The organism is Aquabacter albus, from assembly GCF_040049275.1.
In the GTDB taxonomy this organism is placed as follows: domain Bacteria; phylum Pseudomonadota; class Alphaproteobacteria; order Rhizobiales; family Xanthobacteraceae; genus Aquabacter.
Genome location: NZ_JBDZDT010000003.1, coordinates 620,998 through 677,185, shown reverse-complemented (window position 1 = coordinate 677,185; position 56,188 = coordinate 620,998). Strand labels below are relative to the sequence as shown.

General features: G+C 66.9%; 53 protein-coding genes (2 of these 53 running past the window's edge). 32 read left to right on the top strand and 21 right to left on the bottom strand.

The window, feature by feature from the left end; genetic code table 11:
• The 3 genes in view from metF to metH are tightly spaced (at most 59 nt apart) and all read left to right on the top strand, a layout consistent with a single transcriptional unit that may run on beyond the window.
• Positions 1-685: the 3' portion of a methylenetetrahydrofolate reductase [NAD(P)H] gene (gene metF, locus ABLE91_RS09560; RefSeq protein WP_348930567.1), read on the top strand. The gene continues 236 nt to the left of window position 1, outside the view; only the last 685 of its 921 coding nucleotides appear in the window; its start codon lies off the left edge, out of view; the stop codon is at positions 683-685.
• 10 nt (positions 686-695) lie between these two features.
• Entirely contained in the window at positions 696-962 is a 267-nt protein-coding gene (locus tag ABLE91_RS09555; RefSeq protein WP_348930566.1) for a hypothetical protein, read from the top strand.
• Positions 963-1,021: 59 nt separating this feature from the next.
• Positions 1,022-4,747 carry a methionine synthase gene (gene metH / locus ABLE91_RS09550; protein ID WP_348930565.1) on the top strand — a complete coding sequence of 1,242 codons (3,726 nt, stop codon included), beginning with the start codon at positions 1,022-1,024 and terminating at the stop codon, positions 4,745-4,747.
• 4 nt (positions 4,748-4,751) lie between these two features.
• Here metH and ABLE91_RS09545 read toward each other — a convergent pair whose 3' ends face one another.
• A complete protein-coding gene (locus ABLE91_RS09545; RefSeq protein ID WP_348930564.1) occupies positions 4,752-6,335 on the bottom strand; it encodes a winged helix-turn-helix domain-containing tetratricopeptide repeat protein in 1,584 nt (527 codons plus the stop codon).
• 212 nt (positions 6,336-6,547) lie between these two features.
• On the opposite strand from ABLE91_RS09545, the gene ABLE91_RS09540 reads away from it, so the two are divergent.
• Positions 6,548-7,303, top strand: a complete 756-nt coding sequence (locus ABLE91_RS09540) for an SDR family oxidoreductase (protein WP_348930563.1) — start codon at positions 6,548-6,550, stop codon at positions 7,301-7,303.
• Positions 7,304-7,376: 73 nt separating this feature from the next.
• Here the strand turns inward: ABLE91_RS09540 and ABLE91_RS09535 are convergent, their stop codons facing one another.
• The 5 genes from ABLE91_RS09535 to guaB form a co-directional block, all read right to left on the bottom strand.
• Positions 7,377-8,876 carry a tripartite tricarboxylate transporter permease gene (locus tag ABLE91_RS09535; RefSeq protein ID WP_348930562.1) on the bottom strand — a complete coding sequence of 500 codons (1,500 nt, stop codon included), beginning with the start codon at positions 8,874-8,876 and terminating at the stop codon, positions 7,377-7,379.
• A gap of 10 nt (positions 8,877-8,886) precedes the next feature.
• On the bottom strand, positions 8,887-9,354 hold the full coding sequence (locus tag ABLE91_RS09530) for a tripartite tricarboxylate transporter TctB family protein (protein ID WP_348930561.1): 468 nt from the start codon (positions 9,352-9,354) through the stop codon (positions 8,887-8,889).
• Positions 9,355-9,376: 22 nt separating this feature from the next.
• Complete coding sequence (locus ABLE91_RS09525) at positions 9,377-10,354, bottom strand: tripartite tricarboxylate transporter substrate binding protein (RefSeq protein ID WP_348930560.1); 978 nt, start codon at positions 10,352-10,354, stop codon at positions 9,377-9,379.
• A gap of 217 nt (positions 10,355-10,571) precedes the next feature.
• Positions 10,572-12,197, bottom strand: a complete 1,626-nt coding sequence (locus ABLE91_RS09520) for a PAS domain-containing hybrid sensor histidine kinase/response regulator family protein (protein ID WP_348930559.1) — start codon at positions 12,195-12,197, stop codon at positions 10,572-10,574.
• A gap of 213 nt (positions 12,198-12,410) precedes the next feature.
• Positions 12,411-13,925 carry an IMP dehydrogenase gene (gene guaB / locus ABLE91_RS09515; RefSeq protein ID WP_348930558.1) on the bottom strand — a complete coding sequence of 505 codons (1,515 nt, stop codon included), beginning with the start codon at positions 13,923-13,925 and terminating at the stop codon, positions 12,411-12,413.
• Between the two features lie 324 nt (positions 13,926-14,249).
• On the opposite strand from guaB, the gene ABLE91_RS09510 reads away from it, so the two are divergent.
• The 14 genes from ABLE91_RS09510 to rsmA all read left to right on the top strand — a co-directional run bounded on the left by ABLE91_RS09510 (position 14,250) and on the right by rsmA (position 28,984).
• On the top strand, positions 14,250-14,816 hold the full coding sequence (locus tag ABLE91_RS09510; protein WP_348930557.1) for an NnrU family protein: 567 nt from the start codon (positions 14,250-14,252) through the stop codon (positions 14,814-14,816).
• A 61-nt stretch (positions 14,817-14,877) separates the two neighbouring features.
• Entirely contained in the window at positions 14,878-15,702 is an 825-nt protein-coding gene (panB, locus tag ABLE91_RS09505) for a 3-methyl-2-oxobutanoate hydroxymethyltransferase (protein WP_348930556.1), read from the top strand.
• Positions 15,703-15,887: 185 nt separating this feature from the next.
• On the top strand, positions 15,888-16,700 hold the full coding sequence (locus ABLE91_RS09500; protein ID WP_348930555.1) for a penicillin-binding transpeptidase domain-containing protein: 813 nt from the start codon (positions 15,888-15,890) through the stop codon (positions 16,698-16,700).
• A gap of 27 nt (positions 16,701-16,727) precedes the next feature.
• A complete protein-coding gene (locus tag ABLE91_RS09495) occupies positions 16,728-17,900 on the top strand; it encodes a benzoate/H(+) symporter BenE family transporter (protein ID WP_348930554.1) in 1,173 nt (390 codons plus the stop codon).
• Positions 17,901-17,962: 62 nt separating this feature from the next.
• Positions 17,963-18,643: a tetratricopeptide repeat protein gene (locus tag ABLE91_RS09490; RefSeq protein WP_348930553.1), complete on the top strand. Its 681-nt coding sequence runs from the start codon at positions 17,963-17,965 to the stop codon at positions 18,641-18,643.
• 8 nt (positions 18,644-18,651) lie between these two features.
• Positions 18,652-18,918: a hypothetical protein gene (locus ABLE91_RS09485; RefSeq protein ID WP_348930552.1), complete on the top strand. Its 267-nt coding sequence runs from the start codon at positions 18,652-18,654 to the stop codon at positions 18,916-18,918.
• Between the two features lie 28 nt (positions 18,919-18,946).
• Positions 18,947-20,311: a ribosome biogenesis GTPase Der gene (der, locus tag ABLE91_RS09480; RefSeq protein ID WP_348930551.1), complete on the top strand. Its 1,365-nt coding sequence runs from the start codon at positions 18,947-18,949 to the stop codon at positions 20,309-20,311.
• A 2-nt stretch (positions 20,312-20,313) separates the two neighbouring features.
• Entirely contained in the window at positions 20,314-21,198 is an 885-nt protein-coding gene (gene mepA / locus ABLE91_RS09475) for a penicillin-insensitive murein endopeptidase (protein WP_348930550.1), read from the top strand.
• 96 nt (positions 21,199-21,294) lie between these two features.
• Complete coding sequence (lptF, locus tag ABLE91_RS09470; protein WP_348930549.1) at positions 21,295-22,455, top strand: LPS export ABC transporter permease LptF; 1,161 nt, start codon at positions 21,295-21,297, stop codon at positions 22,453-22,455.
• A gap of 3 nt (positions 22,456-22,458) precedes the next feature.
• Complete coding sequence (gene lptG / locus ABLE91_RS09465; RefSeq protein WP_348930548.1) at positions 22,459-23,556, top strand: LPS export ABC transporter permease LptG; 1,098 nt, start codon at positions 22,459-22,461, stop codon at positions 23,554-23,556.
• On the top strand, positions 23,553-26,045 hold the full coding sequence (locus ABLE91_RS09460; RefSeq protein ID WP_348930547.1) for an LPS-assembly protein LptD: 2,493 nt from the start codon (positions 23,553-23,555) through the stop codon (positions 26,043-26,045). Before lptG ends, ABLE91_RS09460 begins: the two co-directional genes overlap by 4 nt.
• A 145-nt stretch (positions 26,046-26,190) precedes the next feature.
• Entirely contained in the window at positions 26,191-27,099 is a 909-nt protein-coding gene (locus tag ABLE91_RS09455) for a SurA N-terminal domain-containing protein (protein ID WP_348930546.1), read from the top strand.
• A complete protein-coding gene (gene pdxA, locus ABLE91_RS09450) occupies positions 27,099-28,130 on the top strand; it encodes a 4-hydroxythreonine-4-phosphate dehydrogenase PdxA (protein ID WP_348930545.1) in 1,032 nt (343 codons plus the stop codon). Before ABLE91_RS09455 ends, pdxA begins: the two co-directional genes overlap by 1 nt.
• On the top strand, positions 28,127-28,984 hold the full coding sequence (gene rsmA, locus ABLE91_RS09445) for a 16S rRNA (adenine(1518)-N(6)/adenine(1519)-N(6))-dimethyltransferase RsmA (RefSeq protein ID WP_348930544.1): 858 nt from the start codon (positions 28,127-28,129) through the stop codon (positions 28,982-28,984). The genes pdxA and rsmA overlap by 4 nt, the downstream gene beginning before the upstream one ends.
• A 96-nt stretch (positions 28,985-29,080) precedes the next feature.
• Here the strand turns inward: rsmA and ABLE91_RS09440 are convergent, their stop codons facing one another.
• From ABLE91_RS09440 to fabD, 8 genes are all read right to left on the bottom strand, one after another.
• The gene (locus ABLE91_RS09440; RefSeq protein WP_348930543.1) at positions 29,081-29,743 is read right to left on the bottom strand and encodes a hypothetical protein; all 663 of its coding nucleotides are present in this window, start codon (positions 29,741-29,743) and stop codon (positions 29,081-29,083) included.
• A gap of 440 nt (positions 29,744-30,183) precedes the next feature.
• A complete protein-coding gene (gmk, locus tag ABLE91_RS09435) occupies positions 30,184-30,867 on the bottom strand; it encodes a guanylate kinase (RefSeq protein WP_348930542.1) in 684 nt (227 codons plus the stop codon).
• Positions 30,868-30,878: 11 nt separating this feature from the next.
• Complete coding sequence (locus ABLE91_RS09430; protein WP_348930541.1) at positions 30,879-31,766, bottom strand: YicC/YloC family endoribonuclease; 888 nt, start codon at positions 31,764-31,766, stop codon at positions 30,879-30,881.
• A gap of 31 nt (positions 31,767-31,797) precedes the next feature.
• Positions 31,798-32,967: an endolytic transglycosylase MltG gene (gene mltG, locus ABLE91_RS09425; RefSeq protein WP_348930540.1), complete on the bottom strand. Its 1,170-nt coding sequence runs from the start codon at positions 32,965-32,967 to the stop codon at positions 31,798-31,800.
• A 221-nt stretch (positions 32,968-33,188) separates the two neighbouring features.
• Positions 33,189-34,451: a beta-ketoacyl-ACP synthase II gene (gene fabF / locus ABLE91_RS09420; protein ID WP_348930539.1), complete on the bottom strand. Its 1,263-nt coding sequence runs from the start codon at positions 34,449-34,451 to the stop codon at positions 33,189-33,191.
• Positions 34,452-34,530: 79 nt separating this feature from the next.
• Positions 34,531-34,767, bottom strand: a complete 237-nt coding sequence (locus ABLE91_RS09415; RefSeq protein WP_012172834.1) for an acyl carrier protein — start codon at positions 34,765-34,767, stop codon at positions 34,531-34,533.
• 260 nt (positions 34,768-35,027) lie between these two features.
• Entirely contained in the window at positions 35,028-35,765 is a 738-nt protein-coding gene (gene fabG / locus ABLE91_RS09410; protein WP_348930538.1) for a 3-oxoacyl-[acyl-carrier-protein] reductase, read from the bottom strand.
• Positions 35,766-35,793: 28 nt separating this feature from the next.
• Positions 35,794-36,750 (bottom strand): ACP S-malonyltransferase, encoded by a 957-nt coding sequence (fabD, locus tag ABLE91_RS09405; RefSeq protein ID WP_348930537.1) that lies wholly within the window; start codon positions 36,748-36,750, stop codon positions 35,794-35,796.
• A gap of 201 nt (positions 36,751-36,951) precedes the next feature.
• Here fabD and ABLE91_RS09400 point away from each other — a divergent pair, with 201 nt between their 5' ends.
• The 6 genes from ABLE91_RS09400 to rplI all read left to right on the top strand — a co-directional run bounded on the left by ABLE91_RS09400 (position 36,952) and on the right by rplI (position 40,787).
• Complete coding sequence (locus ABLE91_RS09400; protein ID WP_348930536.1) at positions 36,952-37,347, top strand: antitoxin Xre/MbcA/ParS toxin-binding domain-containing protein; 396 nt, start codon at positions 36,952-36,954, stop codon at positions 37,345-37,347.
• On the top strand, positions 37,307-38,074 hold the full coding sequence (locus ABLE91_RS09395; RefSeq protein ID WP_348930535.1) for an RES family NAD+ phosphorylase: 768 nt from the start codon (positions 37,307-37,309) through the stop codon (positions 38,072-38,074). The genes ABLE91_RS09400 and ABLE91_RS09395 overlap by 41 nt, the downstream gene beginning before the upstream one ends.
• 282 nt (positions 38,075-38,356) lie before the next feature.
• Positions 38,357-38,827: a 30S ribosomal protein S6 gene (rpsF, locus tag ABLE91_RS09390; RefSeq protein WP_348930534.1), complete on the top strand. Its 471-nt coding sequence runs from the start codon at positions 38,357-38,359 to the stop codon at positions 38,825-38,827.
• Positions 38,827-39,087 (top strand): 30S ribosomal protein S18, encoded by a 261-nt coding sequence (gene rpsR, locus ABLE91_RS09385; protein ID WP_348930533.1) that lies wholly within the window; start codon positions 38,827-38,829, stop codon positions 39,085-39,087. The genes rpsF and rpsR overlap by 1 nt, the downstream gene beginning before the upstream one ends.
• Before the next feature lie 112 nt (positions 39,088-39,199).
• The gene (locus ABLE91_RS09380) at positions 39,200-40,162 is read left to right on the top strand and encodes a DUF2232 domain-containing protein (protein ID WP_348930532.1); all 963 of its coding nucleotides are present in this window, start codon (positions 39,200-39,202) and stop codon (positions 40,160-40,162) included.
• Between the two features lie 40 nt (positions 40,163-40,202).
• Positions 40,203-40,787, top strand: a complete 585-nt coding sequence (gene rplI, locus ABLE91_RS09375) for a 50S ribosomal protein L9 (RefSeq protein ID WP_348930531.1) — start codon at positions 40,203-40,205, stop codon at positions 40,785-40,787.
• Between the two features lie 20 nt (positions 40,788-40,807).
• Here rplI and ABLE91_RS09370 read toward each other — a convergent pair whose 3' ends face one another.
• Complete coding sequence (locus ABLE91_RS09370) at positions 40,808-40,996, bottom strand: hypothetical protein (protein WP_348930530.1); 189 nt, start codon at positions 40,994-40,996, stop codon at positions 40,808-40,810.
• 97 nt (positions 40,997-41,093) lie between these two features.
• On the opposite strand from ABLE91_RS09370, the gene ABLE91_RS09365 reads away from it, so the two are divergent.
• The gene (locus tag ABLE91_RS09365) at positions 41,094-42,347 is read left to right on the top strand and encodes a cyclopropane fatty acid synthase (protein WP_348930529.1); all 1,254 of its coding nucleotides are present in this window, start codon (positions 41,094-41,096) and stop codon (positions 42,345-42,347) included.
• A gap of 269 nt (positions 42,348-42,616) precedes the next feature.
• On the opposite strand, the gene ccmB is transcribed toward ABLE91_RS09365, so the two are convergent.
• Entirely contained in the window at positions 42,617-43,285 is a 669-nt protein-coding gene (ccmB, locus tag ABLE91_RS09360; RefSeq protein WP_348930608.1) for a heme exporter protein CcmB, read from the bottom strand.
• Positions 43,285-43,938, bottom strand: coding sequence for a heme ABC exporter ATP-binding protein CcmA (gene ccmA, locus ABLE91_RS09355; RefSeq protein ID WP_348930528.1), 654 nt, complete (start codon positions 43,936-43,938; stop codon positions 43,285-43,287). Before ccmA ends, ccmB begins: the two co-directional genes overlap by 1 nt.
• A gap of 144 nt (positions 43,939-44,082) precedes the next feature.
• On the opposite strand from ccmA, the gene acnA reads away from it, so the two are divergent.
• Both acnA and ABLE91_RS09345 read left to right on the top strand, forming a co-directional pair.
• A complete protein-coding gene (gene acnA / locus ABLE91_RS09350) occupies positions 44,083-46,779 on the top strand; it encodes an aconitate hydratase AcnA (protein ID WP_348930527.1) in 2,697 nt (898 codons plus the stop codon).
• Positions 46,780-47,013: 234 nt separating this feature from the next.
• A complete protein-coding gene (locus ABLE91_RS09345) occupies positions 47,014-47,778 on the top strand; it encodes a DUF1223 domain-containing protein (RefSeq protein ID WP_348930526.1) in 765 nt (254 codons plus the stop codon).
• A 124-nt stretch (positions 47,779-47,902) separates the two neighbouring features.
• Here ABLE91_RS09345 and ABLE91_RS09340 read toward each other — a convergent pair whose 3' ends face one another.
• The 3 genes from ABLE91_RS09340 to ABLE91_RS09330 form a co-directional block, all read right to left on the bottom strand.
• Positions 47,903-48,670, bottom strand: a complete 768-nt coding sequence (locus ABLE91_RS09340) for an aldolase/citrate lyase family protein (protein WP_348930525.1) — start codon at positions 48,668-48,670, stop codon at positions 47,903-47,905.
• Positions 48,671-48,692: 22 nt separating this feature from the next.
• Positions 48,693-50,432 (bottom strand): L-arabinonate dehydratase, encoded by a 1,740-nt coding sequence (gene araD / locus ABLE91_RS09335; RefSeq protein ID WP_348930524.1) that lies wholly within the window; start codon positions 50,430-50,432, stop codon positions 48,693-48,695.
• 164 nt (positions 50,433-50,596) lie between these two features.
• On the bottom strand, positions 50,597-51,568 hold the full coding sequence (locus tag ABLE91_RS09330) for a Bug family tripartite tricarboxylate transporter substrate binding protein (protein ID WP_348930523.1): 972 nt from the start codon (positions 51,566-51,568) through the stop codon (positions 50,597-50,599).
• A 132-nt stretch (positions 51,569-51,700) separates the two neighbouring features.
• Between ABLE91_RS09330 and ABLE91_RS09325 the strand changes: the two genes are divergently transcribed.
• The 4 genes from ABLE91_RS09325 (at position 51,701) to ABLE91_RS09310 (ending at position 55,272) form a co-directional block, all read left to right on the top strand.
• Positions 51,701-52,411: a GntR family transcriptional regulator gene (locus tag ABLE91_RS09325; protein ID WP_348930522.1), complete on the top strand. Its 711-nt coding sequence runs from the start codon at positions 51,701-51,703 to the stop codon at positions 52,409-52,411.
• Positions 52,412-52,566: 155 nt separating this feature from the next.
• Positions 52,567-53,751: a pyridoxal phosphate-dependent aminotransferase gene (locus ABLE91_RS09320; RefSeq protein WP_348930521.1), complete on the top strand. Its 1,185-nt coding sequence runs from the start codon at positions 52,567-52,569 to the stop codon at positions 53,749-53,751.
• A gap of 5 nt (positions 53,752-53,756) precedes the next feature.
• The gene (locus ABLE91_RS09315; RefSeq protein ID WP_348930520.1) at positions 53,757-54,293 is read left to right on the top strand and encodes a lysozyme inhibitor LprI family protein; all 537 of its coding nucleotides are present in this window, start codon (positions 53,757-53,759) and stop codon (positions 54,291-54,293) included.
• A gap of 55 nt (positions 54,294-54,348) precedes the next feature.
• A complete protein-coding gene (locus tag ABLE91_RS09310; RefSeq protein ID WP_348930519.1) occupies positions 54,349-55,272 on the top strand; it encodes a sugar kinase in 924 nt (307 codons plus the stop codon).
• Between the two features lie 104 nt (positions 55,273-55,376).
• Here the strand turns inward: ABLE91_RS09310 and eda are convergent, their stop codons facing one another.
• Positions 55,377-56,021 (bottom strand): bifunctional 4-hydroxy-2-oxoglutarate aldolase/2-dehydro-3-deoxy-phosphogluconate aldolase, encoded by a 645-nt coding sequence (gene eda / locus ABLE91_RS09305; protein WP_348930518.1) that lies wholly within the window; start codon positions 56,019-56,021, stop codon positions 55,377-55,379.
• 129 nt (positions 56,022-56,150) lie between these two features.
• Here eda and ABLE91_RS09300 point away from each other — a divergent pair, with 129 nt between their 5' ends.
• Positions 56,151-56,188: the beginning of a hypothetical protein gene (locus ABLE91_RS09300; RefSeq protein ID WP_348930517.1), read on the top strand. It continues 166 nt past the right edge of the window; the window shows 38 of its 204 coding nt (coding positions 1-38); it begins with the start codon at positions 56,151-56,153; its stop codon lies off the right edge, out of view.

Here is a 56,188-nt window from a genome sequence, read left to right as displayed (position 1 = left end):
TGCCCACCTCACCTGCGTCGCTGCCAGCCGCGCGGAGATCGACGAGGTGATCCGCGAATATGCGGGAGCGGGCATCAAGCACATCGTGGCGCTGCGGGGCGATCCCACCACCGGCGTCGGCACGCGCTACGAGCCCCACCCCGAGGGCTACGCCCATGCCTGCGACCTCGTGGCGGGCATCCGCAGGATCGGCGATTTCGAGGTCTCCGTCTCGGCCTATCCCGAGAAGCATCCCGAAAGCGCCACCCTCGATGCGGACATCGATTATCTGAAGCGCAAGGTGGATGCGGGCGCCACCCGCGCCATCACCCAGTTCTTCTTCGAGAACGACGTCTATTTCCGCTATCTCGACAAGGTCCGCGCGGCCGGCATCGACATTCCCGTCGTGCCGGGCATCCTGCCGGTGACCAATTTCAAGCAGGCCTCCAACTTCGCCGCGCGCACCGGGGCGAGCGTGCCGGACTGGCTGCTGAAGCGGTTCGAGGGGCTGGACGAGGATGCCGAGACCCGCAAGCTCATCGCCGCGGCGGTGGCAGCCGAGCAGGTGACGGACCTGGTTGATCAGGGCGTTACCGATATCCACTTCTATACCCTGAACCGCGCCGACCTCGTCTACGCCATCTGCCACCTGATGGGCCTGCGCCCCAAGGCGGCCGAGGCCGAGGCGCAGCGGCTGGCGGTGTGAGGAGAGAAGAATGGCTGGGGAACCGCAAAATCTGGTGCTGAGCCTGCTTCGGGAGATGCGGGTAGAGATGCGTGAGAAATTTGAGGCCATGGACCGACGCTTTGATGGCCTGGACAAAAGATTGGACAACATGACCCAGGCTTTGCGCGGTGAGTCGGTGCTCGGCCGATATGCCGCGGCCGAGGTGGAAGACCGGTTGGAAGATTTTGAGAAGCGCCTCTCTGCACTGGAGAAGAAGCCGGGCAAGCCGTCCTCTCCACGCAAACCACACACCTGACAGCACGAACGCAGTCTGTTGATCGACACGCCGGGTTGCCGGCAAAAATGAGCGTTCCCATGACCCGCGAAACCGACACCCTCTCCGCCCTCACCGCCGCGGCCCGCGCGCGCATCCTGGTGCTGGACGGCGCCATGGGAACCATGATCCAGGGCCTGAGGCTGGACGAGGCGGGCTATCGCGGCGCGCGCTTCGCGGACTGGGGACAGGACGTCAAAGGCAATAACGACCTCCTGAACCTCACCCAGCCGGACGCGGTGCGGGACATTCATCTCGAATATTTCCTGGCCGGCGCGGACATCGTCGAGACCAACACCTTCTCCTCCACCACCATCGCTCAGGCGGACTACGCCATGGAGGCGCTGGCCTATGAGCTGAACGTGGAGGGCGCGCGCCTCGCGAAGGAAGCCGCCAAGCTCGCCGAGCAGAAGGATGGGCGCCGCCGCTTCGTGGCCGGCGCCATCGGCCCGACGAACCGCACCGCCTCCATCTCGCCGGATGTGAACGACCCCGGCTTCCGCGCCATCACCTTCGACGAGTTGGCGGTGGCCTATGGCGAGCAGGCGCGCGGGCTGCTGGAGGGCGGCTCCGACCTCATCCTCATCGAGACCATCTTCGACACGCTGAACGCCAAGGCGGCGGTGTTCGCCATCGAGGGCCTGTTCGACGAGCTGGGCTACCGCGTGCCGGTGATGATTTCCGGCACCATCACAGACCTCTCCGGCCGCACCCTCTCCGGCCAGACGCCGAGCGCCTTCTGGTATGCGCTCCAGCATGCCCAGCCCTTCTCCATCGGCCTCAATTGCGCGCTGGGCGCCAAGGAGATGCGCGCCCATATCGCCGAGATCGGTCGGGTGGCGGACACCTTCGTCTGCGCCTATCCCAATGCCGGCCTGCCCAACGAGTTCGGCCTTTATGACGAGAGCCCGGAAGCCATGGGCGCGCTGGTGGGCGAGTTCGCCGCCTCCGGCCTCGTGAACATCGTCGGCGGCTGCTGCGGAACGACGCCGGCCCATATCCGCGCCCTCGCGGAGGCCGTGGCGCCCCACACGCCGCGCCCAATCCCGGAGTTGTCCAAAAGGCTGAGGCTTTCCGGGCTTGAGGGGTTCGAGCTGACGCCGGAAATCCCGTTCGTGAACGTGGGCGAGCGCACCAACGTCACGGGATCGGCCAAATTCCGCAAACTCATCACCAATGGCGACTTTCCCGCTGCGCTGGCGGTTGCCCGCGAGCAGGTGGAGAGCGGGGCGCAGGTGATCGACGTGAACATGGACGAGGGCCTTCTGGATTCGAAGGCCGCGATGGTCTCGTTCCTGAACCTCGTCGCCTCCGAGCCCGACATCGCCCGCGTGCCCGTGATGGTGGACTCATCCAAGTGGGATATCATCGAGGCCGGCCTGAAGTGCATCCAGGGCAAGGGCATCGTGAACTCCATCTCCATGAAGGAGGGGGAGGAGAATTTCCGCGCCCAGGCCCGCCTCGTGCGCCGCTATGGCGCCGCCGTGGTGGTGATGGCCTTCGACGAGCAGGGCCAGGCCGACACGTTCGAGCGCAAGACGCAGATCTGCGCGCGGGCTTATAAGATCCTGACTGAGGAGGTGGGCTTCCCGGCCGAGGACATCATCTTCGATCCCAACATCTTCGCGGTGGCCACCGGCATCGAGGAGCATGCGCCCTACGGCGTCTACTTCATCGAGGCGACGCGCTGGATCCGGCAGAACCTGCCGCATGCGCACATTTCCGGCGGCGTCTCCAACCTCTCCTTCTCGTTCCGCGGCAACGAGCCGGTGCGCGAGGCCATGCACGCCGTGTTCCTCTACCACGCCATCCAGGCGGGCATGGACATGGGCATCGTCAATGCCGGCCAGCTCGCGGTCTATGACGAGATCAAGCCGGATCTGCGGGACGCCTGCGAGGATGTGGTGCTCAACCGCCGCGCCGATGGCACCGAGCGCCTGCTGACGCTGGCGGAAGGCTTCAAGGGCGGCGCCGGCAAGGAGAAGCGCGAGGCGGACCTCACCTGGCGCACTTGGGCCGTGGAGAAGCGGCTGGAGCACGCCCTCGTCAATGGCATCACCGATTTCGTGGAGACCGACACGGAGGAGGCGCGCCTTTCGGTGGCCCGTCCGCTGCACGTGATCGAGGGCCCGCTGATGGCCGGCATGAACGTGGTGGGCGACCTGTTCGGCTCGGGCAAGATGTTCCTGCCCCAGGTGGTGAAATCCGCCCGCGTGATGAAGCAGGCGGTGGCCTACCTCATGCCCTTCATGGAAGAGGAGAAGAAGCTGAGCGGCGTTTCCGAGCGCTCCGCCGCCGGCAAGATCCTCATGGCCACCGTGAAGGGCGACGTCCACGATATCGGCAAGAACATCGTCGGCGTGGTTCTCCAGTGCAACAATTACGAGGTGATCGACCTCGGCGTGATGGTGCCCACCGCCAAGATCCTGGACATCGCCCGCAAGGAAAACGTGGACGTGATCGGCCTTTCCGGCCTCATCACGCCTTCGCTGGACGAGATGGTGGGCGTCGCCGCCGAGATGGAGCGCGAGGGCTTCGACCTGCCGCTGCTGATCGGCGGAGCGACTACGTCGCGCGTCCACACGGCGGTGAAGATCGCGCCGCGCTACGAGCGCGGGCAGGCGGTCTATGTGACCGACGCCTCGCGCGCGGTGGGCGTGGTCTCCAGCCTGCTGAACCCGGAGACGCGGGAGAAGTACAAGGCGGACGTGAAGGCGGAATACGTCAAGCTCGCCGACGCCCATGCCCGGGCGGATGAGGCGAAGCAGCGCGTGCCGCTGGCCAAGGCGCGGGAGAATGGGCTGAAGCTGGATTTCGGCCGTGTCGCGCCGAAGCCCACGTTCCTGGGCACCAAGGTGTTCGAGGAATACGACCTCGCCGACCTCGTACCCGCCATCGACTGGACGCCCTTCTTCCAGTCCTGGGAACTGGTGGGCCGCTATCCCATGATCCTGGACGACCCCACCGTGGGCGAGCCAGCCCGCGCCTTGTTCGCGGACGCGCAGGCCATGCTGAAGCGCATGGTGGACGAGAAATGGGTGACCGCCCGTGCGGTGGTGGGCTTCTGGCCGGCCAATGCGGAAGGCGACGACATCATCCTGTTCCGGGACGACACGCGCAAAGTCCCGCTCGCTACCCTGCACACCCTGCGCCAGCAGCTGGCGCGGCGCGAGGGGCGGTTCAACCTTGCTTTGTCGGATTTCGTGGCGCCGGTGGCCTCGGGCGTGCCGGACTATGTGGGCGCCTTCGCGGTCACCACCGGCATCGGCGAGCAGGAGCGCACCGACGCCTTCAAGGCGGCCCATGACGATTATTCCGCCATCCTGCTGAAGGCGCTGGCGGACCGCCTCGCGGAAGCCTTCGCCGAGCGCCTGCACCAGCGCGTGCGCAAGGAATTCTGGGCCTATGCGCCGGACGAAGCGGCGACCAATGAGGAGCTGATCGCCGAGAAGTACCAGGGCATCCGCCCCGCGCCCGGCTATCCCGCCCAGCCCGACCATACGGAGAAGGGCACCATCTTCACCCTCCTCGATGCGGAAAAGCGCATCGGCCTGGAGCTGACGGAGAGCTACGCCATGTGGCCCGGCGCGGCGGTCTCGGGCCTTTATTTCTCCCACCCGGAGAGCGCCTATTTCGGCGTCGGCCGCATCGAGCGCGATCAGGTGGAGGACTATGCCAAGCGCAAGGGCTGGAGCGTGGAAGAGGCCGAGCGCTGGCTGGCGCCGACGCTGAACTACGATCCGGCGAGAAGGGCGGCGGCGGAATAGGCGGTCATTCCGGCAGCCCTGCCTTTCGCAGCCCGCTGGCGAATATCGCAAGATCTTCCGGTCGGTGGATCGGAAGCCAGTCTTGGATATTCGAGATGCGCAAGGAGGGGTCGAGCCGGCGCACATGCGCCATGGCCCGCTGCGCCTGCTCGGTGCGGTGGGCGAGCGCGTGACTTGCTGCGGTGATGCCGGCCACCATCAGGAAGCTCGGCAGGTTCGTAAAAGCCTTGTCCGCCCATGACGATGCCGCATCAAAGCGCCCCGCAAACAGGTGCGCCATCGCCATTCCCGCTTCCATTCGATACATTTCCGGATCGAGCGGGCTGAGGCGCATGGCACGGGCGAAATGCGCGATGGCGCCCTCCGTTTCGCCATGCCAGACCCGCAGGAAGCCGCCCAGAAACCAGGCTGCCGCCAGGTTGGGATTGAGCACCACCGCCCGATCGAGCAAGGCGATGCCACTGTCGAGATCGCCCACCAGGTGGGCGAGCGCATGGCCGCCCCGCGTCAGCGCCACCGCATCGTCCCGCCCCACTTCCACGGCCCTTCGCGCCAGCCGAGCACCCTCGGTGACCTCCCGCTCCGGATCGGTCATCCAGCCATTGACCTTGCGCCAGAAATAGCACCATGCCGCTATTCCGTGGGCCGATGCGAAGTCCGGGTCCAGCTCCATGGCCTGATAGAACAGGGGAAGGGCCTCGCTGATGGCCTCCCTGCTTCCCTGGTGCACATAAGCAAGGCCACGCAGATAGCTGTCATAAGCGCTGAGGCTGGTGGTCGGCATCCGCTGCGCGCGCGCGATCTCCGCGCGTTCCAGCTGTGGCGCCATGGCGCCGACGACGCTCGTGGCGATCTGGTCTTGCAGCTCGAAGATGTCATCGAGCGTGCCCTCGAAGCGCTCCGCCCAGATTTGCGCCCCGGTGGTCGCATCGATCAGCTGCCCCGTGATGCGCACGCGGTTACTGGCCTTGCGCACGCTGCCTTCCAGCACATAGCGGACGCCGAGCGCCCGGCCTGCCTGCTTCACGTCCACCGCCTGCCCCCGGTACGTGAAGCTGGAATTCCGCGCGATGACGAACAGCCAGCGGAGACGCGACAGCCCCGTGATGATGTCCTCCACCACGCCATCGGCAAAGTAGTCCTGCTCCGGGTCGCCGCTCATGTTCTGGAACGGCAGGACGGCGATGGAGGGCTTGTCGGGAAGGGGCAGCGCCGGTGCAATTGCCTCGCCCGATGCGGTTTGGCCGGCCTCGCGGGAGCGCACGCCGTCCGGTGATTGCCTTTCGCTGACCTCGGCAACGAAGCGGAAGCCTTTGCGGGCGATGGTCCGGATCAGCCGCTGTTCCTCGCCGCTGTCGCCGATGGCCTTGCGCACGGCGTTGATATGGCTGGCGAGGGTCGATTCCGAGACGATCCGCCCCTCCCATACCGCGTCCAGAAGATTGTCCTTGCTGATGACGTGCTCGCGGTTGCGCACCAGATGCAGCAGGAGGTCGAAGACCTGCGGCCCGATGGCGATCACCTCGCCGTCCCGCGTCAGCTCCCGCCGGCCAGGGTCGAGCACATAGCCTTCAAACAGGAATTGCACGTCGGCGCTCCATGGCCCTGTCCGTTGGCGGGCCGGCGATTGATAGCATGCCGCGCATCCCCGGCCACCGGATGGCACCGGCTTGGACGAAAACCCAAGGGAAATTCAAGCACCGTCCAAGGCCCCGGCAAAGTCTTCCCGCAGGCTTCCCTGCATCCTCCCCTCACTGGATCGTGACTGGCGCGATCAGCGGTCAGGCAGAGGAGCGGGACATGAAGATCGTGGTCATCGGCGGGAGCGGCCTCATCGGCTCTAACGTTGTGAACCGGCTGCGAGCATTGGGCCATGAGGTCCTCGCGGCGTCGCCCAATTCGGGCGTGAACACCATCACCCGCGAGGGACTGGCCGAAGCGCTCTCCGGCGCGCAGGTGGTCGTGGACGTGGCGAACTCGCCCAATTTCGAGGACAAGGCCGTGCTGGAGTTCTTCCAGACCTCCGGCCGGAACCTGCTGGCCGCCGAAGCGGCCGCGGGCGTCGGGCATCACGTCGCCCTGTCGGTGGTCGGCAGCGAGCGCAATCCCGACAGCGGCTATCTCCGTGCCAAGCTGGCGCAGGAGAGCCTCATCAAGGAGTCGGGGATCCCGTACACGATCCTGCGGGCGACCCAGTTCTTCGAGTTCGTCGGCGCCATCGTGCAGTCGAGCGCGGACGGCGATGCCTTCCGCCTGTCGCCGGCTCTTTTCCAGCCCATCGCCGCCAACGACGTCTCCGCCGTGCTGGCCGATCTTGCGGCCGGCGCCCCATTGAACGGAACCATCGAGGTGGCCGGCCCCGAGCTGATCCCCATGGATGCCATCGCCCGGCAGTATCTCACCGCCAAAGGGGACACGCGCGCGGTCATCGCGGACGTGCGAGCCCGCTATTTCGGCGCCGAGCTGAACGACAAATCGCTGACGCCGGACGAGAATCCGCGCCTGGGACAGACCCGCTTCGGCGACTGGCTCAGCGCGTCCCCGGTCCGCGTATAAGCGCCGCGGTTATTCCGGTGGAATGCCCGGGCCGTTGCGACGGCAGTCGTCGCAACGGCGCCATGAGGCGCGTTCAATCCTCCGCCGCCTTGAAGCGGTCGAGGCCCTTCATGACGAATGGCGCGATGAGCGCGATCGCTGCCAGCCCCAGCAGCGTGGCTGACACCGGGCTCGTCACCAGCACCATGGGATCCCCCAGGCTGATGGAGAGCGCCCGGCGCAGCTGCGTTTCCGCAATCGGCCCCAGGATCAGCCCCACCACCACGGGCGCTATTGGGTAGTCGAAGCGCCGCATCAGATAGCCCATGAGGCCAAACAAAGTGAGGATGCCCAGCTCCGTCACCGAGGCCTTGGCGACGATGGTGCCCATGGTGGCGAACACCAGGATGCCCGCATAGAGCCACGGCTGGGGGATGGCGAGGAGCCGGACCCACAGCCCCACCAGCGGCAGGTTCAGGACCAGCAGCATGACGTTGGCGATATAGAGGCTGGCGATCAGCCCCCAGACCAGCTGCGGCTGCTCGGCGAACAGCAGCGGGCCGGGGTTCAGGCCATATTGCTGGAAGCCCGCCAGCATCATGGCGGCGGTGGCGGAGGTGGGCAGGCCCAGCGTCAGGAGCGGCACCAGGGTTCCGGCGGCGGAGGCATTGTTGGCCGCTTCCGGCCCCGCGACGCCCTCGATGGCGCCATGGCCGAATTGCTCCGGGTGCTTGGAGAGCTTGCGCTCGACCGAATAGGACAGGAAGGTCGGGATCTCCGCGCCGCCCGCCGGCAGGGCGCCGATGGGAAAGCCGATGAAGGCGCCGCGGATCCACGCCTTCCAGGAGCGCGCCCAATCCTCGGCGCTCATCCACAGCGAGCCGCGCACGCTTTCCACCGTGTCCTGCGCATGGATACGTGTGGAGGCAACATAGAGCGCCTCGCCGATGGCGAAGAGGCCCACCGCCAGCGTGGTCACATCGATGCCGTCCAGCAACTCCGGCATGCCGAAGGTGAGGCGCGCCTGCCCGGTGAGCTTGTCGATGCCGATGAGGCCGATGGTGAGGCCCACGAACAGGCTGGTGAGACCGCGCACGGGGGAATCGCCGAAGGTCGCGGAGACCGTGACGAAGGCGACGCACATGAGGGCAAAATAATCCTCCGGCCCCATCTGCACCGCGAGGTCCACGAGCCACGGGGCGAGGAAGGTCAAACCCACCGTGGCGATGGTGCCGGCGACGAAGGAGCCGATGGCAGCGGTGGCGAGCGCCTGCGCCCCCCGGCCCGCGCGGGCCATGCGGTAGCCTTCCAGGGCGGTTGCCATGGAGGCGCTTTCGCCCGGCGTGTTGATGAGGATGGCGGTGGTGGAGCCGCCATACATGCCGCCATAATAGATGCCCGCGAACATGATGAGCGAGCCGGCGGGGTCGAGCTTGTAGGTCACCGGCAGTAGCAGGGCGACCGTGAGCGCCGGCCCGATGCCCGGCAGCACGCCCACCGCCGTGCCGAGCAGCACGCCGATGAGCGCGAACAGGAGGTTCCCCGGCTGGGCGGCGACCACGAGGCCCTGGAGAAGCGCGTCGAATGTTTCCATGGCAGCCGCCTCAGATCAGGGATTCGAGCGGCCCCACGGGCAGCGACAGCGTGAGCAGCTTGGCGAACAGGAGATAGGTGACGACGCCCACCACGAGGCCGATGATGAAGTCCGCCACGATGGCGCGCCGGCCGAAGGCGGCGGCGGTGGCCGTGAACAGGACGGCGGTGGCGAGGATATAGCCCCCGCCGAACGACAGGATCGCCATCAGCGCCAGCATGCCACCGACGATGAACACCAGCGGCCGCCAGTCGTCCCGCTTGCGCGCCGGAAGGGCTCCGCGCAGGGCCATGGCGAAGTTGGCCACGGCGAGAAGGGCGAGGCCGATGGCCACCACCTTGGGGGCGGCGTCCGGCCCCACGCCATAGACGACGCGCTGGGCGAGCCGCGTCGTATCCCACCAGATGAGGCCAGCGAGCGCCAGGAGGCCGGCGGCAACCAGCATGCCGGGGATGTCCGGCTTGGTCTTGATCTGCACGGCAGGGCTCCCGGCGCGGGTGCTATTGCTTGATGAGGCCGACGGACTTCAGGATTTCCGCCGTGCGGGCATTCTCTTCCTTCAGATAGGCCGCGAAGGCGTCGCCCGTGAGGTAGGCGTCATCCCAGCCCTTCTGCTTCAGGATATCGGCCCAGGCCTGCGACTTGGCCATCTTCTCGATGATGGCGGACACGCCCTTCACCTGCTCCGGGGTGAGGCCGGGAGGCGCCATGACGGCGCGCCAGTTGGCGAGCTCCACGTCGATGCCCGACTCTTTCAGGGTCGGCACGTCGAGGCCGGGCACGCGCTCGGACTGGGTGACGGCGAGGAGCCGGAGCTTGCCGGCCTTCACCTGGCTCTCCAACTCGCCGAGGCCGGACATGCCCGCGGTCACCTTGCCGCCGAGGATGGCCGCCAGCGCCTCGCCGCCGCCGGAGAAGGGGATGTAATTAAGCTTGGTGGGGTCGGCGCCCGCCTTCTGGGTGAAGAGCGCGGCGGCGATATGGTCCGGCCCGCCGGCCGAGCCGCCCGCCCAGGTCACCCTGGCGGGGTCCTTCTTCACCAGCTCCGCGAGGTCCTTAACCGTCTTCAGCGGCGAGTTGGTCGGCACCGCGATGGCGTCGGTCTCCTGCACCAGCCGCGCGATGGGGATCACCTTGTCCAGGGTGACGGGCGCGTTGTTGGTGAGGATGGCGCCCACCATCACATAGCCGCTGGCCATGAGCTGGTTGGGATCACCCTTGGCGGAATTGACGAACTGGGCGATGCCGATGGTGCCGCCGGCACCGGGGACGTTGTAGACCTGCACGCTGTGGGCGGCGCCGGACTGAACCAGCGCCTGCTGCATGGCACGGGCGGTCTGGTCCCATCCTCCACCGGGGGCGGCCGGGGCCATGATTTTCAGGTCCTGCGCCTGCGCCGCGGCGGCGAGGGTGAGCCCCGCGCCGGCGATCGCGCACAGGAGAAGCGGACGGACGCGAGCCCGCATATGGGTCAGCATGGGCAAATCCTTCCCGGGTGTGTCCGGCCTTGCGGCCGCGTCGTTGAATTTGGCGTCCCGCGCCAGCGTCGGCGGCCGCGCGGGACTGATCCTAATCTATGATTCCGCCGAATAAATAGGCTTCAAAACATGACGTAGCGGAATGGATTGGCACGAAGCCTCTCCGGCATTCTCGATCATCGATGTCGTCAAGCTCGGGCCTGACGACGGTGCAGGATCACCTCGGCATCAAGGCGCGGATCTTGGCGCTCAATGCGTCCACGGTGAAGGGCTTCACCATCATGTCCATGCCGGGGCCGAGAAAGCCCTCGCGCGTGGCCGAAGCGGCATAGCCGGTGATGAACAGGATGGGCGTGTCCGGGCGAAGCACGCGGACCGATTCGGCGAGCTGCCGCCCGTTCAGGCCGCCCGGCAGGCCAATATCGCTCACCATGAGGTCGACGCGCGCGCCGCCTTGCAGCACCGCCATCGCGGCGATGCCGTCCTCGGCGGAGAGGGCGTGGTAGCCAAGCTCCCGTACCACGTCGAGCACCAGCATGCGCACAAGGGGGTCGTCCTCCACCACCAGCACGGTCTCCCCGTTGCGTCCCTGCGTCCTGGTGCGGGGCGGCGGCGAGGGGCTTGCCGCCTCCGCCGCGCCCGAGGAGGGGGGCAGGTGCAGCGACACCTTCGTTCCCTTGTCCACCTCGGAGGTCATGATCAGGTGGCCGCGGGTCTGCTTGGCGAAGCCGTAGATCATGGAGAGCCCGAGGCCGGTGCCCTGGCCGAGCGGCTTGGTGGTGAAGAAAGGATCGAACGCCTTGGAGAGGATTTCGGGAGGCATGCCGTGGCCGGTATCCTCCACGTCCAGCGTCACGAACGGGCCGTTGGCGGCGCCGGCCCAGGCGCCGGGCACGCGCTCGGTCATGTGGGTTGTGAGCGTCAGGGTGCCGCCCTCGGCCATGGCGTCGCGGGCGTTGATGGCGAGGTTTAGGATGGCATTCTCGAACTGGTGGGCGTCGGTTTCTGTGGGCGGCAGATCGGGATCGAGATTCAGGACGATGGCGATGCGCTCGCCCACGGTGCGGCCGAGCAGCTCCTGCATGGAGGTCACCACGCCGTTGACGTCCACCGTCTTCACGTCCAGGGGCTGCCGGCGGCCGAAGGCGAGGAGCCGGGCGGTCAGCGCGGCGGCGCGCTCGGCGGAGGCGACGGCGGTCTCCACATAACGGTCCGCCTCCTCGTAGCGCCCGGCCTTGATGCGGGTGCGGAGCAGATCGAGCGAGCCGATGACGCCCGCCAGCATATTGTTGAAATCATGGGCGATGCCGGCGGTGAGCTGGCCCACCGCCTCCATCTTCTGGGATTGGAACAGCGCCTCGCGGGCTTCCTGCAGGTCGATCTGGGCCTGCCGCCGCTCGGTGATGTCCCGCGTCACCTTGGCGTAGCCGGCGAGATCACCCTTCTCGTCATAGATCGCGTCGAGCACGATATGGGCCCAGAAGCGCTGCCCGTCCTTGCGGACGCGCCAGCCCTCCTTCTCATACTTTCCCTCGCGCGCGGCGGCCGCCAGCGCCCGCTGAGGCTCGCCGGCCGCCACGTCCTCGGGCGTGTAGAAGCGGGTATAGGGGGAGCCGATGATCTCGGCGGCGGTGTAGCCCTTGATGCGCTCGGCGCCCGGATTCCAGGTGGAAACCTGGCCGTCCTTGTCCAGCATGAAGATGGCGTAGTCGGTGACGCCCTGGATCAGCATGCGCAGGAGCTGGGCGTTCTCCCACCCGAGGGTTTCGGCGCGCTCCCGCCCCGCCGCCTCTTCCCGGATACGCACATGGGCGGCATCGAGCGCGTGCGTGCCCTCACGCACGCGCTGTTCCAGCGCGTTGCCTTCACCTTGAAGAGGTGGGTCCCGAGGGGGAGTGGCGCCCATGCTCATGACCGAACCGCGCCTCGCCCCTTCGGTTCGCCCGACCGCCCTTCAAGGGGCGGCCTTGGGCTTCAGCGTTGAACGCGGGGGTTTATGCCCGGTTCCCTTGAGGGATAGGATTTTCCAGCTTGGCCGTTGCGTCAAATCCTGGCGTCAGACGCTGGTGGGATAATTGGGGCTTTCCCGCGTGATTGTCACGTCATGGACGTGGCTTTCCCTGAGGCCCGCCGAGGAGATGCGCACGAAGCGGGCGCGTTCCCGGAACTCGGTGAGGTCGGCGCCGCCCACATAGCCCATGGCGGCGCGAAGCCCGCCGGCCAGCTGGTGCAGCACGGCGGAGACCGGCCCCTTATAGGCAACCTGCCCCTCGATGCCCTCCGGCACCAGCTTCAGCATGTCCCGCACTTCCGCCTGGAAGTAGCGGTCCGCCGAGCCGCGCGCCATGGCGCCCACCGAGCCCATGCCGCGATAGGCCTTGTAGGAGCGGCCCTGATAGAGGAACACCTCGCCCGGGCTCTCGTCCGTGCCGGCGAGCAGCGAGCCCACCATGGCGCAGGAGGCGCCGGCCGCCAGCGCCTTGGCGAGGTCGCCGGAATATTTGATGCCGCCGTCCGCGATCACGGGGGTGTTGGTGGCCTGGGCCGCCTCCACCGCGTCCATGACGGCGGTGAGCTGGGGCACGCCGACGCCCGCGACGATGCGGGTGGTGCAGATGGAGCCGGGGCCGATGCCCACCTTGATGGCATCCGCGCCGGCGTCGATCAGCGCCTTGGCGCCATCGCCGGTGGCGATGTTGCCGGCGAGGATCTGGGTCTTGTTGGAGAGCCGCTTGATGCGCTCCACCTGATCGAGAACCTTGCGGGAATGGCCGTGGGCGGTGTCCACCACCACGAGGTCGACGCCGGCATCGATGAGGCGCTCGGTGCGCTCGAAGCCGTCCTCGCCCACGGTGGTGGCGGCGGCGACGCGCAGGCGGCCCTGCTCGTCCTTGGCGGCCTCGGGGTTGGCGACCGCCTTCTCGATGTCCTTCACGGTGATGAGGCCGACGCAGCGATATTCATCGTCCACCACGAGGAGCTTCTCGATGCGGTGATGGTGGAGCAGGCGCTTTGCCTCGTCCTGCCGCACATTCTCCGTCACCGTGATGAGCCGTTCCTTGGTCATCAGCTCCTTCACCGGCGTCGTGGGGTCGGTGGCGAAGCGCACGTCGCGGTTGGTGAGGATGCCCACCAGCTTGCCGCCGCGCCCGTTCGGCCCGCGCTCCACCACCGGGATGCCGGAGATGCCGTGGCGCTTCATGAGCGCCAGCGCGTCGGCCAGGGTCTCGTCGGGATGGATGGTGACGGGGTTCACCACCATGCCCGATTCGAACTTCTTCACCTGCCGCACATGCTCGGCCTGCGCCTCGGGGGTGAGGTTGCGGTGGATGACGCCGATGCCGCCGGCCCGCGCCATGGCGATGGCGAGGCGCGATTCCGTCACCGTGTCCATGGCGGCGGAGAGGATGGGAAGGTTGAGGGTGATGGTGTTGGTGAGCCGGGTCACGAGGCTCACCCCGCCGGGCATCACCTCCGAAGCGCCGGGCAGTAGCAGCACGTCGTCGAAGGTCAAGGCTTCGCGGAACGGGGAGCCGGAGATGGGGTGGATGGTTCCGGGGCTCTGGGACATCGCCAACTCCTCCGCCGCGGCGGAAAATCCTGCCTGCGGCTCTTTCGAACCCGCGACGACGCCAGTCGCCGTCCGCGTTTCGAGTTGGCGGTGGCCCATACCATGGGCATACGACGAAGAGAAGACCCGGAGCGCCTTTCGGCCATGCGCCCAGTGCAGGGGGGCGATGCGCCGGCGCGCCTGAACTGGCGCATCTAAAATAATGATATGTATATCAATGGCTTATATCTTAGCCCCAGCGGCAGATGCCAGTCGACTTTTGCTGGACATGGTCTAAAGTCCCGCCGCTGCTGTGTTGCGCCGCAAAGGGGATGGGCAAGAATCATGGCCATGATGCTGCTGGGCCTGGTGGTGTTCCTCGGCATCCATGTGGTGACGAGCCTCAGGGATTTCCGTGCGACGCTCATCGGGAAGCTGGGGGAGGGAGCCTATAAGGGCTTCTATTCGCTGCTGGCCGTGAGTGGCCTTCTGCTCACTGCCTATGGCTACGCCCTGTGGCGCGCCGCCGGCCCCGCGGTGCTGTGGGACCCGCCCTTGGCGCTGCGCCACCTGACGCTCCTTCTGATGGTGTTCGCCTGCATCGCCATCGTGGCGACCTATGTGCCGAGCCATATCCGGAGCCGGCTGAAGCATCCCATGCTGGTGGCGATCAAGACCTGGGCGCTCGCCCATCTCCTCGCCAATGGCGATGTGGCCTCCATGACGCTGTTTATCGCCGTGCTGGCCTGGGCGGTCTATGACCGCATCTCCATGAAGCGCCGCAACCCGCCGCCGCCGGTGGCGCCCAAGGGCTATGGCGGGAATGTGCTGGCGGTGGTGGGCGGGCTCGTCCTCTACGGGGTCCTCGCCTTCCTGTTCCATCCTTATGTGGTCGGTGTCCCCGTGATGTGACGACCGGCCCTGGACGAAGCGGCCCTAAGAGCCGATCAAGACAACATCTGAGGAAAGCGTCATGTCGATCCAAGCCGAGGCCCGCCGCATCACGGCGCCTGAAATCCGCGCCCGCAAGGGCGGCGATCCCATTGTCAGCCTCACCTCCTACCATGCCCATACGGCCCAGCTCCTGGACCGCCATGTGGACGTGATCCTGGTGGGCGACAGCCTCGGCATGGTGATGCACGGCCTTGAGACCACCGTTCCGGTCACCGTGGAGATGATGATCGTGCACGGCCGCGCCGTGGTGCGCGGCACCAAGCGCGCGCTCATCACCGTGGACCTGCCCTTCGGCAGCTACGAGGCGAGCCCGGTGGAGGCGTTCCACACCGCCACCCGCGTTCTGAAGGAGACCGGCGCCGGCGCGGTGAAGCTGGAAGGCGGCGTGCGCATGGCCGAGACCGTGCGCTTCCTGGTGGATCGCGGCATCCCGGTCATGGGCCATGTGGGCCTGACCCCTCAGGCCATCAACACGCTCGGCTCCTTCAAGGCCCGCGGGCGCGACGATGCGGAAGCGGCGGAGATCCTGAAGGACGCCCAGGCCATCGCCGATGCCGGCGCCTTTTCCATCGTAGTGGAGGCGGTGGCCGAGCCTTTGGCCCGCCGCATCACGCAGGAAGTGGCGCCGCCCACCATCGGCATCGGTGGCAGCCCGGCCTGTGACGGCCAGGTGCTGGTGCTGGAGGACATGCTGGGCCTCGGCGCGCGCGTGCCGAAATTCGTGAAGAAGTACGCCAATCTCGGCCCCGCCATCGAGGATGCCGTGGCGCGCTATGCCGAGGAGGTGCGCGCCCGCACCTTCCCCGGCCCCGAGCACACCTATGCGCCGAAGGCGAAGGCGTGAGCGAGGTGACGGGGAGGCGCAAACCCTCGTCCCACGTGCCACTCCATTCCCTCCCCTCTTGCGGAGGAGGGCTAGGGAGGGGGGTGACCCCCTTTCCGCTCGCTGAAAGCAGGTTGCTCCGGGCGGCAGCCTTATCACCCCCCTCCCCAACCCTCCCCCGCAAGGGGGGAGGGAGTTCGCGGCGCTTGTCGGCGCTCGTTGCTCTTCTTCTACCACTCCTCCTCGCCCATCCCGCCAGCGCTGCCGAGGATTGCTTCCTTGTCACCGAGCTGAAAACCGCCCGCGTGGCGGCGAAGCAGGGGCTGTGCGCCTCGCGTCACTCGCCCGCCTCCACCTTCAAGATCGCCCTCGCCCTCATGGGCTATGACAGCGGCATCCTGAAAAGCGCGAGCGAGCCCGTCTTCACCACCGAACCCGGCCTCTCCGAAGGCGAGGGGCCTCAGAAGGATCTGTGGGCCGGCCCGCAGACGCCGCAGAGCTGGATGAAGAATTCCGTCCTCTGGTACTCCCAGGTGCTGACGCGGAAGCTCGGCATGGAGCGCTTCTCCGCCTATGTGAAGTCCTTCGCCTACGGCAATGAGAACCTCTCCGGCCTGCCGGGCAAGGATGACGGGCTGACCCGTTCCTGGCTGTCCTCATCCCTCGTCATCTCGCCGCGCGAGCAGGTGGACTTCCTGCGCAAGATGCTGAACGGCGAGTTGCGCGTGAGCCCGGAGGCGGTGGGCCGCACCATCACGCTGCTGCGCCAGCCGGAAGAGCCGGCCGGCTATGAGCTCTACGGCAAGACCGGCACGGGCTTCCTCAGGCTTGCCGACGGCACGCTGGACCGCGGCCGGCCCATCGGCTGGTTCGTGGGCTGGGCCGAAAAGGAGGGGAAGACCTTCGTCTTCGCCCGTTTCATTTCCCTTGATGTGGCCTCTGACGAGCCCCTCGGCCTGCGCGCGCGGCGCCAGACGGTGGCCTCGCTGGAGCCGGTGCTTCAGGCGCAAGCCAAATAATAATTAAATAACAAGAAGGTAAGCCCCATGCGCCTGTCCATCATCTCTTCGTCGTTTGTCGCGGCGGTGGTGGGCTTCGGCGGCACGGTCGCCTTGCCTCTGGCAGCGGCGGGCGCGGTGGGCGCTTCCCCCACCGAGACCTCCTCCTACATCGCCGCGCTGTGCATCGGCGTCGCCGTATCCAGCACGATACTTTCCGTGCGCTACAAGATGCCGCTCCTCACCGCCTGGTCCACGCCGGGCTCGGCGGTGATCGCGAGCTTCGGCGGCGGCATCGGCATGTCCTCGGCGGTGGGCGCCTTCATGACGTCCGCCATTCTGATCACCGCCTGCGCCGCCATCCGCCCCTTGGCCTCGCTGGTCTCGCGCATCCCCATGAGCGTGGCGGCGGCCATGCTGGCGGGCGTGCTGGTGCGCTTTCCCATTGCCCTTGTGACCAATGCGGGGGTGACACCGGCGCTGGTGCTGCCGCTTCTGGCGCTGTTCTTCCTCCTGCGCCTGTGGTCGCCCAGCGGCGCAGTGCTGGGCGTGCTGCTGGCAGGCGCGGCGGCCATCTTCGCCCTGGGGCTCACGGACGGGTCGGCGTTCCAGTTCGTCACGCCGCATCTCGTCTTCGTCCCGCCCACCTTCGATCTTCCCGTGGTTCTGGGGCTCGGCATCCCGCTTTTCATCGTCACCATGGCGGCACAGAACCTGCCGGGCTTTGCGGTGCTGCGGGCGGGCGGCTATTGGCCCCCGACGTCCCCGGCGCTGGCCGTTACGGGGCTGACGTCGCTGGTGATGGCGTTCTTCTGCGCCTCCGGCATCAACCTCGCCGCCATCACCGCTGCCATCTGCACCGGCCCGGACACCCATCCGGACCCCGCCAAGCGCTATCTGTGCGGGCCCTGGTATGGCCTTTGGTACGTCATCCTGACCGCGCTCGGCGCGACCCTGGTGGCTGTTTTCGCGGTGCTGCCGCCGTCCTTCATCGCCACGGTGGCGGGTCTTGCCCTCCTGTCGCCGCTCACCGGCGCCCTCGCCTCATCCCTGCAGGAGGAGAAGGACCGGCTGGCCGCCGTCGCCACCTTCATCACCACCGCGTCGGGCATCGCCTTTTTCGGGCTGGGCGCACCGTTCTGGGGCCTCGCCGCCGGATTGGGCGTGCTGGGGCTCGACCATCTGAAGGCGCGATTTGCCACGATGCAGCCGCATGGCTAGTTTACGCGCCCTCACCGGGAGCGCGGCCGCGCCGCCCGGCGGCCTGCTTTCTCGGACCTGGCATGACGGACATTTTTCACGAAATCGAAGAGGACCTGAGGCGCGACAGGTTTCGCCGCCTCTGGGACCGCTTCGGCATCTATATCATCCTCCTTTGCGTCGCCATCATCGCCGCCGCGGGGGCCTGGAGCGGCTACCGCTATTGGAGCCTGAAGCAGGCGCAGGCCTCCGGCGCGCGTTTCGAGACTGCGAACCAGCTGCTCGCTGATGGCAAGGCCAAGGAGGCGGAAGCCGCCTTCGACGAGCTGGCCAAGGACGGTACGGCGGGATACCGCGTGCTGGCGCGCTTCCGCGCCGCCGGCGCCCTCTCCACCACGGACAGGGCCGCCGGGGTCGCTGCCTATGATGCGCTCGCCGCCGATTCGTCCATCGGCGGGCTCAGCCGCGACGTGGCCCGCATTCGGGCGGCGCTGCTCCTGGTGGATACGGCTCCGCTCGCCGATATTGCCCAGAGGGTGCAGGCGATTGCGGAAGGAAATGGCGCCATGCGCCATTCGGCCCGCCAGATTCTCGCTCTGGCGCAGTTCAAGGCCGGCGATTTCGCCGCGGCCAACAAGACCGCGCAATGGATTCTGGACGATCCCGAGGTTCCCCCGAGCGTCCGCAACCAGGCGCAGCTCATCAAGACGCTGACCGCGTCCGCCGTCCCGCCGTCCGCCGCGCCCGCGGCTCCCACACAGTGAGGCCCGCCATGTTCCGGCCCGTGCGTCTCGCCCTCGCTCTGGTGCTCGCCTCCGGCCTTGCCGGCTGCGAGACGTTCGACAAGATCAACCCCTTCTCCGAGAAGGAGACGCCACTGTCCGGCGAGCGCCATCAGGTGTTCCCTGAAGGCGTGCCCGGCGTGAGCTATACCGCTCCGGTGGCCCAGCCCAGCAATTCCAACATTGCGGTGTCTGCACCGACAGCTACGAACGCCGGCACCCCGTCGCCCGGCGCTTCGACCAGACCCGGCAACTAAGGCCCGAAGCCCGTCGGGCGGAGCGAACATGTCCTTCACCCTCGCCATTGTCGGGCGCCCCAATGTGGGCAAGTCGACCCTTTTCAACCGCCTGGTGGGCAAGAAGCTCGCCTTGGTGGACGACCGGCCGGGCGTGACCCGCGACCGGCGCGAGGGGGATGCGCGGCTCGGCGATCTGTCCTTCCGCATCGTCGACACGGCGGGCCTGGAAGAAGCGGATGCCGCCTCCCTTGAAGGACGCATGCGCGGCCAGACCGAGGCGGCCATCGGCGATGCCGACGCCATCCTCTTCATGATCGACGCCCGCATCGGCCTCACCCCCACCGACCGCGCCTTCGCCGGCCTGGTGCGGCGGTCCGGCAAGCCCGTCATCCTCGTTGCCAACAAAAGCGAGGGCCGGGGCGGCGAAGCGGGGACCATGGAGGCCTATGCGCTGGGCCTCGGCACGCCGCTCCCCATTTCGTCAGAGCACGGCGAAGGGCTCTCCGAGCTTTACGACGCCTTGCGGGAGGCGCTGCCGGAGCAGACCAGGCAGCGTCCGGATGAGGATGAAGACGAAGACGAGGACGACAAGGAAGACCGCCCCATTAAGGTGGCGGTCCTCGGCCGGCCAAACGCCGGAAAGTCCACGCTCATCAACCGGCTGCTCGGCGAGGACCGGCTTCTGACCGGCCCCGAGGCCGGTATCACCCGCGATTCCATCTCGGTGGAGCTGGAATGGCGGGATAAGCGCTTCGAATTCTACGACACCGCCGGCCTGCGCCGGCGTGCGCGCATCGAGGACAAGCTGGAGAAGCTGTCTGCGGCCGACGGCCTGCGCGCCATGAAGTTCGCCGAAGTGGTGATCGTGCTCATGGATGCGGAGCGCCCCTTCGAGGAGCAGGACCTGCGCATCGCCGACCTCGTGGTGCGCGAGGGCCGCGCGCTGGTGCTCGGCTACAACAAGTCGGACCTCATCACCGACCCGCACGTGCTGGGCAAGCTGCGCGAGGAGGCGGACCATTGGCTGCCGCAGGTGAGGGGCGTGCCCATCGTCCATCTCTCCGGCCTCACAGGGCGCGGCCTCGGCAAGCTTCTGGAAGCGGTGGTGGAGACGCACCGGGTGTGGAACACCCGCATCCCCACCAACCCGCTCAACCGCTTCCTCGAGGAGGCGACCGATTCCCATCCCCCGCCGGCGGTGTCGGGCCGGCGGGTGAAGATCCGCTACATGACGCAGCACAAGGCGCGCCCGCCCACCTTCGTCATCTTCTGCTCCCGCCCCGAAGCCATTCCCGAAAGCTATCTGCGCTATCTCGCCAATGGCCTGCGCGACACGTTCGGGCTGATCGGCGTGCCCATCCGCTTCACCTTGCGGGAAAAGGACAATCCCTACGACAAGAAGCGGGATTGAGCATGCGCGCGCTGCTTCTTGCCGCCGCCGCTTTGCTTGCTTGTGCCGGCGCCGCCCGGGCGCAGACGCCGGCTGCGCCCGCCAAGGAGCTGTTCGGCGCCGTGGAAAGCCCGGCGGCCCTCGCCACACGCTCCATCGGCTTCTATTCCAAGGGCTGCATTGCGGGCGCCACCGCGCTGCCGGTGGACGGGCCGGGCGACGTGGGGCCACTCTGGCAGGCCATGCGCCTGTCGCGCAACCGCAATTGGGGCCATCCCGCGCTCGTCGCCTTCATCGAGCGGTTCGCCGCCGAGGTGCCGAAGGTCTCCTCCTGGCCCGGTATCCTGGTGGGCGACATGTCGCAGCCGCGCGGTGGTCCCATGCGCACCGGCCATGCTTCCCATCAGGTTGGCCTCGACGCCGACATCTGGCTGACCCCGAGCCCTGGGAAAGAGCTGAGCCGGGCAGATCGCGAGAGCAAGTCCGCCGTCATGATGGTGCGCCCCGACCGGCTGGACGTGAACCCCGCCGTCTTCACCAAGGACCAGGTGGCGGTGATCCGCGCTGCGGCTTCGGATAGCCAGGTGGAGCGGGTCTTCGTCAACGCCGCCATCAAGAAGGCGCTCTGCCGCGCTGCCGGGGACGACAAGGGTTGGCTTGCCAAGGTGCGTCCCTATTGGGGGCACGACACTCACATGCATGTGCGCTTGTTCTGCCAGAAGGACAGCCCGGACTGCCGCCCCCAGGAGCCCCCGCCCGCCGGCGACGGCTGCGGCGCGGAACTCGCCTGGTGGTTCACCGACGAGGTGCTCCACCCTAAGCCGCCGAAGGAGCCGCCGAAGCCCAAGCCGCCCATGACCCTGGCCGACCTGCCGGCCGCCTGCACGGCGGTACTGGACGCCCGCTAAACCCGCCCCGGTTTGCGCTGCAGGCTGGGAGCGGCTATCCAAGACCAATTCCAGAAAGAGGCGCGCCGGGGCGGCGAGCGCATCGGAAACGCATGCATGTCCCGTCTCGACCGGTATATCTTTGTCACCGCTGCGACGGCCTTTCTCGGGGTGACGGTGGTCCTCTCCGCCATGATCTGGTCGACCCAGGCGTTGCGGCAGCTTGATCTCGTGACGAGCCAGGGCCAGACCATCCTCGCCTTCCTCGCCATCACCAGCCTGACCATGCCGACCCTGGTGCTGGTGATCGCGCCGGCCGCGCTGTTCATCGCCACCGCCTATACGCTCCTGAAGCTGAACGGCGATTCCGAGATCGTGGTGATGTCCGCCGCCGGCATGAGCCATTGGCGCATGCTGCGCCCCATGATCGTGCTCGCCATCCTGGTGTCGATCTTTGTCGCGGCGCTTTCCATCGACCTCGTTCCGGCGAGCCTTCGCACCTTCCGCGACCAGGTCTCGCGGGTGCGGGCGGACGTGGTGTCATTCGTGGCGCAGCCCGGGCGGTTCGTGACCCTCTCGCCGGGCCTCGTCTTTCACATGCGGGAGCGTGCGAGTAACGGCGTCATGCGCGGCATTTTCATCGACGATGCGCGCGAAAAGGAAATATCCACCTATATCGCCGACCGTGGCCAGATCGTCGAAACCCCCAATGGTATCTTCCTCGTGCTGGAGGACGGCTCCATCCACCGCCGCACACCGGGCGCCGCGAGCAATGGCTCGGTGGTGGCGTTCCAGCGCTACGCCTTCGGCCTCGACGGCCTCGCCCCGGGGGGCCAAGGCTCGGACATCCGCCCGAGCGAGCGGCAGTTTGAATATGTGCTCAACCCTCCTGCGAGCGACCTCTACATGAAGATCGGGCAGTCGGGCCGTTTCCGCGAGGAGGTGCACAAGCGGCTCTCCGCCGGCCTCTATCCCCTGGCCTTCTTCGCCGTGGCGGCCGCCGCGCTAGCCCGTCCGCGCACCACGCGCCAGAGCCGTGGCCTCGCGCTCGCGGCCATCATCCCCATCATGGTGGGCCTGCAGATCGCCTCCTTCGTGGTGGGCGGGCAGCTGCGCACCTCGGAGGCGGCGGTGCCCGTCGCCTACCTCCTGCCGATCTCCTGCATCATCTTGTGCGCGTTCGCCCTCCAGGGGTGGATCCGGTTCGCCCCGCCCCAGGCGATGGTGCGGTTCGCCGACAAGATCTCGCAGAGCGTGACGCGGCTGACGGCATCCTGATCCATGATCGGACGGCTCCTCGGCTTCTATTTCGCCCGCCGCTTCTTCTCGGCCGTGGTGATGATCTTTTTCTCCTGCGTGGCGCTGATCATGCTCGTGGATTTCCTCGAGATGAGCCGGCGCACGGCGGACCGGGATGCCGTCACCACCAGCATGGTGGCGCTTCTCACCCTCTATCGCGCGCCCGCCTTCACCGAGCAGCTTCTGCCGTTCGCCGTGCTGTTCGGCGGCATCGCCTCTTTCGTGATGCTGTCCCGGCGGCTTGAGCTGGTGGTGGCGCGGGCCGTGGGGCTCTCGGCCTGGCAGTTCACCTTTCCGGCCATCTTCGTGGCATTCCTGATCGGCGTGTTCGCCACCTGCGTCTTCAACCCCGTCTCGGCGGAGTTCAAGGAACGCGCGAATCGCATGGAGAGCGACATTTTCAACTCCTCCCCTTCCGGCGGGCTTCTTACCCAGGGGAAGGGAACGTTCTGGATTCGCCAGCAGAGCGTCGACGGCCAAGCCGTCATCCAGGCGGCCGCCACCCAGCAGGGCGGGCGGGAGCTCCTGAACGTGACCGTCTTCGAGTTCGACAAGCACGACCGGGTCATCGAGCGGGTGGAGGCGAAGTCGGCGACTCTCGATTATGGTTACTGGGTTCTGAAGGACGTCCGAGTGCTGATTCCGGGCTTCGAGCAGCAGAAATTCGACAGCTACCTGATCGCCACCAATCTCAATCCGGCGCAGATCCAGGACAGCCTCCTGTCCGCGGAAACCGTGTCCTTTTGGCAACTTCCGGAGGCGATCGAGAGCGCCGAGCAGGCAGGTTTTGGTGCGGCGCGGTACAGGCTCCAGCTCCAGAGTCTTTTGGCGCGCCCGTTCCTGCTGGTGGCGATGGTGTTCATCGCCGCCGTGGTGGGGCTGCGCATCTTCCGGTTCGGAGGGGTGGGGCAGACGATTCTCGGTGGCGTCGTTGCCGGCTTTCTGCTTTATCTGGGGACCAAGCTTGCGGAAGATCTAGGAGAAGCTGGAGTGGTCCATCCCATTGCTGCTGCGTGGTTTCCTGCAGTGGCGGGGATTTTCCTGGGGGTTTTGGTTCTGTTGCACCGGGAGGACGGATGACCGTCGGGTTCACTCCCGCGGAAGGGTGGGTGGCTATTGCCTGGCGGCGCATTGTGCGCCGCACCGGGAACGGCTGTGCTTTGGCCTGTGCTCTGATGGTCCTGATGCTGCTCGGCGCCGCCCCTGCGGCTGCGCAAAGCCCCATCAACAGCATGACAAACACCTTCTCCGCGCCGAAAGAAGATCCCAACAAGAAGATGCTCGTGACCGCCGATGAGCTGGTCTACGACTATGAGAAGAACACCGTCGGCGCGGTGGGCAACGTCCAGCTCTATTATGACGGCGCCAGCCTCGAGGCGCAGAAGGTCACGTTCGACCGCAACCGGAACCTGGTGATCGCCGAAGGCAACGTCCGGCTGAAGCAGAAGGACGGCAATATCATCAATGCCGAAAGCCTTCAGCTCACCGAGGACTTCAAGGAAGGCTTCATTCATTCCCTGCGGGTGGACACGGTCGACCGCACCCATTTTGCCGCCTCCCGGGCCGACCGGCAGGAAGGCAACATCACGGTTCTCCAGAACGGCGTCTACACCGCCTGCGAGCCCTGCAAGGACCATCCCGAGCGGCCGCCGCTCTGGCAGGTGAAGGCTGCGCGCATCATCCACAACCAGAACGAGCAGATGATCTACTACAAGGACGCCACCTTGGAGTTTTTCGGTCTGCCCATCGCGTACTTCCCGTATTTCTCCAGTCCCGATCCGACGGTGAAACGCAAGACCGGCTTCCTGACGCCGATCTTCGCGAATTCCAGCAATCTCGGCTTCGGCTTTGGCATTCCCTATTTCTGGAATATCGCGCCTGACCGCGACATCACGGTCACGCCGGTCTACTACACCGAGCAGGGCCTCCTCATGCAGGGGGAGTGGCGCCAGCGCCTGATGAACGGCTCCTATGACATCCGGGCCGCCGGCATCATGCAGCAGGACAAGCAGGCGTTTGCGGGCCTGCCGGGCTACCGCGACAATCGCGGCATCGTGCAGAGCAAGGGCGAGTTCACGCTCAGCGACCAGTGGAAATGGGGCTGGGACGGCACGCTCGCTTCCGACCGCACCTTCATCAATGACTACCATCTCAGCGACTATAGGGACGCGCTCGGCCTCTTGAGCGCCGTGCCCACCGAGGTGACCTCCCAGCTCTATCTGACCGGGCAGGGCGACCGCAGCTTCTTCGATGTGCGCGGCCTCTATTTCCTCGGCCTGTCAGTGACCGACAACCAGGACATGATCCCGGTGGTCGGCACCTTCAATTACGACTACGTGTTCGGAAATCCGATCTTCGGCGGCGAAGCGGGCGTGAAGGTGAACTTCAACTCCGTATCGCGCAACGAGGCCGATTTCGTCGGCATGTCCTCCACCACGTCCTTCCCATTGGGCGGCGTGGGCATCCCGGCGGGCGCGTGCGCCCTCACCAATCCGAATCCCACGCAGTGCCTGCTGCGCGGCGCGCCCGGCGAATACCAGCGCCTCAGCGCAGAGCTCTACTGGAAACGGTCGATCACCGACCAGGCTGGCCAGATCTGGACGCCGTTCGCCAGCGCCCGGGTGGATCTGGCCCATGCCGACATCGGCTCGATGCCGGCGAGCTATACCGGAGGTCCGGTCCTTCCCGGCCAGAACCCGCTTCAGTCCGGCGAGGAGGACCTGATCCGCGGCATGCCGGCGATCGGCCTCGATTATCGTTATCCATTCATCTCGGTGGAGAGCTGGGGCACGCAGACCATCGAGCCGCGCGCCCAGCTGGTCATCCGCCCGAACGAGACCGGGATCGGCAAGCTGCCGAACGAGGACGCCCAGAGCCTCGTCTTCGACGACAACAACCTGTTCGAGGTGAACAAATATTCCGGCTATGACCGGGTGGAGGGCGGCGGGCGCCTGAACGTGGGCATCACCTATACCGCCGCGCTTAACAATGCGGGCCTCATCACTGCCCTTGTCGGTCAGTCCTATCACCTTTTCGGCATCAATTCGTTCGCCCAGGGCGACATGGCCAATACCGGCCTGGAATCCGGGCTAGAGACGAATGTCTCCGACTATGTGGCACGCTTCAGCTATTCGCCCACCAGCAATCTTGAATTCGTCTCCCGCTTCCGCTTCGACGAAGACAATCTCTCCCTGCAACGCCTGGAGCTGGAAGGGCGCTTCGCCTGGGACCGCGTTGGCGTCTCGGCGGTCTACGGGCTGTATGCGCCACAGCCGCTACTCGGTTACTACGAGGAGCGCGAAGGCATCTATACCAGCGCCTCCTATCGCCTGACCAACGAATGGTCGGTAGCCGGCGGCGTGCGCTACAACATCGCCCAATCCGGCGTCGACATGACCACATTCGGTGTGACCTATGCCGATGACTGCTTCACCCTGGCGCTCAGCTATATCTCCAACTACTCGCTGAATGGTCCCTACGAGACGGAGCCGAGCAATATGGTGATGCTGACTATCGGTCTGCGGACCTTGGGGCAGAGCCGTATCTCCACCTCCACGGGCTCGAACTGAATTGGCCTCCGGGATTGCGCTGACGCAAGGTTGGCCGTATTGCCGCCACAGGAGCCCGCAAGATACGTTTTGCGTATCGGCGGGTGGTCTGCCTGAGCCCGTATCGGGCGGACCATCGCCAGAAGAGCCATTCCCGGATGACATCATGCTGACCCGTGCCCGCTTCCTGCCGATCCTCGGGCTCCTGATCGCCCTTGTTGGCGCATGGGGGAGCTCGGCGGAGGCCCAGCAGATCCTTGTGATGGTCAATGGCCGGCCCATCACCTCCTATGACGTGGCTCAGCGCCAGAAGCTCCACGTGCTCATCGGCGACAAGCAGCCCGGTGCGAAGGAGACTTTGGAAGAGCTGATCGACGAGCGCATCAAGGTGCAGACGGCGTCCAGGCTTGGCATCGAGGTGGACGACGAAGAGCTCGACAAGCTCTTTGCGAACGTGGCCTCGCGCAGCGGCCGCACCGCCGAGCAGCTCACCGCCGGCTTCGCCCAGCAGGGCCTCGACGCGCGCACCTTCAAGAGCAAGCTGCGCGCAGACAATGTCTGGCAGCAATATGTGCGGGCGAAGGCGCCCACCATCAATGTGCGCGACACCGACGTGATCGCCGCCCTGAACACCAAGGGCAATGCGGATCTCGTCTCCACCGAATACAAGCTCTATCCCATCATCTTCGTGGTGCCGCGCGGCTCCTCCAATTATGGAGGGCGGCTCGCCGAGGCGAACGCCTTCAAGGCGAAGTTCACGGACTGCGATGCGGGCCTGGAATCCGCCAAAGGCCTGAAGGAGGTGGTGGTGCGCTCGCCAGTCCTGCGCCTGTCCTCCGACATGCCGGCGGCATTGCAGGCAGTGCTCAACAAGACCGATGTGGGGCGGCTGACCCCGCCGGAGGTGACCCAGTCGGGGGTCGAGATCTTCGCGGTGTGCGGGAAGACACCGGTGAAGGGCGAAAGCTCCCAGAAGCGCGACATCAAGGAGCAGCTCGCCTCCACCCAATTCGTCGCGGAATCCAAGAAGCTGCTGGCGGACCTGCGCAAATCCGCGCTGATCGTCTACCGTTGATGGATGCGCCGCTGGCGCTGACCCTCGGCGAGCCGGCGGGGATCGGCCCCGAGATCGCCCTCATGGCATGGCGCGACCGCGCCGCGCGCCATATTCCCGCCTTCTGCGCCGTGGGCGATCCGGAGCTTCTGGAGCGCCGCGCCCGCCTCCTCGGCCTCGACATTCCCATCACGGCCTGCGCGGCCCATGAGGCGGCCGGCATTTTCGCCCATGCCCTGCCGGTTCATCCCGTGGGCCCGCGCGCCACCGCCGCGCCCGGCGCGCCGGACGAGACCAGCGCGCCTGCCGTTATCGAAAGCCTCGATCGCGCGGTGGATCTGGTGCAGGCCGGCGCCGCGCGGGCGCTGGTGACGGCGCCGCTCGCAAAATCCGTGGTCTATGCGGCGGGCTTCCCGTTCCCCGGCCACACAGAATATCTCGCCGCCCGCTGCACGCCGCCGGGCGGGACGGCGCCGCGCCCGGTCATGATGATCTGGTCGCCGGAACTGGCGGTGGTGCCGGCCACCATCCATGTGCCGCTCGCCGCCGTTCCAGCGTTGCTGACCGTCGATCTCCTCATGGAGACCGCCCGCATCGTCGACCGCGACATGCGCGCCCGCTTCGGCCTTGAGCGGCCGCGCCTCGCCTTTGCCGGGCTCAACCCCCATGCGGGAGAGGACGGCACTTTGGGCCGCGAGGACGAGGAGGTAGTGCGTCCCGCCGTCGAGGCGCTGCGTCGCGAAGGCATCGATGCGCGCGGGCCGCTGCCCGCTGACACCATGTTCCACGCCGAGGCGCGCGCCGGCTATGACGTGGCCATCGGCATGTATCACGATCAGGTCCTGATCCCCGCCAAGGCGCTGGCCTTCCATGAGGGCGTCAACACGACCCTCGGTCTGCCCTTCGTGCGCACCTCGCCCGATCACGGCACCGCCTTCGGCATCGCCGGGACGGGGCGCGCGGACCCCTCCAGCCTCATGGCGGCCCTGCGGCTCGCGGCGCGGCTGGCGGCGGGGGATCATGGCCGTGCAAGGATCCAGGCCGCCGGATGAGCGCCATCGACGAATTGCCGCCGCTCCGGGATGTGATCCGCCGGCATGAGCTGTCCGCCCAGAAATCCCTGGGCCAGAACTTTCTTCTCGACCTCAACCTGACCGCCCGCATTGCGCGCGGCTCCGGGGAGCTGGAAGGCGCAACGGTGGTCGAGGTCGGCCCCGGTCCCGGCGGCCTCACCCGCGCTTTGCTGGCACTTGGTGCGGCAAAGGTGGTGGCGGTGGAGCGTGACCGGCGCTGCATCGCCGCGCTAGTCGAGGTGGCGGACGCCTATCCCGGCCGGCTTGAGGTGATCGAGGGCGATGCGCTGAAGGTGGATGTGCGTCCCCATACGGGGGACGGCCCGGCGCGGGTGGTGGCGAACCTTCCCTATAATGTGGCGACGCTGCTTCTCGTGGGCTGGCTCTCGTCCGATCCCTGGCCGCCCTGGTTCACTTCGCTCACCTTGATGTTCCAGCGCGAAGTGGCGGAACGCATCGTCGCCGCGCCCGGCAGCAAGGCCTATGGCCGCCTCGCCGTGCTCGCGGGCTGGCGCACCAGCGCAAAAATCCTGTTCGATGTTGCCCCCTCCGCCTTCGTGCCGCCGCCGAAGGTGACGTCGTCCGTGGTGCATCTCGTGCCCCGCGCGGACCCTTTGCCATGTGCGCTTTCGGATCTCGAACGGGTGACGGAGGCCGCCTTCGGCCAGCGCCGCAAGATGCTGCGCCAGAGCTTGAAGTCGCTCGGTGTCGATACCTTCGCGCTGCTGGAGCGCGCCGGCGTGCCCGAGACCGAGCGAGCGGAGGAGATCGACGTAGCGGGGTTCGTCGGTTTGGCGAATGCCTATGCGGATCTGCGGGTGCGCCGGGACTGAGCGATCCGCGGTGCTTGCAGAGCTCGGCGGCATCGTGACCGGACTGGGCCCTGCCTTCGCGACCTTGTGTACGACCGGAAGCAAGCGGTGTCGGCCTCAGCCGACCGTTTGCCCAAGCTCCATGACCACGTCTGGGGCCGGATCCTGCTGCGGCGGGTGGCGATGCGGGGCGGTGGCGAGATGGGCGATGCCCTGCGCCAGCACGATGCCGCCCATGAGGAATGCAGCATAGGCGGAGAGGATCATCCACGCCGGCACGACGAAATTCAGCTGCGGGATGCACCCGAGCAATAAGGGAACATACCAGGAGGTGCCGGAGACCACACCCGATGCGAGGGCCACCCTCGCCTGGGCGCGGCTCATCCCCGCAAACAGGCTTTTGCCTATGTTCTGCCGGATCAGCGGCAGCACGAAATGGTGGAGGAACAGGCCGTTCAGCGTCAGCACGCCGACGATCGCGATCTTGGCCCAGACCTTCTCATTTCCAAGTTTTGCGGGTTCAAGAAGCCCGTAGAATAAAAGAAATCCGATGCCGGATATCCAGAGAAATACGAGGCCCGCCGACACGATCTTCGATGAAAAGTCGATGATGTCGCAATAATCGCCCGATATGCGGCGCCTGACGATGAATCGAATGATGATGATATCCAGCAAGGTTGCGGCGCCAAGGCCCAGGACAAGCCCGATAAAATGCACCACCCTCAAAGCAGTTTTGATCGCGAGCGCGCCGTCCGGGGTAATGGAAACAGAAAGGTCCATGGACTAACTTCCTCTCGGAGAGACCATCCCACAACGACCTTATCGACGCGCCACAAACTGAGCGCGCAACACATGAAGACGCGCAAACCAAGGACCACTTATTATTGACAGCCTATTAGCATTTCAGGCGTGGTTAATAGGAGATGTTTTTGACAACCTGAAGAATATGTGCCGGGACATAATTCAGGATTGCATGAAACGCGCCGAAATCGTCATGCCGACTACATGACGTTGTAGCGAGCGGGACCGGAAAGTTCGGGCTGTTCTCCAGCGCTCGCGTCGGCGAGACCGAGCGGGAAGGGGCCGCAGCCTGATCCCGTCGCAGCCGGGCGCCTTCCACCGATTTCCGCACCGCTGCAAAGACCAAGGCGCAAAGAGGGATGCCGGCACCGCAAGCAGACACGTGGGGGCGTACGCCCCTCCCCGGCTGAGAGGTCGTCCTAAAGCGCGTCCCGCAGGCCCTGCACGAAGCTCGCGAGGCCTGTCAGCCGCCGCCGCTTCAGGCGCTCCGCGTTCAGGATGGCGGTGAGCTTGGCGAGGCTGTCGTCGATGTCCTGGTTGATCAGGATGTAGTCGTACTCGGTGAAATGGCTGATCTCGTCCGACGCCTTGGACATGCGCTGGCGCACCACGTCGTCGGAATCCTGGGCGCGGGTGCGCAGGCGCTTCTCGAGGTCGGCCGCGGAGGGCGGCAGCAGGAACACCTTCACCAGGTCCTGCTCGGCGCTCTGGTCAAGCTGCTGGGTGCCCTGCCAATCAATGTCGAACAGCACGTCCCGGCCCGCCGAAAGCGCCTCTTCCACCGCGCGGCGCGGCGTGCCGTAGAGATTGCCGAAGACGGTGGCGTGCTCCAGCAGCTCGCCATTGTCCCTAAGCTGCGCGAACTCGTCCTCGCCCACGAAGAAATAATCCTTCCCGGGCACTTCGCCCGGCCGCGGCGGGCGGGTGGTCACCGAGACCGACATGGTGATGCGGTCGTCCAGCTCCAGCAATTTGCGGGACAGGGTGGTCTTGCCGGCCCCGGACGGGGAGGAGAGCACCAGCATCAGCCCCCGGCGGGCGAGGCCGGACTTGGAGCCGGGCTTCCAGCCCGGCAGCGCGAAGTGGGAGGGGGCGGAGGCCATGGGGCGCGGGCTCACTCGATGTTCTGGACCTGCTCGCGGAACTGATCCACCAGAAGCTTCAGGTCAAGCCCGATCTGGGTCAACGCCACGGCATTGGACTTGGAACAGAGCGTATTGGCCTCCCGGTTGAACTCCTGGGAGAGGAAATCCAGCTTGCGCCCCACTGGGCCGCCCGTGTCCAGAAGGTCGTAGGCGGCGGCGATATGGGTGGTGAAGCGGTCCAGCTCCTCGCGCACGTCGGCCTTGGCGGCGAGAAGCGCCGCTTCCTGGTGCAGCCGGTCCGGGTCGAGGGGCGCTGCGGCGTCGAGGAGCGCGCGGACCTGCTCGGTGAGCCGCGCCTTGATGGCCTCCGGCTGGCGCTCGGGCAGGGCCTCGGCTGCGGCGATGAGGGCGGACATGGCGGCGAGGCGCTCGGCAAGCACGGCCCGCAGCGCGGCGCCTTCCTTCAGGCGCATCTGGGAGAGGGAGCGCAGCGCCTCCTCGAAGCCGGCGGCGGCGTCCTTCGTGATGCGTTCCGCATCCTCCGGCGTCTGCTCGGCCTCCACCACCTCCACCACGCCCTTGACCGCGAGGAGCGCATCCAAGCTGGGCGCTGCAAGGCCGAAACGCGCGCCAGCCTCGCGGGAGGCGCCGATCAAAGCTTCCAGGGCCGGCTGGTTGATGGTGACGGAGACCGTCTCACCCTCGCGGGCGATGGTGAAGGTGCCGGAGACCGAGCCGCGCGAGAGCAGCTTGCCGGCGGCAGACCTTGCGGCGGCGTCCAGTGCGTCGAAGCCGCCGGGCAGACGCAGGCGCAGGTCCAGCCCCTTGGCGTTGACGGAGCGCAGCTCCCAGCTCCAACGCCAGGGTCCGGTTGTGCCCTGGGCGCGGGCGAACCCGGTCATGCTTGCAATGGACATCAGGCGGTCTCGGGCGGGGGGCCGCCGGCTCTCAGTTGGAGGTGGAGGGAGCGGCGGGATTGGTGCCTGTTCCCGTCCCGGCGCCGGGCGCGGAGACGGGAGGGGCCGCCGGAGCCGGGACAGGAGCGGCCGCAGGGGCTGCGCCCTGATTCGCCTTCTGGCTGGCCTCGATCTCGCGCCATTTGGCGACGTTCCGGTTGTGCTGGTCCAGCGTCTCCGCGAAGGCGTGGCCGCCGGTGCCGTCCGCCACGAAATAGAGGTCCCGGGTCTTGGCCGGGTTCGCCACGGCAGCGAGGGCGTCCTTGCCGGGATTGCCGATGGGGCCGGGGGGCAGGCCGTCAATGGTGTAGGTGTTGTAGGGGGTCGCGGTGGCGATGTCGGTGCGGGTGATGGAGCGGCCGAGCGAGCCCTTTCCGCCGACGATGCCGTAAATGATGGTGGGATCGGACTGGAGCTTCATCTTCCGGTTCAGGCGGTTGATGAACACGGCCGCCACCTTCGGGCGCTCGTCACCCTTGCCGGTCTCCTCCTCGACGATGGAGGCGAGCACCACCATTTCCTGCGGCGACTTCAAAGGCAGGCTGGGGTCGCGCTTGGCCCAGAGGTCGCGCACCAGCTTCTGCTGGTCGGCGCTCATGCGGGCGAGGAGGTCATCGCGCTTCATGCCGCGGGTCACCCGATAGGTCTCCGGCAGCAGGGTGCCCTCCTGCGGCATGCGCGGCGTGCCGGTGAGAAGATCATTGGTGTTCAGGCGGTCGACGATCTGCTGGGTGGTCAGGCCCTCGGGAATGGTGATCTGGTGATTGACCACGTGGCCTTCGATGAGGGTGTTCAACACCTTCGCGATGGAGATCCCGGCCGGAAATTCATATTCGCCCGCCTGGAGCTGCTCGCCGCGCCGGGCGATCTGCTGGCTCGCCACGAACAGCATCCAGTTCTTGACGATGCCCTCGCGCTCCAGGAGCTCGGCGATGTCGCGGGTGCCCGAGCCGCGCGGGATGACCACGGTCTTCTCTTGGGCCAGCGGCCCGGGCGCGGCGTATTGCTGCTGCCCGTACCAGGCGGCGATGCCGCCGCCCACGGCGAGGAACAGGAGGATGGTGAAGATGGCATTGCCGATCACCACCGCCGGATGGCTGGCTCCGCGGGAGGGGCGGCGCTTCTTCGCCTGCTCGGCCGCCTTCTGTTCGGGTGTCGCCATCGAAGTCTCCATCGCTCCGGGTCGGGTGAACCGTCCGGAAAAGGGGATACCACTCTTCTGGACGGAAATAGGACCACCGCGCCGCAGGGGCGATCATCACCCCGGGAGTTGATCCAGGGATCTCTCCGGAAGAATGCGGCACGAAATGGCCGGGTCAAGCCCGGCCATGACGACGGAAGGAAGAGCGCCAGCGCTCAGGCCGGACGCGCCGGCCCCTCAATTCACGCCTGGTGGCGGCTGAACACCAGCGAGGCGTTGGTGCCGCCGAAGCCGAAGGAGTTCGACAGTGCGATGTCGATCTTCCGCTCCCGCGCCTTCAGGGGCACGAGGTCGATGGGGGTCTCCACCGACGGATTGTCGAGGTTCAGGGTCGCCGGGGCGATCTGGTCGCGGATGGCCAGCACCGAGAAGATCGCCTCCACCGCCCCGGCGGCGCCGAGGAGGTGGCCGATGGACGATTTGGTGGAGGACATGGAGACGGTGCCGGCATTGTTGCCCAGCAGGCGCTCTACCGCCTTCAACTCGATCTCGTCCGCCATGGTGGAGGTGCCATGGGCGTTGATGTAGTCCACGTCGCCGGCCGTGATGCCCGCCCGCTTCAGCGCCGCGCTCATGCAGCGGAAGGCGCCGTCGCCGTCGGGGGAGGGAGCGGTGATGTGGAAGGCGTCGCCCGAGAGGCCATAGCCGGTCAGTTCGGCATAGATCTTCGCGCCGCGCGCCTTGGCGTGCTCGTATTCCTCCAGCACCACGATGCCGGCGCCTTCGCCCATGACGAAGCCGTCGCGGTCGCGGTCATAGGGGCGCGAGCCCTTTTCCGGCGCGTCGTTGAAGCTGGTGCAGAGCGCCTTGCAGGCGGCAAAGCCCGCGAGCGCAAGCCGGTTCACGGTCGATTCGGTGCCGCCGGCCAGCATCACGTCGGCATCGCCGAGCGCGATGAGGCGGCCGGCATCGCCGATGGCGTGCGCGCCGGTGGAGCAGGCCGTGACCACCGCATGGTTCGGCCCCTTCAGGCCGTGGGCGATGGAGACGTAGCCGCCGGCGAGATTGATCAGCCGGCCGGGAATGAAGAAGGGCGAGATGCGGCGCGGGCCGCGATCTTTCAGGATATGCGCCGCTTCGGCGATACCCTCGATGCCGCCGATGCCGGAGCCGATGAGCACGCCCGTGGCGATCTGGTCCTCATAGGCGGTGGGGTGCCAGTCGGCATCGTCCAGCGCCTGCTGGGCGGCAGCCATGGCGAAGACGATGAAATCGTCGACCTTGCGCTGCTCCTTCGGCTCCATCCAATCGTCCGGATTGAAGGTGCCGTCGCTGCCATCGCCGCGCGGGATGATGCTGGCGATCTTGCAGGGGAGGTCTGATACATCGAAGCTTTCGACGAACCTGGCACCGCTCTGACCGGCCAGCAGTCGCCGCCAGCTCGGCTCGACACCGCAGGCGAGCGGCGTCACCATGCCGAGGCCAGTGACGACAACACGTCTCATGAGGGGAACTCCGGAACAATTACGGCGACGGCCGCGAGCGCCTTTGGCACCGCGACCGTCGAATTCGGAAAGGGTTTGATCAACCCGCGTTCTTTTCCAGGAACTTGATGGCGTCGCCAACCGTCAGGATGGTCTCGGCAGCGTCGTCCGGGATCTCGGTGTTGAACGCCTCTTCGAAGGCCATCACGAGCTCGACGGTGTCGAGGCTGTCGGCGCCGAGATCGTCGATGAAGCTGGCATTCTCCGTGACCTTTTCGGGCTCAACACCCAGATGCTCCGCGACGATCTTCTTCACCCGCTCGGCGATGTCACTCATCGATGCACCCTCATTGTCTGAATTATGTCCTGCCGTCCGGCGGCTGTGAGACGGCATAAAGCCTTTCACCCGCCGTGCCCAGCCCCCATGCTCGCGCCCGATCGGGCAGATCGAAGCACAGAAATTCCACACCCGAACGCGCGTTATCTTTAGCTCGATCGGATGGAGCGGGTCGTTACCACACTTCCCCAGCCTTTGCCAGCAAAGCCCATCCCGGTGTCAAGGTCCAGCCGCGCGTTGCGTGAACGCGCGGTCCGCCCTCAGATCATCGCCATTCCGCCGTTCACGTGGATCGTCTGCCCGGTGACGTATCCGGCCTCGTCGGAGGCGAGGTAGACGCAGGCATTTGCGATGTCTTCCGGCGTTCCGAGCTTTCCAGCCGGCACGGCCTTCAGGATGGTCTCGCGCTGCTTCTCATTGAGCGCGTCGGTCATGGGCGTGGCGATGAAGCCCGGGGCGACGCAGTTCACCGTCACGCCGCGGCTCGCCACTTCCTGGGCCAGCGACTTGGTCATGCCGATCATGCCGGCCTTGGCGGCGGCGTAATTGCCCTGGCCCGCATTGCCGGTGACGCCGACGATGGAGGTGATGGAGATGATGCGCCCCGTGCGGCGGCGCATCATGGAGCGCACGGCCGCGCGGGAGAGGCGGAAGGCGGCGGTGAGGTTCACCGCGATCACCTGGTCCCACGCCTCATCCGACAGGCGCATGAAGATGTTGTCGCGGGTGATGCCGGCATTGTTGACGAGGATGTCCACATGGCCGAGGGCAGCTTCCGCGTCCGGCACCAGCTTCTCCACCTCTTCGGTGGAGCCGAGATTGCAGGGGATGACATGCACCCGCTCGCCCATCTCGGCGGCGATGGCGTCCAGCGCCTCGCGGCGGGTGCCGGAGATGGCGACAGTTGCGCCCCGCGCGTGGAGGGCCTTGGCGATGGCGCCGCCGATGCCGCCCGTGGCGCCGGTGACGAGCGCGGTCTTGCCGCTGAGGTCGAACATGGGAACTCCGGAAGCAGGAAGGTGAGGATCAGGCGGCGGGGGCCCGACGGGCCGCGATGAATGCGGCCACATCGTCGGGGGTGCCGACGGCGGAGGCGGCGATCTCCTTGGTGATGCGGCGCGAGAGGCCGGAGAGCACCTTGCCGGCGCCCACTTCCACCGTTCGGGTGACTCCGGCGGAGGCCATGAACAGCACGCTTTCGCGCCAGCGCACGGTGCCGGTGACCTGCTCCACCAAAAGGCGGATGATCTCCTGCGGGTCGGTGACCGGGCCGGCCTTCACGTTGGAGACGACCGGCACGACCGGGGCCTTCACGCTGGCCTTTGCCAGGGCTTCCGCCATGGCATCGGCGGCGGGCGCCATCATGCGGCAATGGAAGGGGGCGGAGACCGGCAGGAGGATGGCCCGCGCGGCGCCCTTGGCCTTGGCGATTTCGATGGCGCGCTCCACGGCCTTGGTGGCGCCGGAGACCACCACCTGGCCGTCCGCATTGTCGTTGGCGGCCTGGCAGACATCGTCGCCGGCGGCTTCCGCCGCCACCGCTACAGCGTCCTCGTAGCTCAGGCCCAGCAGGGCGGCCATGGCGCCCGCGCCCACGGGCACGGCGTTCTGCATGGCGTTGCCGCGGATCCGCAGGAGGCGGGCGGCATCGGAAACGGTCAGGGCACCAGCGGCGGCCAGTGCGGAATATTCGCCCAGGGAATGGCCGGCGACGAAGGCGGCGTCCTGCGCCAGATTCAGCCCGGCTTCCGCCTCCAGCACCCGCATGGCGGCGAGGGAGACGGCCATGAGGGCCGGCTGGGCATTGGCGGTGAGGGTCAGCTCATCCGCCGGGCCGTCCCACATCAGCGTGGACAAGGACTGCGAAAGGGCGTCGTCCACTTCCTGGAACACCGCCCGCGCGGAGGGGAAGGCATCGGCGAGAGCCTTGCCCATGCCCACTGTCTGGCTGCCTTGTCCGGGGAAGATGAAGGCCGTGCTCATGCGCGTTCCTTAGCTTTTGTTGCGGGCCTCAAATTTGGGGAGGGGAGAGACACCGGGTTGCCCAGGGTGTCAAGGTTGAGGGCGGCGCTTTCCCTCTTCCAATACGGTTGGGGAAGCTTGCAGTCGCAAAGGATGCCAAGCTTTATTGCGCCAGAAAGAAAATAATTGTAGAGTTTCACTGGAAAGGAAATCGAGGGTCTTATGTCGCCGTCTTTCCTGCCGGCCTCTTCCCCCGCCGCGGCGCATCCGGACGCCGGGCAGGTGGTCACGAAAGCGGTGCTGCGTGCCGCCGATGCACTGCGCCTCAACGGGCGCGCCTTGGCGGAAGTGGTCGGGGTTTCGGAAGCCACCGTGTCGCGCATGCGCAAGACACAATATGCGCTGGAGCCGGGCACCAAGCCGTTCGAACTGGCCGTCCTGTTCGTGCGCCTGTTCCGGGCGCTGGACGCCATTGTGGGTGGGGATGCCCGCTCGGCGAGCGCGTGGCTGGTGAACCCGAACACGGCGCTGGGCGGGGTGCCGGCGGAGAAGATCCGCACCGTGGCCGGGCTGGTCGATGTCATTGCCTATCTGGACGCGCGACGCGCTCGCCTCTGAGGCGCGGCCCTTCGCCGGGCGCGTCTGGCGCGTGGTGGAGGCGCAGCACCGCGTCTCGACCCTGAAGCTGGTGGACACGCTCGCCGAGCAGGCGCTGCTGGAAGATCTCATCGAGGAGACCAAGCCCGCGCTCCCGCCGGAATGCGAACGGCTCGATTATCTGCTCGCGACGCCGTTCCGCTATGGCGCGCTTTATCCCAATGGCTCGCGCTTCCGCCGGGCCGGGCGCACGCTCGGCGTCTATTACGCGTCCGAGGCGCCGGACACCGCCCTGGCGGAGATGGCTTTCTACCGGCTGCTGTTTTTTGCCGAATCACCGAAGACGCCGTGGCCGCAGGATCTGTCAGACTACACCGCCTTCAGCGCGGCGGTGGCGGGGGAGCGCGCTCTCGATCTGACCCTGCCGCCCCTGGACCGGGACCGGGCTGCCTGGACCCATCTCCTGGATTATGCGCCCTGCCAGGCGCTGGCCGAAGCAGCGCGGGAGGCGGGCGTCGCGGTGATCCGTTATGAATCCGTGCGCGATCCGGAGCGGGGGGCGAATGTGGCGGTGCTCACCGGCGCCGCCTTCGCCAACCCGCACGTGCTGGAGCGTCAGACATGGCGGGTCCGTTTCAGCGCCTCGGGCGTCCAGGCGGTGTGCGAATTTCCCGAGCGACGTGTGGGTTTTGAGGTAGAGGCGTTCGCCGCCGACCCGCGCATCGCAGGGCTCGCTTGGCGGCGATAGGCCCCGGTGCATCATCCTCCGGTCGAGCCGGCCATGACGGCATGGGGAGGCACGAAAAGCCCCGTCCCGCCTTGCATCCGTGCCAAAACCTGCTATACGCCCCGCTTCCGTTGCCCCGGCCGGGGGCTGAACGGACGGTCGGCTGTTGTCGCGCAAGCGAAAAGAGCCGGTAGGGCGATGAGCCCGTCGTCCCGTGTCCCTGCCTTGCGAGCAGACGAGCCTTTCCGAGGGCTCGAAAGGGCTTGGCGCCGGGGACGGACGAACAGAAAGGCAAGAGACGACATGGCGCTCTATGAGCACGTGTTCCTCGCGCGCCAAGACGTGACGGCGCAGCAGGTCGAGGAACTGACCACCCGATTCAAGGGTGTGATCGAGGCGAACGGCGGTTCGGTCGGCAAGACCGAATATTGGGGTGTGAAAACCCTCACCTATCGCATCAACAAGAACCGCAAGGCCCACTTCACCCTGGTCAACATCGACGCCCCCGCGGCGGCGGTCCAGGAGATGGAGCGCCAGATGCGCATCGATGAGGACGTCCTGCGCTTCCTCACCCTGCGTGTCGAGGAGCACGAGGAAGGCCAGTCGGCCATGCTCCAGAAGCGTGATCGCGACGACCGCGAGCGTGGCGAGCGTGGTTTCGGCGGTGATCGCGGCTTCGGCGGCGACCGGGGCTTCGGTGGTGGTCGCGACCGCGACGACCGTCCGCGCCGTCCGCGCGATCGTGAAGAGACCCAGGGCGAGGAGGCAGTCTGATGGCGTTCGCTCAAGCTGGTGGTGCCGGCGGCGGTCAGCGTCGTCCCTTCTTCCGCCGTCGCAAGACCTGCCCGTTCTCCGGCCCGAACGCGCCGAAGATCGACTACAAGGATGTGCGGCTCCTGCAGCGCTACATTTCCGAGCGCGGCAAGATCGTGCCGAGCCGCATCACGGCGGTCTCCGCCAAGAAGCAGCGCGAGCTGTCCGCCGCCATCAAGCGCGCGCGGTTCCTCGGCCTGCTGCCGTTCGTGATCCGCTGATCGCGGCGTCCTCCTGGGGCGCATAAGTAAAGAGGTGCCGCGCAGCCGTGCGGCACCAGTTGGGGCCGGCATTGCGACCGGCCTCTAACCGCCTTGGCGGGACAGCGAGACAATGGGACAGATCCTCATCATCGGCATTGCCGCCGGAGCGGCATCGGCACTTCTCGTGGCGGGCGTCGCCGCGGGCACCGTGCTGGCCGTGCCCCTGTTCTATCTCGCACCCCTTCCCATCATGCTGGCCGGGCTGGCCTTCAGCCATTGGGCGGGCTTCGTGGCTGTGGCCGTCGCCGGTGCGGGCCTCGCCGTGGTGTTCGGCTCCACTTTCCTCCTCGCCTATCTCGTCGGCATTGGCGGCCCCGCCTGGGCGCTCGCTTATGCGGCGCTTCTCGCCCGCGCGGAGCCGGCGGGGCGCGGCGGGCTGGTCTGGTTCCCGGTGGCCGGGCTGGTGCTGCTGGCGGCGGGCCTTGCCACCGTCAGCACGGTGGTGGGCCTCCTCTCCGTCTCCGCCGATTATGAGAGCTACCGCGCGGCGGTGGGCGCTGCCTTCGAAGCCTTCATCCAGGTGCAGAAGGACGGTGCCCCCACGGGCATGGCCCCGGCGGATGCCGCGAGCATGGCCTCGCTGGTAGCGAGCGTGCTGCCGCCCATGGCCGGCGCGCTCTCTATGGTCACGCAGCTCATCTGCCTCTACCTCGCCGGCCGCGCGGCCATGGTGTCGGGGCGGCTCGCGCGGCCCTGGCCGGATCTTGCGGCGGTGCGCCTGCCGCAGGTGACCAGCCTCGCCCTCGCCTTGATCATCGCCGCCTCGGTGGCGCCGGGCATGGTGGGGCTCTCCGCCTCGGTGGCCGGCGCCACTTTGGTCACCGGCTTTGCCATAGCGGGCTTCGCCTCGCTTCATTTTCTGACACGGGGACGGAGCGCGCGTCCGCTCATCCTCACGGCCGCATGGGTCGCCACCCTGGCGCTCGGCTGGCCGATCCTCGCCATCGCGCTGCTCGGACTGGTGGACACCATGTTCGACCTGCGCACCCGCATGGGCACCGCCGGCGGACCGCCGGCCGCCAACGACCGCTGAACTGAAACTCATCACGAACACAGGAACATAGGAGACTAAAATGGACGTCATTCTTCTTGAGCGCGTCGCCAAGCTCGGCCAGATGGGCGAAGTCGTGCGCGTGCGCGACGGCTATGCCCGGAACTTCCTCCTCACCCAGGGCAAGGCGCTGCGCGCCACCAAGGACAACCGCGCCAAGTTCGACCAGATGAAGGTCCAGCTCGAGGCCCGTAACCTGGAGCTGAAGACGGAAGCGGCCGCGGTCGGCGCCAAGCTCAACGGCACCAGCGTGGTGCTCGTCCGCCAGGCCGGCGAGAGCGGCCAGCTCTACGGTTCCGTCTCCACCCGCGACCTTGCCGAGGCGCTGGAGGCCGTCGGCTTCCATGTGGGTCGCCAGCAGATCGTGCTGAACCACCCCATCAAGACCATCGGCCTGCACAAGATCCCCGTCACCCTCCACCCCGAGGTCGAGGTTTCCGTCACCGCCAACGTCGCCCGCAGCGCGGAGGAGGCCGAGCGCCTCGCGCGCGGCGAGAACGTGATGATCCCCGTGGACGAGGACGAGGACGATGAGGACGAGCTCGGCGACGCCGCCGAGGAGAAGGTGGTGGAAGTGCTCGCCGAGGAGGGCGAGGAGCAGGCCTGAGCAAACAGCCGGCTTTTGCTTCATTCCGTGAGGTAAATCAGAACGCCCGGCTTGAGCCGGGCGTTTTCTTTTGTCTGGAGGGCTTCAAGCATATTGCCGAAATCGGTTTGTGGTGTTGTGATTTGAACCTGACGCAGCGGGGCCTTAACCGCGCTGCGGATGAAGGAGCGTGAAAGCAGAACGTGGGGCGGCAGGTGTGCCGTGGCCATGGACAATGGCCGTTAGGCACGCCGAGCGAGGAAGACCGCGGCGTTGCGGCGTCGCGGGGTGAGGTCCGAGGGGATCAACTCCAGACGGAGGCGGTCGATGGACTTTTTGCTTGAAACGGTGTTGCGCCGTGCCATTTCGCGCGGCGGTCTTACAGTGACGACAGCTTCGGGGCGCACGTTCAGCGTCGGGCCCGATACCCCGACCGCGCATGTGCGTTTCAGGACGGCTCTGGCGGAGTACAAGCTCCTGCTGGACCCGGAACTCACGGTCGGTGAGCTTTATGCCGACGGGGAGATGACCCTGGAGCGCGGCGACATCGCCGATCTGCTCGACGTGATCATGTCCCAGCCGGTCATCCAGCCGACCTTGTCCTCGCGTGTGCTTTATTATGCTCGCATGGCGGTGCGCCGGGTGGCGCAGTTCAACCCGCGCGGACGCTCGCGGCGCAACGTTGCCCACCATTACGATCTGGACGGGCGGCTCTATTCCCTGTTTCTCGATGCCGATCGGCAATATTCCTGCGCCTATTTCGAGCATCCGGGCCAACGGCTGGACGATGCCCAGCTCGCCAAGAAGCGGCATCTGGCGGCGAAGCTCATCCTCGACCGGCCGGACCTCAGTACGCTGGACATCGGCAGCGGCTGGGGCGGGCTCAGCCTTTATCTGGCGGAGATCGGCCGCGCACGCATGACCGGCGTGACGCTCTCCACCGAGCAGCTTGGCGTCGCCAAGGCGCGGGCGGATGAAAAAGGGCTGGCGGATCGCGTGGAGTTCCGCCTCCAGGATTATCGCGACGTGCCGGGGCCATTCGACCGCATCATTTCGGTGGGCATGTTCGAGCATGTGGGCGTCGACCATTACGGCGCCTTCTTCCACAAGGTGCGCGATCTGCTCCATGAGGACGGGGTGATGGTGCTGCATTCCATCGGCCGCTCCGGCGTGCCGGGCATCACCAATCCCTGGATCGCCAAGTACATCTTCCCGGGCGGCTACATCCCGGCGCTGTCCGAGGTGCTGCCGCAGATCGAGAAGGTGGGGCTGGTCGTCACCGACGTGGAAGTCCTGCGCCTCCATTATGCGGAGACGCTCAAGGCCTGGCGCGAGCGGTTCCTGGCGCGCCGGGAAGAGGCGCTGCGCCTCACCGACGAGCGCTTCTGCCGGATGTGGGAATTCTACCTCGCCGGTTCGGAGATGGGGTTCCGGCACCAGGGCCTGATGATCTTCCAGATCCAGCTGGCCAAGCGCCAGGAGGCGGTGCCGCTGACCCGGGATTACATCGCCGAGGTGGAAGAGAAGCTGCGCGCCGCTGAGCGCCGCGCGGCAACGCCGCTCCGGCTGGCGGGGGAATAAGGGGCTTTCCCTGACACCGCACGTCATCCCCGGGCTTGACCCGGGGATCTTTTGTCCTGGAGAAGCGAAAGCGAAGCTTGAGCGCAGATCCGGAACCCAGCGCAAAAGACTGCCGAAGGCGCTTCAACCCGTTTCCGATGCCACGCAGTGGAAACGCAAAGGCGCTGGTCGCGGATTGACGGCTTCGCCGGAGTTGTGCGCTGGGTCCCGGATCTGCGCTCCGGCTGCGCCGTCACTGGTCCAGGACAAGCCGGCACATGGTGGCTGGCTCACCCTCGCGCGGCCCTCAGCGCCGCCGCCGCCGCCACCGGCCCCAGCACCAGAGCAAACAGGGCAAGCCCGATCAGCACGCGGAACGGCGTGCCGAACGGCACCGGCCCCGTCACCGCCGCCCCCGTGGCGGAGACGGCGAAGATCAGCACCGGGATCGCCAGAGGCAGCACGAGGACTGCGATCAACAGTCCGCCACGCCGGAATGCGCCCGCGAACGCCGCGCCGATGAGGCCGAGCGCGGTGACGGCGGGCGTGCCCACCAGAAGCGTCGCCACCAGCGCGCCGATGGCGGCAGGGTCGAGGTTCAGCATCAAGGCGAGGAAGGGCGCCGCCACCACCAAGGGCAGGCCGGTGGCGATCCAATAGGCAAGGCCCTTGGCGGCCGCCACCAGTTCCAGCGGCAGGAGCGCGCCGGTGAGCGCGTCCAGCGAGCCGTCCTCCACATCGGCCGCGAACAGGCGCTCGAGACCGATGAGGCTCGCCAGCATGGCGCCGATCCACAGGATCGCCGGACCGATTCGGGCGAGCAGGACGAGGTCCGGCCCCACGGCGAAGGGCACCACCGCCACCACCGAGAGGAAGAACACGACCCCGAGCCCGGCTCCGCCGCCGGCCCGCATGGCCAAGGCGAGGTCACGCCGGACCAAGGCGAGGAAAGCCGCCATCATGCGGTTGCCCCGAGGCGCAGTTCGCGCGCCTTGGCGCCGAAATCGAGCGGGGCATGGGTGGCGGCGAGGATCAGCCCGCCTGTCTCCAGGTGCGCCCGCCCGAGCGCGGCGAAGCGCGCCTGCGCGCTGGCATCAAGGGCGGTGGTCGGCTCGTCCAGCAGCCAGACCGGGCGCCGCGAGACCAGAAGGCGGGCAATGGCAAGGCGGCGCCGCTGGCCGGCGGAGAGCACCGCGGCCGGAAGGCGTCCGAGCCCGCCGAGCCCCACCTCGTCCAGTGCCTCCGCCACCGCGAGACCCGGCGTGCCAAGAACGGTGCGCCAGAAGGTCAGGTTCTCCGCGACGCTCAGCGCGCCCTTCAGCGCATCCTCGTGGCCGAGATAGTGCATCTGCTCCGCCGGGCGCGTATCAGGGTCCAAACCCGCAAGCTGCACGCGTCCGGATGTCGCGGTGATCAGCCCCGCAACGATTCGCAGGAGCGAAGACTTGCCGGCTCCATTTGGCCCCGTAACCACCAGGGCCTCGCCCGTGTCGATTGTAAAATGCAGGCCCTCGAACAGAAGCCGCGTGCCCCGGCGGCAAGCCAGGGCTTGACCGAAAAGGGCGACGCCTTCCCAATTTGGCCTGAGCCTTGCGTCTGGTGCATTGCACATTCGTTCGTCTTATCGCATGACCGCGGTTTGAAATCGCTCTATAAAGCGGCTGAACCGCACCGTCCAAGGTGGGATGGCACCTCTTCCTCCCGCCATCTCTGGACGGTTGGCGTCGGTCGATCATCGAACCGGAGACAAAGCGCCGTGACCTCCCTCGACAGCTTCAAGTGCCGCACCACCCTGTCCGTCGACGACAAGGAGTATGTCTATTACAGCCTTGAAGCGGCCGAGAAAAACGGTCTCGCCGGGATTTCCCGCCTGCCCTTCTCCATGAAGGTGCTGCTGGAGAACCTCCTGCGCTACGAGGACGGCCGCAGCGTCACCAAGGAAGACGTGGCCGCCATCGCCGAATGGCTGACCACCCGCGGCAAGTCGGAGCGCGAGATCGCTTACCGTCCGGCCCGCGTGCTGATGCAGGACTTCACCGGCGTTCCGGCGGTGGTGGACCTCGCTGCCATGCGCGACGCCATGGTGAATCTCGGCGGCGACCCGGTGAAGATCAATCCGCTGGTGCCCGTCGATCTCGTCATCGACCATTCCGTGATCGTGAATTATTTCGGCGACAGCACCGCCTTCGCGAAGAATGTCGAGGAAGAATATAAGCAGAACCAGGAGCGTTACCGCTTCCTGAAGTGGGGCCAGAGCGCGTTCGACAACTTCCGCGTCGTGCCCCCGGGCACCGGCATCTGCCACCAGGTGAATCTCGAATACCTCGCCCAGACGGTCTGGACCCGCAAGGAAGAGCTGAACGGCAAGACCGTCACCGTCGCCTATCCCGACACGCTGGTGGGCACGGACAGCCACACCACCATGGTGAACGGCCTCGGCGTGCTCGGCTGGGGCGTGGGCGGCATCGAGGCGGAGGCGGCCATGCTCGGCCAGCCCATCTCCATGCTCATCCCCGAGGTGATCGGCTTCAAGCTCTCCGGCAAGCTGAAGGAAGGCATCACCGCCACCGACCTCGTGCTCACGGTCACCCAGATGCTCCGCAAGAAGGGCGTGGTGGGCAAGTTCGTGGAATTCTACGGCTCCGGCCTTGAGCACCTCTCGCTCGCCGACCGCGCCACCATCGGCAACATGGCCCCCGAATACGGCGCCACCTGCGGCTTCTTCCCCGTGGACCGCGAGACCATCGATTATCTCGACGAGACCGGCCGCAAGGACAGCCGCGTGCAGCTTGTGGAGGCCTATTCCAAGGCCCAGGGCATGTGGCGCAAGAAGGACACGCCCGATCCGGTCTTCACCGACGCGCTGGAGCTCGATCTCGACACCGTGCTGCCCTCGATGGCGGGCCCCAAGCGTCCCCAGGATCGCGTGCTGCTGAGCGATTCGAAGGCGGGCTTCCTCGGCTCGCTCGAAGGCGAGTTCAAGAAGCCCGGCGCCGCCGACATCCGCTTCCCGGTGCAGGGCGAAGACTACACCCTGGGCCATGGCGACGTGGTGATCGCCGCCATTACCTCCTGCACCAACACCTCCAACCCCTCGGTGCTGATCGCCGCCGGCCTGCTCGCCAAGGCGGCCGTCAAGCGGGGCCTGAAGTCCAAGCCCTGGGTGAAGACCTCGCTGGCGCCTGGGTCCCAGGTGGTCGAGGGCTATCTGAAGGCGGCGAACCTGCAGGAATATCTCGACGCGCTCGGCTTCAACCTGGTCGGCTTCGGCTGCACCACCTGCATCGGCAATTCCGGGCCGCTGCCGGAGCCCATTTCCGAAGCCATCAACAAGAACGATCTGGTCGCCGGCGCCGTGATCTCCGGCAACCGCAATTTCGAAGGCCGCGTGAACCCGGACGTGAAGGCGAACTATCTCGCCTCGCCTCCCCTGGTGGTCGCTTACGCGCTCGCCGGCTCGTTGCAGGTGGACCTCACCACCGAGCCGCTCGGCACGGATGACGATGGCAATCCCGTCTACCTCAAGGATATCTGGCCGACCAATAAGGAAATCGCCCAGTACATCCGCGACAACGTCACCAAGAAGATGTTCAAGGAAAAGTATTCCGACGTCTTCAAGGGCGACGAGCACTGGCAGAAGATCGCCATTCCCACCGGCCAGACCTACGCCTGGCAGGATTCGTCCACCTACGTCCAGAACCCGCCTTACTTCGTCGGCATGACCAAGGAGCCGGAGCCGGTCACGGACATCATCGATGCCCGCATCCTCGGCCTGTTCCTGGACAGCATCACCACCGACCACATCTCCCCGGCCGGCTCTATCAAGGCGTCGAGCCCGGCGGGCCAGTATCTGGTGGAGCACCAGGTCCGCCCGGTGGACTTCAACCAGTACGGCACGCGCCGCGGCAATCACGAAGTCATGATGCGCGGCACCTTCGCCAATATCCGCATCAAGAACCAGATGATCCCGGGCGTGGAAGGCGGCATTTCGGTCCACTATCCGGACGGCGCGCAGGCGCCCATCTACGACGTAGCCATGCAGTATAAGGCCGAGGGCGTCCCGCTGGTGGTGCTGGCCGGCAAGGAATACGGCACCGGCTCCTCCCGCGACTGGGCGGCGAAGGGCACCAAGCTCCTCGGCATCCGCGCCGTGGTGGCCCAGTCCTTCGAGCGCATCCACCGCTCGAACCTTGTGGGCATGGGCATCATGCCGCTGGTGTTCGAGGAGGGGACCTCCTGGCAGACCCTCGGCCTGAAGGGCGACGAGCTCGTCACCCTGCGCGGCATCGAGGGCGAGCTGAAGCCGCGCCAGCAGATGACCGCCATCATCGCCTACGCCGATGGGCGTGTGGTGGAAGTGCCGCTCATCTGCCGCATCGATACGCTGGACGAGCTGGAATATTTCCGCTCCGGCGGCATCCTGCCCTACGTGCTGCGCTCGCTGGCGGCGTGAGGCGGAACGCTTCACCGACATAAGGTCATCCCCGGCGTGGCCCGGGGATCTCCGTCCGGCGGAGGAGATGGCCGGGTCAAGCCCGGCCATGACGGCCCTTAGCCTCTGCAACTTTCAGCCCCAAGGCCCAGCTTTAGGCTTGCGCCGGGCTCTCACTGCGAATTGACTGGCCTCCGCCGTGCCACACGCCTATGCGTGGTGCTCCCGTCAGATGGTTCAGATTTGTCCGTGCCGATGCGCTTTCGCCCCTCTCTCCTCCTCGCTGCTGCGCTCGTGGGCGTGCTGGTCGGCGGGCGGGCTCAGGCGCAGGCTCCTTCCTCATCCCCCAAGGCGGTCGTAGAGCTGTTCACCAGCCAGGGCTGCGCTTCGTGCCCGCCGGCCGACGCGCTGCTGAGCGAGCTTGCCAAGGATCCGGACGTGATCGCCATCACGCTGGCGGTGGACTACTGGGACTATATCGGCTGGAAGGACACCCTGGCCAAGCACGGCCATTCGCTGCGCCAGCGCGCTTATGCAGAGCTGCGCGGCGACCGCATGATCTACACGCCGCAGATCGTCGTCGACGGCTTCGCCCCCGCCAAGGGCAGCGACAAGGCAGCGGTGACCCGCGCCATGGCGCGCGCCAAGGATGTGGGCTCCGTTCTCTCCGTCCCGGTGACCCTGGCACGCAAGGGCTCGGATCTGGTGGTGGATGTGGGCGCCCTCGCGCGCCACACCGAGAACCCGGCCTTTTCGGCCGACATCTGGGTCTGCCCGGTGATCCGCAGCCATGACGTGGCGATCGGGCGGGGCGAGAATGCCGGCAAGACCGTTACCTATACAAATGTGGTGCGCGGCTGGATCAAGCTCGGCCCCTGGAAGGGCGAGGCGGCGAGCTATACCGTCCCCTTGAGCCGCATCGCGCCGGACAATGAGGATGCCGTCGTGGTGATGGTCCAGAGCGGCACCCAGACGGCGCCCGGCCCGATCCTCGGCGCCGCACGGCTTTCGCTGAACTGACCACCCAGCGGGTGGTCATCCCCGGACTTGATCCGGGGATCTCCCGTCTCCTTGCAGCAATAGCCAGTCCCGGAGCCATGACCCCCTCTCCCGCTTACGGGAGAGAGTGTGTCGTTCGCCCCACTCAGCCTTCCGTAAACCGCCGCGCCAGGGCTTCCGAGCCACGCGCCAGCAGCCCGCTGTCGGAACCCACCGCCGTGAAGATCGTGCCCGCCGCCATGTAGCGCTTCGCCAGCGCCTCGTCGGGGGTGAGGATGCCCGCCCGGTTGCCGGCGGCGGTGATGCGGCGGATGGTGGTCTCGATCATCTCCACGATGTAGGGATCGCCCTGCTTGCCGAGATAGCCGACGCTGGAGGAGAGGTCCCCGGGCCCGATGAAGACGCCGTCGACGCCTTCGACGCCGCAAATGGCCTCCAGATTGTCCAGGGCCTCTTGCGTCTCCACCTGCACGAGAACGCAGATCTCTTCCTCGCAGCGGTCGTAATAATCCTTGATGCGGCCGAAGCGCGAGGCGCGGGAGGCGGCGGCGAAGCCGCGAATGCCCTTGGGCGGATAGCGTGTCGCAGCCACCGCGGCGCGGGCCTCCTCGGCATTCTGCACCATGGGGATGAGGAAAGTCTGGACGCCGGCGTCCAGATAGCGCTTCGCCAGCACATGGTCGTTCCAGGGAATGCGCACGATGGGCTGGGCGGAGCCTTCCATGGCGGCCTGGAGCTGGCTGTAGACGATGGGCAGCTCGTTGGGCGAATGCTCGGTGTCGAGCAACAGCCAGTGGAAGCCGGAGCCGGCCAGGATCTCCACGGTGAAGTTGCTCGGGACGGAGCACCACAGGCCGATCTGCTGGCGCCCCGCATGGATGGCGCGCTTGAAGCTGTTGACGGGCAATTCCACGTTTCGCTCCCGGAAAAAGGGTTCAGAAGATGGCCGGCTCGCCGATGGGCGCACCGAAGGAAGTTTCGAGGAAGTCGAAGTCGCATCCCTCATGAGCTTGGCCGATATGGCGGGTGAACATCCAGCCATAACCGCGCTCGAAGCGCGGCGGCGGCGGCGCCCAGGCGGCGCGGCGGCGTGTCAGCTCTTCTTCCGGCACGTTGAGCGTGATGGAGCGGGCCTCCACGTCCACGCTGATCATGTCGCCGGTTTCCACCAGCGCCAGCGGGCCGCCCACGAAGGATTCCGGGGCTACATGCAGCACGCAGGCGCCGTAGCTGGTGCCGCTCATGCGCGCGTCCGAGATGCGCAGCATGTCCCGCACGCCCTGGCGCACCAGCTTCTTCGGCAGCGGCAGCATGCCCCATTCCGGCATGCCGGGGCCGCCTTGGGGGCCGGCATTGCGCAGCACGAGCACATGGTCAGGCGTCACGTCGAAATCGTCCCGGTCGATGACGGCCTTCATGGACGGGTAGTCGTCGAACACGATGGCGGGGCCGGTGTGCTTGAGAAGGCGCTCCTCGCAGCAGCCGGGCTTTATAACGCAGCCCTCGGGGGCGAGATTGCCCTTAAGCACGGCGAGCGCGCTCTGGTCCGTCGCCGGCCGCTCCACGGGGCGGATGACGTCCTCATTGTAGATGGTGGCGGCGGCAATGTTCTCGCCCAGCGTCTTGCCGGAGACGGTGAGCGCATCGAGATGGAGGTGCTCCGTGATGCGCGTCATTAGCGCCGGCAGGCCGCCGGCATAGAAAAAGTCCTCCATCAGATAGGCATCGCCGGTGGGCCGCACATTGGCGAGGGTGGGCACCTTGCGGCTTGCCGCCTCGAAATCGTCCAGCGTCACCGGGCAGCCGGCGCGGCGGGATTGGGCGAGCACATGGATGATGGCGTTGGTGGAGCAGCCCATGGCCATGGCCACCGCAATGGCGTTCTCGAAGCTCTCCCGCGTCTGGATGTCGGCGGGGGTCAGGTCCTCCCACACCATCTCCACGATGCGCCGCCCCACCGCCGCGCACATCCTGACATGATTGGAATCCGCCGCCGGGATGGAGGAGGCACCGGGCAAGGTCATGCCGGTGGCTTCGGCGATGGCGGTCATGGTGGAGGCCGTGCCCATGGTCATGCAATGGCCGAAGGAGCGGGCGATGCCGCCCTCGATATCCAGCCAGTCCTGGTCGGAAATGTTGCCGGCGCGGCGCTCGTCCCAGTATTTCCACGCGTCCGAGCCGGAGCCCAGCACTTTGCCCTTCCAATTGCCGCGCAGCATCGGGCCGGCGGGCACGAAGATGGCGGGCAGGCCCGCGCTGGTGGCGCCCATAAGGAGAGCAGGCGTGGTCTTGTCGCAGCCGCCCATCAGCACCACCCCGTCCACGGGGTGGGAGCGGATCAGCTCCTCCGTCTCCATGGCCAGCAGATTGCGGTAGAGCATGGTGGTGGGCTTGACGAAATTCTCCGCCAACGAGATGGCCGGCAGCTCGATGGGAAAGCCCCCCGCCTGGAGCACGCCGCGCTTCACATCCTCCACCCGCTCCTTGAAATGGGCGTGGCAGGGATTGATGTCCGACCAGGTATTCACGATGGCGATGGCGGGCCGGCCGATGAAGTCCTCAGGCGCATAGCCCATCTGCATGATGCGGGAGCGATGGCCGAAGCCGCGCAGGTCATCCTGCGCGAACCAGCGCGCGCTGCGCAGCGTGTCGGGGGTCTTGCGGGGCTTGGTCATGGGGGATGTTCTCTGACGCATACCTTAGGGATCGTCATGCCCGGGCTTGTCCCGGGCATCCACGGGGCTCCGCAAGCGCAAGGCCAACGGTGAGGCGTGGATCCCCGGATCAAGTCCGGGAATGACAGCACTTTTGCTTCATCGACGTGGTTCTGAATATTCACTTATTCCGTGGGCGTGATCTTGCCCTCGTCGATCACCTGTTTCCACATGGCCTGCTGCTCGGCCTGGAAAGCGGCGAACTCCTTCGGCGAATTGGCGACCACCTCGAAGCCGATGTCGTTGAACTTCTTCTTCACCTCGGGGTCGCGCAGCGCCGTCATGAGCGCCGCTTCGAGCTTGGCCTTCACATCGGCCGGAAGCCCCTTGGGGCCTGCGGCCGCCTGCCAGGAATAGACCTCAAGGCCCGGCACGCCGGCTTCCTTCATGGTGGGGGTGTCGGGGAACACCGAGGCCCGGTCCGCCGCCGTCACCGCCAGCAGCTTCAGCTTACCGGCGCGGATCTGGTTCGCCACCGAGCCGAGATTCTGGAATGACACGTCCGCATGGCCGCCCATGAGGTCGTTGATGGCCGGGCCGCCGCCCTTATAGGGCACGTGGACGCCCTGGGTGCCCGTCTTCTGCCAGAACAGGGCTGCGGTGAGATGGTCGGACGAGCCGATGCCGGACGAGGCGAAAGTCACCTTGTTCGGGTTCTTCTTCATATAGTCGATCAGCTCCTTCACCGAGTTGGCCGGGAAGTTCGGCGTCGCGACCAGCACGTTCGGCGTGCGCACGGCCACGGTGAGGAGGTCGAAATCCTTTTGCGGGGAATAAGCAAGGTTCGGATAGAGCGCGGGATTGATGGCGAAGACGCCGATGGAGCCCACAAGCAGTGTGTAGCCGTCGGCCGGGGACTTCGCCATCTGCTGGGCGCCCGTGCCGCCATTGGCGCCGGGCTTGTTGTCCACCACCACCGGCTGGCCCAGTACTTCAGACATTTTGGGCGTGATGAAGCGCGCCGCGCTGTCCGAGGCGCCGCCCGCAGGGAACGGCACGATGACGGTGACCGGGCGGTCGGGATAGCCGGCCGCAAAACACGACGTGCTCATGGCGACGCCCAATAGCGCCGCGCAGACGAACTTGATCGAAGACATCTGGCGTCCTCCCGGGACTTTTTTGTTTCCGGCACATGGCGGCCGGCGGCGCCCGTCTGAGGCGGGTCTGACGGAAACTGAAACACTAATGCATTAGTTGGTCAACGAGAAAACATGATATGGATCGCGGGCATGAACGAGGCCATCAACCCGCAGCTTCTCCCGCGCCCCGCCCGCGACCGCTCCAGGCAGGCGGCGCCGCAGGTGTTCGACTATCTGCGCGAACAGATCGTCACCTTGGTCCTTCCCCCCGGCGCCACGCTGCCGCGAGCCGCGCTCCAGGACCTGTTCGGCGTTTCCTCCACGCCGGTGCGGGACGCGCTGATGAAGCTTGAGGAAGAGGGGCTGGTGGAGGTGTTCCCCCAGCACGCCACCAGGGTCTCGCCCATCGATCTCGGCCAGGCGAAGCGCACCCAGTTCCTGCGCCGCTCCATCGAGCAGGAGGCGGTGCGGCTGCTGGCGGAGCGGACCGACCGGGATGTCGCGGTGGCCGCCCTGGACGCGGTGATCGCGCGTCAGAAGGCGCTTCTGGCGGCAGGGGACCTGGAAGCCTTCGACGTGGCGGACCGCGCCTTCCACGGCACGCTGTGCGACCAAGTGGGCGCGGGGGAATTGTGGGCGCTGGTGCGCCGCTCCTCCGGCCATATCGACCGGCTGCGGCGGCTCAACCTGCCCCTCGCCGGCAAGGCGCCACAGATCATCCTGGACCACGAAGCCATTGTGCACGGCATCGCAGCGGGGGATGCTGCCGAGGCCCAGCGCGCCGTGCGCGACCACCTCTCCCGCTCGCTTGCCTCGGCGGACGGGATGCGGAAGGACCGGCCGGATTATTTCCGGGATTGAGGGGCTTGCCGCCGCCTTATTCCCTCTCCCGCAAGCGGGAGAGGGGGCAAATCGCGCGAAGGGACCTGTTCTCCTTTAGCCGGATAGCATGCTATTTCCTCCCACCTGACATAAGGCCAACAAGGCGGGCCGGACCCGCCGGGGAGAGAGTGCCCATGCTGACCACCGTCGACGCTTTCGACCGCATCGGCGAAGAGAACGCCTTCGCCGTTCTCGCCCGCGCCACCACCCTCGCGGGGCAGGGCCGCGACATCATCAATCTCGGCATCGGCCAGCCGGATTTCCGCACGCCCGAGCACATCGTCGAGGCCGCCATCAAGGCGCTGCAGGACGGCCATCACGGCTATACGCCCTCGGTCGGCATCCTGCCGCTGCGCGAGGCGGTGGCCCGCGACCTCAACCGCCGCTACGGCGTGGAAGTGGACCCCGGCCTCGTGATGATCGTGCCCGGCGGCAAGGTCACAATGTATGCCGCCATCCGCCTGTTCGGCGAGCCGGGCGCGGAGATCATGTATCCGGACCCCGGCTTCCCCATCTACCGCTCCATGATCGAGCATACCGGCGCGACGCCCATCCCGGTGCCGATCCGCGAGGAGAACGGCTTCGCCTTCTCGGCGGAGGAGACGCTGGCGCTCATCACGCCGAAGACGCGCCTTCTCATCATCAATTCGCCCGCCAACCCCACCGGCGGCGTGACCCCCAAGGCCGAGATCGACAAGCTGGTGAAGGGCCTCGCCGCCCATCCCCATGTGGCGATCATGTCGGACGAGATCTACGACCACTTCGTGTTCGACGGCGAGAAGCACCAGACGCTGCTCGCCTATCCCGAGATCCGCGACCGGCTGATCCTGCTCAACGGCTGGTCCAAGACCTATGCCATGACCGGCTGGCGCCTCGGCTATTCGGTGTGGCCGAAGTCGCTCTATGAAGCCGTGCGCAAGCTCTCGGTGAATGCTTGGTCGTGTGTGAATGCCGCCACCCAATATGCCGGCATCGCCGCCCTCGACGGCCCGCACGATGCGGTCTCCGCCATGGTGGCCGAGTTCGACCGCCGCCGGCATCTGGTGGTGGAGGGGCTGAACGCGCTTCCGGGCGTGTCCTGCGCGACCCCGCGGGGCGCCTTCTATGCCTTCCCGAATGTCTCCGGCACGGGCTGGACCTCCGCCAAGGCGCTCGCTTCCGCGCTGCTGGAGGATGCGGGCGTGGCGGTCATCGGCGGGCCGGATTTCGGCGTTTATGGCGAGGGGTATCTGCGCCTCTCTTATGCCAATTCCGCCGAGAACATCCGCGCCGCCCTGAAGCGCATGGACACCTTCCTGCAACAGCGGAAGGCGGCCTGAGACCCGTGCGGCGGGCGCGTTCCAAAGACAGCATCCGCCGCATCCTCCCAGCTCTCCTGCTGCTCTGGGCCGCGCCCGCGCTCGCCCAAAGCGCGGATAATCCCTGGCCGATCTCCGCCCGCTGCCAGAAGGGCGAGATGCTGGCCCGGGAGTATGGCCGCTGCCTCTACGACGCCATCGCCTTGAGCGAGAAGGTGATGGAAGCGGCGGTGGACAATGCGGTGGCGGTGATCGAGAGCCGCGGGGACCTTGCCGGCGTCCAGCGCACCCGCTGGAAAAGCCTCCTGGACGAGGCGCAGGTGCGCTTCGTGCTCTACCGCAATTTCGACTGCCAGGGCGTCGCGCCTTATGAGGGCGGGAAGGGCATCGGCAATTTCGAGCAGCGCTCGCTCTGCCTCATCGCCAACAATGAGCGGCGGGCCAACGACCTGCGCCTGCGCTACGGCGAGCCGGTGACGGTGCCCGTGGCGACAGCGCCCGCCGCTGGTCTGGGCACCCGGCCGGCCACATGGGTGCAGGCGGTGTCCCAGCGCGCAGACTGATCTTGCGCCCCGCATGGCTCTGGCCGATGGTGCGCGCCGCTTCAGAGGACAAGATATGGCAAAAGTGGTTTGCGTGGGCGAGGTGATGGTGGAACTGGCGCGCGGCACGGACGGGCGCTTCGGCCTCGCCTTCGGCGGCGACACGTTCAATACGGCGGTTTATCTCTCCCGCGCCGGCATCGACACCGCCTATGCCACCGCATTGGGCGACGACATCTTCTCCGGCCAGATCCTCGACCTTGCCGCCATGGAGAATGTGGGCCGCGAGGCCATCCTGCAGGTGAAGGGCCGGGTGCCGGGTCTCTATCTCATCACCACGGATGATAAGGGCGAGCGCAGCTTCCATTATTGGCGCGACACCTCGCCTGCCCGCGTGCTGTTCGAGATGGACGGCTGGCAACAGGTGGCCGAGCAGCTGGTGGGCGCGGGCGCGGTCTATTTCTCCGGCATCACCCTTTCGCTCTATTCCAATGCCGGCCTCGGCCGGTTCCTCGCCTCTCTGGAGTTGGCGGGCACCAATGGGGCGTGGCGCGTGTTCGACGGCAATTTCCGCCCGCGCGGCTGGGCTGGTGATGTGGGGCGGGCGCGCACTGTGTTCGCGGAAGCCATGAAGCGGGCCTCCATCGCGCTTCCCACCTTCGAGGACGAGGTGGCGCTCTGGGGCGATGCCTCGCCCATGGCCACCATCGAGCGCATCACCACCTATGGGGTGAGCGAAGTGGTGGTGAAGAACGGGCCGGCGGGCGCGCTGGTCTATGCAGAGGGCAAGGTGATCGAGGTGCCGGTGGAGCACGAGGTGCTCCCGGTGGACACCACGGGCGCGGGCGACAGCTTCAATGCGGCCTATCTCGCGGCCCGCCTGAAGGGGGCGACGCCGGAGGAGGCGGCGCTGGCGGGACACCGCCTCGCGGGCGCCGTGATCATGCATCGCGGGGCGATCATTCCCCGCGCCGCGCATGAGGGCATGAGCGCGCATTGACCTTCAGTCGTCATGCCCGGGCTTGGCCCGGGCATCTCCCGCCGCGAGGTCGGAGCCCAGTCGAGATCCCCGGGTCAAGCCCGGGGATGACGGCTAAACACAGGTCAGAACCTCACCGCCCGCTTCAGCCCCGACGCCGCCTTCGCCAGATCCCGCACCTTGCCGAAATCCCCCGCGCGGATGGCGTCCGCCGGCACCACCCAGGAGCCGCCCACGGCCACCACATTGGGCAGCGCCAGATAGGTCTCCACATTGTTGGGCCCGATGCCGCCCGTGGGGCAGAAGCGCAGGTGGGGCAGGGGGCCGGCGATGGATTTCAGGAACGGCACGCCGCCCGCCGCCTCGGCGGGGAAGAATTTCAGCACCTGGAAGCCCAGCGCCGAGAGCGCCATGGCCTCGCTCACCGTGGCGCAGCCGGGAAGCACCGGCACCGGCGCCTCGGACAGCGCTTCGGCGAAGGCATGGGTGGTGCCCGGGCTCACCAGATAGGCGGCGCCGGCTTCCAGCGAGGCCTCCACATGGGCGACCTCGGTGACCGTGCCAGCGCCCAAGATCGCGCCCTCCACCTCGGCCGCGATGGCGCGGATGGCCTCCAGGGCCACGGGGGTGCGGAGCGTCACCTCGATCAGTGGCAGGCCGCCTTCCACCAGCGCGCGGGCGAGGGGAACGGCATGCTCCAGGCGCTCGATCACTACCACGGGGATGACCGGGGCGCGGGCGAGGAGCGGGAAGGGGCTCGGCAGGCTCATGAAGCGTCTCTCCAATGCGGGGGCCTTTGAAGCGCAGCCCCTTGCGCGTGTCGAGTACCATTCAACGCAAAAGGCGGGCGTCTGGTCGCAAACCGGGCTGGACAATGTAAATGATACTCTGTATCAGTCATGTCCATGACATCCGCCGCCCCTTCCAAGCCCTCTGT

Coding starts and splice junctions, on each gene's coding strand:
- ABLE91_RS09555 (WP_348930566.1), top strand. CDS start 696: ATGGCTGGGGAACCGCAAAATCTGGTGCTGAGCCTGCTTCGGGAGATG.
- metH (WP_348930565.1), top strand. CDS start 1,022: ATGACCCGCGAAACCGACACCCTCTCCGCCCTCACCGCCGCGGCCCGC.
- ABLE91_RS09540 (WP_348930563.1), top strand. CDS start 6,548: ATGAAGATCGTGGTCATCGGCGGGAGCGGCCTCATCGGCTCTAACGTT.
- ABLE91_RS09535 (WP_348930562.1), bottom strand. CDS start 8,876: ATGGAAACATTCGACGCGCTTCTCCAGGGCCTCGTGGTCGCCGCCCAG.
- ABLE91_RS09525 (WP_348930560.1), bottom strand. CDS start 10,354: ATGCTGACCCATATGCGGGCTCGCGTCCGTCCGCTTCTCCTGTGCGCG.
- guaB (WP_348930558.1), bottom strand. CDS start 13,925: ATGTCCCAGAGCCCCGGAACCATCCACCCCATCTCCGGCTCCCCGTTC.
- ABLE91_RS09510 (WP_348930557.1), top strand. CDS start 14,250: ATGGCCATGATGCTGCTGGGCCTGGTGGTGTTCCTCGGCATCCATGTG.
- panB (WP_348930556.1), top strand. CDS start 14,878: ATGTCGATCCAAGCCGAGGCCCGCCGCATCACGGCGCCTGAAATCCGC.
- ABLE91_RS09495 (WP_348930554.1), top strand. CDS start 16,728: ATGCGCCTGTCCATCATCTCTTCGTCGTTTGTCGCGGCGGTGGTGGGC.
- ABLE91_RS09490 (WP_348930553.1), top strand. CDS start 17,963: ATGACGGACATTTTTCACGAAATCGAAGAGGACCTGAGGCGCGACAGG.
- ABLE91_RS09485 (WP_348930552.1), top strand. CDS start 18,652: ATGTTCCGGCCCGTGCGTCTCGCCCTCGCTCTGGTGCTCGCCTCCGGC.
- der (WP_348930551.1), top strand. CDS start 18,947: ATGTCCTTCACCCTCGCCATTGTCGGGCGCCCCAATGTGGGCAAGTCG.
- mepA (WP_348930550.1), top strand. CDS start 20,314: ATGCGCGCGCTGCTTCTTGCCGCCGCCGCTTTGCTTGCTTGTGCCGGC.
- lptF (WP_348930549.1), top strand. CDS start 21,295: ATGTCCCGTCTCGACCGGTATATCTTTGTCACCGCTGCGACGGCCTTT.
- lptG (WP_348930548.1), top strand. CDS start 22,459: ATGATCGGACGGCTCCTCGGCTTCTATTTCGCCCGCCGCTTCTTCTCG.
- ABLE91_RS09460 (WP_348930547.1), top strand. CDS start 23,553: ATGACCGTCGGGTTCACTCCCGCGGAAGGGTGGGTGGCTATTGCCTGG.
- ABLE91_RS09455 (WP_348930546.1), top strand. CDS start 26,191: ATGCTGACCCGTGCCCGCTTCCTGCCGATCCTCGGGCTCCTGATCGCC.
- pdxA (WP_348930545.1), top strand. CDS start 27,099: ATGGATGCGCCGCTGGCGCTGACCCTCGGCGAGCCGGCGGGGATCGGC.
- rsmA (WP_348930544.1), top strand. CDS start 28,127: ATGAGCGCCATCGACGAATTGCCGCCGCTCCGGGATGTGATCCGCCGG.
- ABLE91_RS09440 (WP_348930543.1), bottom strand. CDS start 29,743: ATGGACCTTTCTGTTTCCATTACCCCGGACGGCGCGCTCGCGATCAAA.
- gmk (WP_348930542.1), bottom strand. CDS start 30,867: ATGGCCTCCGCCCCCTCCCACTTCGCGCTGCCGGGCTGGAAGCCCGGC.
- ABLE91_RS09430 (WP_348930541.1), bottom strand. CDS start 31,766: ATGTCCATTGCAAGCATGACCGGGTTCGCCCGCGCCCAGGGCACAACC.
- mltG (WP_348930540.1), bottom strand. CDS start 32,967: ATGGCGACACCCGAACAGAAGGCGGCCGAGCAGGCGAAGAAGCGCCGC.
- fabF (WP_348930539.1), bottom strand. CDS start 34,451: ATGAGACGTGTTGTCGTCACTGGCCTCGGCATGGTGACGCCGCTCGCC.
- ABLE91_RS09415 (WP_012172834.1), bottom strand. CDS start 34,767: ATGAGTGACATCGCCGAGCGGGTGAAGAAGATCGTCGCGGAGCATCTG.
- fabG (WP_348930538.1), bottom strand. CDS start 35,765: ATGTTCGACCTCAGCGGCAAGACCGCGCTCGTCACCGGCGCCACGGGC.
- fabD (WP_348930537.1), bottom strand. CDS start 36,750: ATGAGCACGGCCTTCATCTTCCCCGGACAAGGCAGCCAGACAGTGGGC.
- ABLE91_RS09400 (WP_348930536.1), top strand. CDS start 36,952: ATGTCGCCGTCTTTCCTGCCGGCCTCTTCCCCCGCCGCGGCGCATCCG.
- ABLE91_RS09395 (WP_348930535.1), top strand. CDS start 37,307: ATGTCATTGCCTATCTGGACGCGCGACGCGCTCGCCTCTGAGGCGCGG.
- rpsF (WP_348930534.1), top strand. CDS start 38,357: ATGGCGCTCTATGAGCACGTGTTCCTCGCGCGCCAAGACGTGACGGCG.
- rpsR (WP_348930533.1), top strand. CDS start 38,827: ATGGCGTTCGCTCAAGCTGGTGGTGCCGGCGGCGGTCAGCGTCGTCCC.
- ABLE91_RS09380 (WP_348930532.1), top strand. CDS start 39,200: ATGGGACAGATCCTCATCATCGGCATTGCCGCCGGAGCGGCATCGGCA.
- rplI (WP_348930531.1), top strand. CDS start 40,203: ATGGACGTCATTCTTCTTGAGCGCGTCGCCAAGCTCGGCCAGATGGGC.
- ABLE91_RS09370 (WP_348930530.1), bottom strand. CDS start 40,996: ATGGCCACGGCACACCTGCCGCCCCACGTTCTGCTTTCACGCTCCTTC.
- ABLE91_RS09365 (WP_348930529.1), top strand. CDS start 41,094: ATGGACTTTTTGCTTGAAACGGTGTTGCGCCGTGCCATTTCGCGCGGC.
- ccmB (WP_348930608.1), bottom strand. CDS start 43,285: ATGGCGGCTTTCCTCGCCTTGGTCCGGCGTGACCTCGCCTTGGCCATG.
- ccmA (WP_348930528.1), bottom strand. CDS start 43,938: ATGTGCAATGCACCAGACGCAAGGCTCAGGCCAAATTGGGAAGGCGTC.
- ABLE91_RS09345 (WP_348930526.1), top strand. CDS start 47,014: ATGCGCTTTCGCCCCTCTCTCCTCCTCGCTGCTGCGCTCGTGGGCGTG.
- araD (WP_348930524.1), bottom strand. CDS start 50,432: ATGACCAAGCCCCGCAAGACCCCCGACACGCTGCGCAGCGCGCGCTGG.
- ABLE91_RS09330 (WP_348930523.1), bottom strand. CDS start 51,568: ATGTCTTCGATCAAGTTCGTCTGCGCGGCGCTATTGGGCGTCGCCATG.
- ABLE91_RS09325 (WP_348930522.1), top strand. CDS start 51,701: ATGAACGAGGCCATCAACCCGCAGCTTCTCCCGCGCCCCGCCCGCGAC.
- ABLE91_RS09320 (WP_348930521.1), top strand. CDS start 52,567: ATGCTGACCACCGTCGACGCTTTCGACCGCATCGGCGAAGAGAACGCC.
- ABLE91_RS09310 (WP_348930519.1), top strand. CDS start 54,349: ATGGCAAAAGTGGTTTGCGTGGGCGAGGTGATGGTGGAACTGGCGCGC.
- eda (WP_348930518.1), bottom strand. CDS start 56,021: ATGAGCCTGCCGAGCCCCTTCCCGCTCCTCGCCCGCGCCCCGGTCATC.